This window comes from Streptomyces sp. NRRL S-350 (assembly GCF_000719705.1).
GTDB lineage: Bacteria > Actinomycetota > Actinomycetes > Streptomycetales > Streptomycetaceae > Kitasatospora.
The window spans coordinates 1-57,671 of the sequence record NZ_JOHO01000025.1 but is presented as its reverse complement, the minus strand read 5'-3'; the positions used below and the strand labels follow the sequence as shown (position 1 = coordinate 57,671).

Below are 57,671 nucleotides of genomic sequence, written 5' to 3'. Positions count from 1 at the left end.
GCCACCACCACCGCCCGCCTGGTGGTGCCGGTGACCACCGGCGGCGCGAGCGGCACCTGGCCGGGCATGGCCCTGTACCGGCTCGCGCGCCAGGGCGCGGGCGTCGCCGCCGTGCGCCGGGCGCTGCTCTTCGGCGAGCCCATCGACGCCTTCCGGGCCCGGTCGGTACAGCTGGTCGACGAGGTCTCCGACGACGTGCCCGGTGCGCTCGCGGCCGCCGCCGAGCGGCTCGGGGCGCTGTCCGGGGCCGCGTCCGGAGCGGAACTGGCCATCCGGCGGCAGCTGATGTTCGACGCGGGCACCACCGCCTTCGAGGAGGCGCTCGGCGTGCACCTGGCCGCCTGCGACCGGGTGCTGCGCCGAACGGCCGCCGGGGGGACGGCATGAACCCCCGGGAAGCCGTCCAGGGCGGCCTGGCCCCCGCCCGCAAGGCGCTCGCCCTCGCCGCCGAACGCTGCGAGGCCCGCCTCACCGCCCTGCCCCCGCCCGGCCACCGCTCCCCCGGCGAACGCGCCGCCGCGGCCGAGGCGCACGACGAGGCCCGCAGCCTGCGCCACGCCTTCCTGACGACCCACGTCGAGGCCGTCTACGACGAACTGACCACCGCCCGTACGGAACACCTGCGGATCGGCGAACTCGCCGCCGCCGCGGCCCTCGCCTTCCCCGGCCTGGTGCCCGGCGCCGACGAACTGGCGGCCGAACACGCCCGGCCGCAGGCCCGGAAGGAGGGCCGGGAGATCGACCAGGGCCTGTTCTTCCGCCACGTCCTGGCGTCGCCCACCGCCGGCCCGCACCTGCTCGACGCCATGCTGCGCCCGACCGACCGCGCCCTGGCCCTGCTGCCGGAGTTCACCGCCACCGGCCGCGCGGACCTCGGCTCCGTCCGGATCGAGCGCACCGACGGCGCGGCCCGGCTCACCATGGTGCGGGAGGACTGCCTCAACGCCGAAGACCCCCGGCAGGTCGAGGACATGGAGACCGCCGTCGACCTCGCCCTGCTCGACCCCGGCACCGAGGTCGGCCTGCTGCGCGGCGGCGTCATGAGCCATCCGCGCTACGCGGGCCGACGGGTGTTCAGCGCGGGCATCAACCTCAGGAGCCTGCACGGCGGCGGCATCCCGCTGGTCGACTTCCTGCTGCGACGCGAACTGGGCTACATCCACAAACTGGTCCGCGGGGTGCTCCCCGACGACTCCCACGCTTCCCTCGGCGCTCCCGCCGGCGCCCCCGGCCACGGCTTCGGCGGCCGCCCGCGCTGGGACCGGCGCACGGTGGAGAAGCCGTGGGTCGCCGCCGTGGACACCTTCGCGATCGGCGGCGGGGCCCAGCTGCTCCTGGTGTTCGACCACGTGATCGCCGCCGCCGACGCGTTCTTCAGCGTGCCCGCCGCGCAGGAGGGCATCGTCCCGGGCGCGGCCAACTTCCGCCTCGGCCGGGCGATGGGGGCCCGGCAGTCCCGCTCGCTGGTGCTCGGCGGCCGCCGCATCCGGGCCGCCGAACCGGACGCCCGGCTGCTGGCCGACGAGGTGGTGGAGCCCGAGGAGGTGGACGCGGCGGTCGAGCGGGCGCTGCGGGCCCTGCGCGGCCCGGCGGTGCTCACCAACCGGCGGATGCTCAACCTGGCGGAGGAACCCGAGGACGCGTTCCGCCGGTACATGGCCGAGTTCGCCCTGCAACAGGCGCTGCGGCTGTTCGACGCGGACGTCCTGGCGAAGGTCGGCCGCTTCTCGGCTCGGCCGGGAGCGGCATGACCGAGCGCGCGCCCGACCTGACCGGAGCCGACCGGAGCGCAGCCGACCGGAGCGCCGCCGACCGCCCGCGCGTGCTCTACCGCAAGGACGGGCACGTCGCCCGGGTCACGATCGACCGGCCGGAGGTCCTCAACGCGATGGACCTGCGCACCCACGCCGAGCTGGCCGCGGTGTGGGACGACGTCCAGGCCGACGACCGGATCCGGGTCACCGTCCTGACCGGCGCGGGCGACCGGGCGTTCTCCGTCGGCCAGGACCTGCGCGAACGCGCCCGGCTGGACGCCGACGGCGCGCCGCGCACCTCCTTCGGCAGCCGCGGCCTGCCCGGCTACCCCCGGCTCACCGAGCGCTTCGGCCTCGTCAAGCCGGTGATCGCCCGGGTGGACGGCTACGCGCTCGGCGGCGGTTTCGAACTCGCCCTCGCCTGCGACCTGGTGATCGCCTCCGAACGCGCGGTGTTCGCGCTGCCGGAGGCGTCCCTGGGGCTGGTGCCGGGCGCGGGCGGCGTCTTCCGGCTGGTCCGCCAGCTGCCGTTGAAGGCCGCGATGGGCCACCTGCTGACCGGCCGTCGGATGGACGCGGCCACCGCGCTGCGGTTCGGCCTGGTCAACGAGGTGACGCCGACCGACGAACTCGACGACCGGACGGAGGCGTGGGTGCGGGACGTGCTGCGCGGCGCTCCGCTGTCGCTCTACGCGATCAAGGAGGCGGCCATGGCCTCCCTGGACATGCCGCTTGCGGAGGCCTTCGGTGCGCGGTTCACGTGGGAGGAACGCCGCCGCCGCAGCCGGGACACCGTCGAGGGCCCCCGTGCCTTCGCGGAGAAACGGGAGCCCCGCTGGACCGGGCTGCCCGCCGACAGCCCGGCCAGCGGCCCCGAGGCCGAAACCCCGGAGGCCTGACGGCCCGCTAGTCGTCGGCGAGCGCCGCTTGCTGCGCCGCAGACGACTGCGCGGCGGTCGCATGCCCCGTTCCGTCCGGTTCACTCCTCTTCGTGCCGGAAGGCCCCGAAGCCGGCACCGAATCCGCCGAATCCGCCGAATCCCCCGCCCCGCGCGCCGAATCGGCGGGCACCGACTCCCCCGCACCGAGTCCCGCGCCCGCCCGGTCGGCCATCCGGTAGCGGGTGAAGCCGGGCGCCGCCTTGGCCAGGGCCAGCGCGCCGATCACACAGGCCACCCCGCCCGACACCGCCGCCACCGCCGGCCCGAAGGCCGCCGACACCAGGCCCGCCCGCACGTCGCCGAGCCGGGGCCCGCCGGCGCCCACCACCGTGAGCACCCCGGAGGTCCGGCCGCGCAGCTCGTCGGGCGTCTCGTGCTGCAGGATCGAGGACCGCTCGACCGCGCTCACCGTGTCGGCGTAGCCGGCGATCGCCAGCAGCAGCATGGCCGACCACAGCGATCCGGCCAGCCCGAGCGCCCCGAGCGAGACCCCCCACGCGAACACGGCCAGCAGCGCGGCCCGCCCGAGCCGGCGGACCTTCGGCATCCAGCCGCCGAACATCGACCCGAGGAAGGCCCCGCTCGCCAGCGCCGCCGAAAGGTACCCGGCCAGCTCCGGGCCACCGTGGAAGCGCTCCACCGCGAGGATCGGGAACAGTGCCGTGGGCATCGCGAAGACCGTCGAGTTGAGGTCCAGGACGTAGCACATCCACAGCACGGGGCGGGACTTGAGGTACCGGATGCCCTCGACCACCGAGGACAGGTCGGCGCGCCGCCCACCGCCCTCCGGCAGCACCGACGGCAGGCCGGCGATGAACGTCACGGCGAGCAGGAAGCACGCCACGTCCACCGCGTACGCGGCGCCGTAGCCGCCGAGCGAGACCGTCGCACCCGCCGCCAGCGGACCGCCGACGATGCCCACGGTGAACACCAGCAGCAGCAGGGCGTTGGCGGCGGGCAGGTCCTCCGGGGCGACCAGCCGGGGCAGCAGCGCCCGCCGGGTGGGCAGGTCGATCGCGAAGAACGCCGCCTGCACGGTGACGCAGGTGTAGAGGAGCCAGAGGCTGTCGGCATGCGCCAGCGCCTGGGCCGTCAACGCCACGCTGACCGCCGCCGAACCGGTGGAGGTGATCAGGATCAGCCGGCGCCGGTCCATCGAGTCGGCGATCGCCCCGCCGTAGATGCCGAAGACGACGATCGGCAACAGGGCGGCGAGGCCGACCAGGCCGAGGGCCACGGGCGAACGGGAGACCGAGTACACCTGCCAGGGCACCGCGACCTGGGTCACCTGGCTGCCCACCATGGTCAGGCACTGGCCGACGAACAGTCTCCGGAAGCCTGGGGACCGCCGCAGCGGTGTCACGTCGGCGAGCAGTTCCTTCATGGGTCCTTCCCCCTGTGGAGAGTCACGGGCCGCCGCGCCGGGATCACGGGCGGGCGCCGACCAGTCTCGGCGGTACGGCCCGAGGGCACATCGGAAGATCACGTCGTGTCGGGCGGGGGCCGCTCAGGTGGGGTAAGGGCCGGGTAAGGGGGCGGTGGAACGGACGTGCGGCCCGGTCGTACGGCCGGACGCACGACTCGGACGCAAGACTCCGGCGTCCGACTCGGGCGCACGGCTCGGGCGCACGGCTCCGGCGCACGACTCCGGCGCACGACTCGGACGTCCGCCTCAGACGTCCGGCGGCAGCCCGAGCAGCCGACGGCGGTGGGCGGCGTCCACGGCCTCGGTCCGGCTGCCCGCGCCGAGCTTGGCCATCACCCGGGTCAGGTGGACGCTGACGGTCTTCTCGCTGATGAACAGCCGCTCGCCCACCTCGCGGTTGGTGAGGCCCTGGGCCACCAGGGCGAGCACCGACCGTTCCCGGCCGGTGAGCGGACCGTCCGCCACACCCCCCGCGCCGCCCGCACCCGTGTCCGACGCACCCGACGCCGTCGGCCCGCCGGCCGCGCCCGTCGGTGCCGACGGCCGGACTCCGATCCGCCCGGCCAGGTCCTCGACGGCCGCGAGCAGCGGCGCCGCGCCCAGGCGGCGGGCGATCCGGGCCGCCTGCTCCAGGTCGGCACCGGCCTGCGCCCGCAGCGCGTGGCCGGCCCGCCGGTCGGCGCCCGGCGTGCGGGTGCGGACCAGCACCTCCGCCCGCCGCCACAGCGCCTGCGCCCGGCGGTAGTGGTCGCCGCAGCCGCCCTCGGCGGGGGCGAAGGCGGCGGCGACCCCGGCCCACTGCTCGGCCGTGGCCTCGCCGAGCGCCGTCCGGTGCTCGGCGTCGATCCAGGCCAGCCAGCCCCGGGCCGGCGCGTCCCCGGCGCGCGTGCGGGCCAGCGCCGCCAGGGCGGCCACCGCGTCGGCGTCGCCGAGCCTGCCGTGGGCGGTCGCGCCGAGCGCGTACAGCGGCAGTTCCTCGGCCCGCCGGGCCGCCGAGTCCTCGCCGCGGTCGCGGTCGCGGTCGAGCGCCCGGCGGACCACGTCGGCGGCGTTCTCCGGCCGGTCGCGCCACAGCGCCGCCTCGGCCCGCGCCTGGGCGGCGAGCAGCGCGAGGTGCGGGGCCACCGGCCGGCCGTCGAGGTCGGTCACGGCCTCACCCCGGGCGGCGGCCAGAACGGTTCCGGCCGCCTCGAGTTGACGGCGGATCAGCGCGGATCCGGGGGCCGGGTGGTCCGCCCGCAGCGCAGCCGCGGCCCCGGTCCAGTCCCCGGCCCGGAACAGCGCGACCGCCCGGGCCGTCCGCAGCCGCAGACCGTACTCGCTCCACGTCGTCCCGGTCCGGTCGGCCCGCTCCTCGCCGGCCGCGAACTCGGCCACCGCCCCGGCCGGGTCACCGGCCAGCAGTCTGGCCAGCCCCAGGCCGTAGTGCGCCCGCAGCTCCACCCCGAAGTGCCCCGACACGCCGCCGTACTGACGCATTTCGGCCAGTACCTCGGCGGCGCCGGGCCGCCGCAGCCCGGCGAAGGCCAGGGTGATGCGTGCGTCGGCCTCCGCGCCCAGCGCGTCGCACTCGGGCCCGTACGGGTCCGTGCCGGGTGCGAACGCCGCCTGCGAGCCCGCCGCCACCGCGTCCCGTACGGCGCTCGCGGCCTGCTCGGCGGCCTCGCCGGGGCGGCCGAGCCGGTTCAGCGCGCGGGCGAGCAGCGCGTGGCTCCACGCCCGGTCGGCCGAGGGCGGTGCGGCGGCGAGCAGCCGCAGCGCGATCTCGGCCTGGCGGGCGGCCTGTTCGGCCCGCCCGGGGAACTCCAGCAGGCGCAGCCCGTACCGCAGCCGGGTGGCCGCCGCGACCGCCGGATCGCCGTCCGCCTCGGCGAGTTCGACGGCCTTGCGTTGCAGGGCGAGGGCCCGTTCGGGTTCGCCGCTGTCTCCCGCGCCCATCGCGGCGAGGCGGGTCATGCCGACCGCGCTCGCCCCGGCGACGGCGGCCGCGTCGGGCACGCTCGGCCACAGGTCGAGGGCGCGCTCGCTGTGCGCGAGCACCTCGCTGAACGCCCCGCGGTGCGCGGCGTCCCGGGCGGCGCGCACGCTGGCGTCGAGCGCCAGCGGGAAGTCGTGCGCGGCGAGCGCGTGGTGGGCGACCTCCGCCGCACTGCCGCCCAGCTTTTCCAGCAGGTCGGCGCAGCGGGTGTGCAGGCGGGCGCGTCGGCCGGGGAGCAGGCTGTCGTACACGGATTCGCGCAGGAGGGCGTGGCGGAAGCCGAAGCGTTCGACGGCGACGGCCGCCGGTGGGGCGTTCCGGGGTGGCTCCGGGGCGAGCACGCCGTGGTCGAGGGCCTGTTGGAGTGCGTCGTCCAGGTCCGCGCCGTCCAGTTCGGCGAGCGCGCCGAGGGTGTCCGCGGGTGCCGGGTGGCCGATCACGGCGGCGGCCCGGAGCAGGCTCCTGGCCGGCTCCGCCAGGTGTTCGATCCGGGCGGTGAGCACCTCGGACAGGCCGCCGGACCGGGCGCCGGTCGGGCCACCGGAGTGGGCGCCCGTCCCGGCGGCGACCAGTTCCTCGGCGAAGAACGGATTGCCGTCGCAGCGCCGGGCGATGTGTTCGAGCTCGGCGGTGTCCGGCGGCGGCTCCGCCTGGTCGGCGGCCGCGGCCGTGGCGCGGACCAGCGCTCGGACCAGCCCGAGGGTCTTCTCCTGGGCCAGCGGGGCGAGTTCGAGCCGGTGGACGTGCGGTAGCCGGTACAGCTCGGCCAGCACCCGGCGCAGCGGGTGGCCCCGGCCCAGGTCGTCGCTGCGGTGGCTCGTGACGGTCAGCACCGGGCCGGTGCCCAGCCGGGACAGCAGGAAGGCCAGCAGGTCCAGGCTGGACCGGTCGGCCCAGTGCAGGTCCTCCGCCACCAGCACCACCGGAGTCTCCCGCGCCAGGTGCCGGACGGCCGCCAGGACCGCCGAGAACATCCGGACCCGGCCCGGCGAGCGGTCGTCCCCGGGCGTCGGCCCGTCGGCCAACAGCCGCAGCGCGCCGTCCCGTTCGGGCAGCCGACCGGCCGCGACGGCCTGCTGCACGATCTCGGCGAACGGCAGGTACGGCAGCGCGGACCGGGTGTCGACGCACCGCCCGGTCAGCACCAGCGCGCCCTCCCGCGTCGCGGCGGCCGCGAACTCCGCGATCAGGCGGGTCTTGCCGATGCCCGCCTCGCCGGACACCACGACCGCCCCGGACTTCCCGGCGCGGGCACGGGCCAGCGCGGCGAGCAGGTCGCCGAGTTCCCCGTCCCGTCCGACGAGGTCGACCTCGGCCCGGCGTCGCAGCATGCCGACGAGCATGGCACGGCCGTCGGGGGTGATCAACGGACCGCGCCCCGGCTGCCGCACGTCGCCGCCGGCCTCACCGGTGCCCGGCTCCCGGCCCCCGCCTCACTGGTCGAGCCAGCCCTCGCGCGAGGCCAGCGCCCCCGCCTGGAACCGGCTCCGGGCGCCGAGTTGGGTCATCAGTTTGCCGGCGATCCGGCCGACCGTGCGGCTGGAGACGCCCAGCTTCCGGCCCGCCTGTTCGTCCGTGTAGCCCTCCTGCAGCAGTTGCAGCACGGCCTTGGTGTCACCGGCGAGTTCGACCCGGGTGTCGCCGGCGTCCCGCTCCCGGGTCGGCGCCCCGAACGGCGTCGCCTGCTGCCAGGACTGGTCGAACAGGGAGGCCAGCGCCGCGATCGCGGCCGTGCCCGGCCCGGAGAGCAGGATCGCGGCCTTGCCCTGCACGTCGTCCGGGTCCACCGAGAGCAGCGCGTGCTCCTGGTCGAAGAGGATCATCCACGGCGGCAGCAGGGCGATCGTGCGGACCTCGCCCCCGCGTTCCTGGAGCCACCGCAGGTGCGCGCGGGTCGCCGGGTCGTTGCGGGCGGTGTTCAGGTAGATCGACCGGGACTCCACGCCGCGCGAGCGCAGGTCCTGGTGGGCCGCCCGGCTGGCCGCAAGGGCCTCCGGGGGCTGCGGACCGCCCGGCACGAAGGCCAGGACCTCGTGCCGGGCCTCGCCGGAGAGCCGCCGCACCTGGTCGCCCACGGTGTCGGCGCCGGCGAACTCCTCGACGTCCATCGTCGTGAGCCGCCGGTCGGCGAACTCGCTGCGGAGCACCTGGAGCGCCGCGTTGCCCTCCTCGATCCGGCTCCGGCTGCGCGCCAGCTCGACCCGTTGACGGGCCAGCAGGTCCTGCAGCCCGACCTCCGGGCTGACGGCGTACAGCGTGTCCGGTGCTTCGTACGAGGGCCGCAGCAGGCCCAGACCGGCGAGCTTGGCGATCTCGGCCACCGTCCGACCCTGGTCCCATCCCAGGCTTCCGGCGATCTTCGCGACATCCGTGGCGGGATTGCGGAGCATCGTCAGGTAAAGGGTTTCACTTTCCGGCCCGAGGCCGAACGGTTCAAGCATCAGGAGACCCCCGTGACACATCCCTGATAACCCCGGTAGAAAACCGACCCCACCGACGGACGCCGCACTGGAATGCGTCGGGGATCACGGAGACCCGGTGGCTGGCGAGCACCTGACGCATTGTGATCAGCTCCCCGATCCGTAGGGCGATCTTCTCTATGCCTAACATCGGAGTTGAGCCCTCCGCAATACCCGAACCGTGATCGCCGGATTCCGCGCCCCGCGGGAAGCGCCCCACCCGACGGCCTACCCGGCATCCGACCGCCACCCCACCTGTCGGCTGACTTGTCCGAATACCGATGCCTACCACTGAAATAACCCGATAATCTACACTTCGTCCACCCCACTTGAAGTGTCTACATCAAGCCATGTCCGGATCCTGAAGCCCCCCGTTCCTTGCCACCACCCCACCCCACGGCTAGAAACGGGAATATGTCCAGAATTGCCGTCCAGACCACCTCCGCCCCCACCCCGGTCGGCAGCTACTCCCAGGGCGCCCGCCGCGGCGCACTCCTCCAGGTCGCCGGTCAGGGCGGCACCGACCCGGCGACCGGAAAACTCGTCCCCGGCGGAGTCGCCGAACAGACCGCCCGGACGCTCCGCAACATCGAGGCCATTCTCGCCTCCGAGGGCGCGACCTTCGCCGACGTCATCATGGTGCGCGTTTATCTCGCACAGGCGGACGATTTCGCCGCCATGGACGCCGCGTACGGCGCATTCCTGGGCCGGCCCTTTCCGGCCCGCACCACCGTGGTCGTCGGCCTCCTCTCCGGAATGCTCGTGGAGATCGACGCCCTCGCCGTTCTCCCCGACCGCTGACCCCCATTCCGCCACCGGCTCGCGCGGCCTGCCGCCACCGGCCCCGGTCGCCGTCCACCGCCCTGGCCGGGGCCCGCTACGGCAGTTGGACCGGGGGGAAGGTGCCCGCCGGGGTGTCGGCGAGGGCGCCGTCCATGGCGTCGCGCCAGATCGGACCGGCCAGGGTGCCGCCGAAGGCCTGCGGGACGACCTTGCCGCCGATCCGCTGGCCGTCGAGGGGCTTCGGGTCGTCGGTGTCGCTGACCACGGTCGCGCCGGCCATCTCGGGCGTGTAGCCGACGAACCAGACCTGGCGGCTCTCGTTGGTGGTGCCGGTCTTGCCCGCGCTGTCGCGGCCGGTGAGGCCGGCCGTCGTGCCGGTACCGTCCTCCACGACGCCCTTGAGCATCGCGGTGACGGTGTCGGCCGTGTCCGCGGACATCACGGCGGAGCAGTTCGCCTGCGGCACGGCCTGCTGCCTGCCGCCGGGGCCGGTGATCGAGGTGATGGCGGTCGGCGCGCAGTAGGTGCCGTGGGCGGCGAAGGCCGCGTACACGCCCGCCATCTGCAGCGGGGTCAGGTCGTTGCTGCCCAGCGTCATCGACGGCACCACCTGGAGCTTCTCGCCGCCGGCCTGTTCGGTGATGCCGAGTTTGCCGGCCATCCGGGCGACGTTGCAGAGGCCGGTGTCGGCCTCCAGCTCGGCGAAGTAGGTGTTGACCGACTGCGCCATGGCCGTCTTCATGTCGAACCGGCCGGTGAGGGTGGTGCTGTCGTTGTGCACCTGCCCGGCGGAGGGGAAGCGCCCGCCCGAGCAGTCCGTCATCGCCGGCCAGGGGATGCTGTAGTCGGTGGTGTAGCTCTGGTTCGGTGCGATCCCGTTCTCCAGGGCCGCCGCCGCGACGATCGGCTTGAACGTCGAGCCGGTCGGGAAGCCGAGCCCGCCGCCCATGGCCTTGGCGACGTTGTAGTCGATCTGCGTCTGGTGCTGCTTGTCGTCGACACCGTACGGGCGGCTCTGGCCCATCGCGAGGATCCTGCCGGTGCCCGGCTCGACGATGCTCATCGCGGTCGCCGCCTGGTCGGCGGCGTTCACGTGGGCGGTGACGGAGGCGTTGAGGGCCGCCTGCGCCCTGGGGTCGAGCGTGGTGTGGATCTGCAGTCCGCCGCGCGTCCACACCGCCTTCCGCTCGGCCGCCGTCTTCCCGAAGGCCGGGTCGGTGAGCACCACTTGGCGCACGTAGTCGCAGAAGAAGCCCTCGCCCTGCTTGGCCAGGATGCAACCCTGCTGCGGCGCGTGGAAGTCGAGTCCCAGCGGGGCCGCGATGGCCTGCTGGGCCTGCTCCTTGGTGATGTGCCCGTACTCGGCCATCTTGCGCAGCACGGTGTCGCGCCGGTCCTTGGCCGCGGTCGGGTTGACCACCGGGTCGTAGCCGCTGGGCGACTGCACCAGGCCGGCCAGCATCGCGGCCTGCGGCAGGCTGAGGTCCTTGGCCTGTACACCGAAGTAGCGCTGCGAAGCCGCCTCGATGCCGTAGGCCTTCTCGCCGAAGAAGGTGATGTTCAGGTAGTTGGTGAGGATCTGGTCCTTGCTCAGGGTCTCCTCGACCTTGATGGCGTACTTCAGTTCCTGGACCTTGCGGCCGATGGTCTGCCGCTGCGCCTCCGCGACCTTCTGCGGGTCGTCGCCCGCCTCGTCGACGAAGACGTTCTTCACGTACTGCTGGGTCAGCGTGGACGCCCCCTGCGCGGTGGTGCCCGAGGAGGCGTTCTTGTCGAGGGCGCGCAGCACGCCCTTCAGGTCCACCGCGCCGTGCTCGTAGAAGCGGTTGTCCTCGATGTCCACCAGCGCGGTCTTCACCAGCGGCGATATCCGGTCCGCCGGGACGACGGTGCGGTCGCGGTCGTACACCGTGGCGATCGTGCCGCCCTGCGCGTCGAGGATCGTCGAGGCCTGCGACAGCGGCGGCGTCCTGAAGTCGTCGGGCAGGCTCTGGAAGTCGTCCGCCGCCGACCGGGCACCCAGCCCGGCCGCCGCCACCGCCGGCAGCGCGATCCCCGCCGCCACCACACCCGCGACCACGCTGACCGCGATCAGCCGCGCCCCGTGACCGAACTTCCGCATCCCCGTCTCCACCCGAGTCTCTGCCATGCATCGGACCATACGTGCACGTCATGAGGAACTGGTAAGGGCTGCGGGACCGACTGTCACAGCCTTGCGACGGTCGACCGCCGCCCCCGCTCCCGGGCCGCCGGACGCGCCCGCCCGGGCACCGTCCCGGCAGGTGTCGGCGACGCGGTCAGCTGTGCTGGACGATGACGAAGATGCCCCAGCCGATCGCGGCGAGGACCACGGCGAAGCACGCGGCGGCGACGGCCCGACCGCCCGGGCCGACAGCGGGACGTTCCCCGGCGGGACCTGTGCCGGCGGGACGTCCGGCAGCGGGACGTCCGGCAGCGGGACGGGCGCCGGCCGGTCCGCCCGGCCGGGTCGGCGGGTTGAGGGCACGCACGCCGACGGCGAACAGCGCGGGCAGGCCGGCGCCGGCGAGCAGCCCCACCACGACGATCTTCCACAGGGCGTTCAGATTGATCCAGGCGTTCACCGGCTCACCTCGTCCGTGGGGGGTCGCGGGACGACCGAACCCGTCCACGCGGCGTTGACGTTCTCCGGGGTGACGGCCGGGTGGCGGGAGGCCGCGTAGAAGGCGACCGAGGCCAGGACGAGCACGATGAAGATCACCACCACGCCGGCACTGCCCCCGATCCCGTTCGCGACCCAGTAGGCGAGCGCGCCGACCCCGGCCGCGGCCGGGAGGGTGATCAGCCAGGCCGCCACCATCCGGCGGGCGATCCGCCACCGCACCACCGCGCCCTTCTTGCCCACCCCGGAGCCGAGGATCGACCCGGTCGCCACGTGGGTGGTGGACAGCGAGTAGCCGAAGTCGGTGGAGGCGAGGATCACCGCGGCCGAAGCCGATTCACTGGCCATTCCCTGCGGTGCCTCGATCTCCACCAGGCCCTTGCCCAGCGCCCGGATGACCCGCCAGCCGCCGAGGTAGGTGCCCAGGGCGATCGCCATCGCGCAGGAGGTGATCACCCAGCTCGGGGACTTCGCGCCGGCGTGCAGCGTGCCGTTGGCGATCAGCGCCAGGGTGATGACACCCATCGTCTTCTGCGCGTCGTTCGTGCCGTGGGCGAGCGAGACCATGCAGGCCGAGCCGATCTGGCCCGTCCTGAAGCCGCGCCGGCGCGGGCCCTCCGACACGTCCCGGGTGAGGCGGTAGACCAGGTGGGTGCCGAGCGCGGCGACCGCCCCGGCGATGACCGGCGACAGGGCGGCAGGCACGATGACCTTGGCGACCAGGCCCTGCCACTTGACGGCGGAGGTGCCCGCTGCCGCCATGGTGGCACCGACCACGCCGCCGATCAGGGCGTGCGAGGAACTGGAGGGGATCCCGAGGAACCAGGTGGTGAGGTTCCACAGGATGCTGCCGGTCAGGCCCGCCATGACCACCGTCAGGGTCACGTCGTGACTTTCGACCAGGCCGCCGGCGATGGTCGCGGCGACCGCGGTCGACAGGAACGCGCCCACCAGGTTCAGCACCGCCGACACGGCGACCGCGACACGCGGCGGAAGGGCCCCCGTGACGATCGAGGTCGCCATGGCGTTGCCGGTGTCGTGGAACCCGTTGGTGAAGTCGAAGCCCAGGGCGGTGGCGACCACGAGCGCCAGGACCACGTCATTGCCGATCACGGACACGAACGTAGCCGTCGATCCCGCCGCCCCGAGTCCGCGACACTCGTACGGGGCCCGGCCGATGACGGCACGCCGGCTGACCGCTCCCCCGCCCGGGGCGGTTCCCGCGGCCTCGGTCCGCGTGCCCGAACGAGCTCGCCCCGCCGGCCGGTCGGCTGGCGGGGCGGCGTGCGGCGCCTCGGTCCCACGGGTGCGGCGGCCCTCCCCGCGAGGCCGAGGGGGCCGGGCTCAGCTCGGCAGCCCGGCCAGGGCGAGGAACTCGGCTCGCGAGCGGGCGTCCTCGCGCAGGGTGCCGAGGAGGGTGGAGGTGAGGGTGGTGGCACCGGTGGCCTGGACACCGCGCAGGGTCATGCAGGTGTGCTCGGCCTGGATGACGATGCCGACGCCCTTGGGGTCGAGGTGCTCCTGCAACCAGTCCGCGACCTGCTTGGTCAGCCGCTCCTGGACCTGCGGGCGGCAGGCGAAGTACTCGACGACGCGGGCGAGTTTGGACAGGCCGAGGATCCGGCTGCCGGGCAGGTAGCCGACGTGGGCGGTGCCGACGAACGGCAGCAGGTGGTGCTCGCACACCGACCGCAGCGGAATGGACCGGGCGAGGACGAGTTCGTCGTACCCCTCGTCGTTGGGGAAGGTGGTCAGGTCGAACGGGCGGGGGCTGAAGAACTCGGCGTACGCGCGGGCCATCCGGGCGGGCGTGCCGCGCAGGCCCTCGGCGGACGTGGAGACTCCCAGCGCGTTCAGGAACTGCGCGGCCGCCTGCTCGGCCGCCGCCAGATCGACCTGGTCGGCGTCCTGGACGACCCGCAGGGCCTGGGCCGGGAGCCGGGCCGGCAGGTCCCGCTCATCCGTCGCCGCTATCGCCTCGACACCGAGGGCGGAGTGCGGGCTCATTTCAGCTGCCTCCGATGCCCAGGGCGGTGAGCAGGAGCAGGACGACGGTCACGACCGCGAAGAGGCCGTGACCGAGGACGACCGCGATCGGGAAGTGGCGCTCAGCCGGGGCATCTGCAACGGCGGCACCGGCGGCGGCGGGGGCGGTGCGGGCCCGGTGGACCGGGATCCAGCGCAGCAGCATGACGAAGCCCAGCAGCGCGACCGGGACCAGCAGCCCGAAGGCCGTCCAGGCGAGCGCCGTCCGGTCGGCGGCGAGGTAGACGATCCACACCACCAGGCCTGCGGCGGCCAGGGCGAAGTGCCCGAAGAGCACCGGGGCGGGCAGTCGGCTGGTGCCGGTCCGCTGCTGGCGCACGCCGCCGCGCTGGATCCACACGCCCAGCATGTAGAAGCCGCCGAGCGCGGTGACCAGCCAGGTGATCAGTGCTGCGATGTCCATGAGCTACTCCGGATGGTGGGGATCGGTTCAGCGGGAGGGGCCGGTGCCGCCTGGGCGCGGCGGTGCGGGCGGCTCGTACCCCTCGGCCTGGGTGGCCTCGTCGGCGACCCGTACGCCGTAGCGGTAGGCGAGCTTGCCGCCGAGGAAGCCGGAGACGCCCAGCAGCGCGATGCTCACGGCGGACAGGGCGAGCATCCCCGCCCCGACGCTGCCCGAGGTGCCCGCGGCGTGCCGCCAGAAGAACGCTCCGGTGTAGGCGCCGGTCACCAGCAGGTTGAGCGTCATGTGGACCAGCCCGGTGCGGAACGCCCGGGTGCCGGGCGGGATGGCCAGCAGGTCGAGGAAGCCGACCGTGGCCGCCGCCAGCGCGCCCAGCACACCGACCGCGATCAGCCACATCGAGCCCCGGGCCAGGAAGCCCGGGTCGTCCACCACGAGCGAGGCGATGTCGAACACCAGGCTCGCCACCCAGGCACCGATCGGCACGGTCACCAGGATCGGGTGGAACGGGTGCCCGTACGGGCCCGCCATCACCGCGCTGACCGGCCGCTTCGCCTGCAACTGCTGCTCACTGGCCATGACGTCGCCCCTTCCCGTAATTTCACCAACAATCCTTGTCGTTATTCGGGTCGCCCGTCAAGCCAGGCAGGCCAGGACTCCGCTCCGGGACCGCGGGCTTCACTCGTGGGAGTTATCGTGGTTCCGTGCCCAGTGACGAAGCGACGACGACGGACCCGACCGGCGCGATCGAGTCCGTGAGCGTGCTCGGCGAGGAGTCCCGGCGCCGCATGTTCGCGTTCATCCGGCGCGCCGGCCGCCCCGTGACCAGGGACGAAGCCGCCGCCAGCGTCGGCATCTCCCGCAAGCTCGCCGCCTTCCACCTCGACAAGCTCGTCGACGCCGGCCTGCTGAGGGCCCGCTACGGCGCGCCCGGCGCCGTACGCAAGGTCGGCCGCCAGCCCAAGGTCTACGAACCGACCGACACCCAGATCACCGTCTCCATCCCCGAGCGCCGCCACGAACTCCTGGCCGGGCTCCTGCTGGAAGCCGTGCTGGACGAGGACGGCGACCGCCGCGCCGTCGAAACGGCGGTCGAGGCGGCAGGCCGCCGCGGGCGGAGCCTCGGCCGGACGGAGCGCGAACTGAGCCGCCCTGGCCGCCTCGGCGCCGAACGCGGACTGACCCTCTGCGGACAGATGCTGGAGGCCTACGGCTTCGAGCCGGTCCGCGAGTCCCCCACCGAGGTGCGCCTGCGCAACTGCCCCTTCCACCCGCTGGCCGCCAAGGCGCCCGGCCTCGTGTGCGGCATGAACCACGCCTTCCTCGCCGGCTACCTCGACGGCCTCGACGTCGGCGGCGTCGAAGCGGTCCTGGCCCCCAGTCCCGGCGAATGCTGCGTACAACTGCGTCCGGCCCAGCCCCCCGCGCCGACGGAACCGGCCTGACCGGCCGCCGCGCAGTACGGGGAGCGCCGGGGGCGACCCGCGGGACGGCGGGGGCGGGGAGGGGATCCGCGGGAACGACTCGCTCGCAGCCCCTCGACCCGCCGCCCGAAGGCCCGGTTCAGCGCACCCTTCCCCGCGCTTTCAGTTCCGTGGCCGCCTCGGTGGAAGGCCGGCCGGCGTCACCTCGGCGCCGTCTCCCGCCGCCCCTCGACCGGCGGCCTGCCGCCCTGTCCGTCCCGTCCGTCCTGTCCCGAGACGATCAGAGGACGCCTCGCAGCCACCGGTCGTACTCCGCGGCAAGGACCTCTTCGTCGACGGGTGTCCGACGCAGCGACGCGACCCACGCGGCGACCATTTCGCCGAGGACCTCGACGTTCCCGCTACTCGCCTGCTCCTCCACGGCGAAGAACGCGATCAACTCGGCCGCGGCCGCGTTGCCGGCAGAACACAGGGGGCAGAGCAAGGTCTCGCGGATTCCGGCCACGTCGTCGCCGCTCTGGTTCTTCCACGAGTGCCGATAGCGGACCGACAGCAGCCCCGGAGCGCCACACGCCAGGCAGTCCGGCACCTCGGCGAGGGCGATGCGTAACTCGTCTTCACCGACGAGTTCGGAGACGGCAGCCGTCGCGTCCTCCTCCGTCATGCCACACCGCTCCAGGCATCCGGGCCGAAGGTGCCCTTGATGTCGGATGCCAGCGAGGAGGCGTCGACCTGGGCTGCCAGGGCGTAGACGGTCGTCTTCTGCGGCCCGCGCACGCTGAGGTGCACGGGACTGTCGCCGGGGTGCGCGTGCAGGATGCGCTTCAGATCCGCGACGGCCTGTTCGGACACCCGGTGGAAGGGCAGGGCCAGGCGCACGGGAGGCTTGCCACCGTGCTCGGCGCTGGAGACGTCCAGGACCGACACCTCCCTGCCGAAGATGTTCAGGGTGCCGTCACGGTCCTCGATCTTGCCCTTCACCGAGATGACGGTGTCCTCGGTCAGCACATGGGAGACGAGTTGGTAGACCGCCGGGAAGAACAGCACCTCGATGGATCCGTCACGGTCGGCGAAGTTGACGATGGCCCAGTTGTTCCCCTGCTTGGTCACCTTCCGCTGGACGCCGGTGATCAGGCCGGCCAGCTGGACGTCGCCCTTCGTGCGTCCTGATGCCAGGAGTTCGGCGACCGTGGTGTCCCTGGCTCCGGAGAGGATGTGCTCGGCGCCGTCCAGGGGGTGGGCCGACACGTAGAGGCCCAGCATCTCCCGTTCCATCGCGAGCAGTTGGGAGCGGGTCCATTCGTGTTCCTGCACCGGGAAGTCGAGGCCGAACCCGGGCGCGGAGCCGTCGTCCTCGCTGCCCCCCAGTCCGGCGAACAGGTCGTCCTGCCCGTAGGAGGACGCCTTCTTGACGGGCACGACCGACTCGATCGCGGCCTCGTGGATCTCGACCAGACCGCGCCGGGTGTGCCCGAGCGAGTCGAAGGCACCAGCCTTGATCAACGACTCGATGGCCCGCTTGTTCAGGGCCGGCAGCTCGCACTTGTCCAGCATGTCGGCGAACGAGATGAACTTGCCCTTGGAGCGTCGCCCGGCGACGATCGCCTCGATGACCGCGTCGCCCACGTTCCGCACGGCCCGCATGCCGAACCGCACGTCGTCGCCGACGGCGGTGAACTCGGCGGTCGACTCGTTGACGTCGGGCTGGAGGACCCGGACTCCGTTCGCGCGGGCATCGGCCAGGTAGACGGCGGCCTTGTCCTTGTCGTCCCCGACCGATGTCAGCAGCGCCGCCATGTACTCGGCCGGGTAGTTGGCCTTGAGGTATGCCGTCCAGGCGGAGACCAGGCCGTAGCCGGCGGTGTGGGACTTGTTGAACGCGTAGCCGGAGAACGGCAGCATGACGTCCCAGACGGCTTTGATCGCCTCTTCCGAGTAGCCGTTCGTCCGCATGCCGCTCGAGAACTTGTCCCACTCGGCGGCCAGGACCTCGGGCTTCTTCTTGCCCATCGCCCGGCGCAGCATGTCCGCGCCGCCCAGCGTGTACCCGGCGAGCTGTCGGGCGATGGCCATGATCTGCTCTTGGTAGACGAGCAGGTGGTGGGTGGATCCGAGGATCGGGTCGAGTGCTTCCTTCAGTTCCGGGTGGATCGGCGCGGGTTCCTGCTTACCACTCTGCCGCAGCGCGTAGTTGGTGTGGGCGTTGGCGGCCATCGGACCCGGGCGGTAGAGCGCGAGCGCTACGGCGATGTCTTCGAATCGGGTGGGCTGCATCAGCTTCAGCAGGGCGCGCATGCCGCCGCCGTCGAGCTGGAACACGCCGAAGGTGTTGCCTTCCGACAGGAGCTGGTACGTCTTGGCGTCGTCCAGGGGGATGACGACCGTCTCCGGGTCGCCGTCCATCGGATCCACCGTCGCCAGTTTGATGCCGCGGTTCTCCCGGATGTTCTGGATCGCCTGATCGATGACGCCCAGGTTCCGAAGTCCCAGGAAGTCCATCTTGATCAGGCCCATGGACTCGCAGCTGGGGTAGTCGAATCCGGTGATCTTCACCCCGTCCGAGGCACGCATGTGCAGGGGAATGCGATCGGTCAGACGGGTCTTGGACAGGATGACCGCGGCCGCGTGGACACCGGTGCCGCGCATCAGGCCTTCGACACCCTTGGCGGTGTCGATGACCCTCTTCACATCGGCGTCGTTCTGGTACATGTCCCGGATCTCTCCGGCTTCGCCGTACCGGGGGTGGGCGGAGTCCCAGATGCCCGACAGCGGGATGGTCTTTCCGCCTTGGTCCGGCGGCAGCGCCTTCACGATCCGTTCACCGTGGGAGAACGGGTAGCCGAGGATGCGCGAGGAGTCCTTGATCGCGTTCTTCGCCTTGATCTTGCCGAAGGTGTTGACCATGGCGGTGTACGGGTCGCCGTACTTCTCGGTGACGTAGCGGACCATCTGGTCACGCTGGCGGTCGTCGAAGTCGAGGTCGACGTCCGGCGGGTTGATGCGCTCCGGGTTGAGGAACCTCTCGAACAGCAACCCGTGCTCCAAGGGGCACAGTTCGGTGATCCGCGTGGCGTAGGCGACGATGGAGCCGGTCGCCGAGCCTCGGCCCGGCCCGACCGGGATGCCGTTGTCGCGTGCGTGCCGGCAGATGTCCGCGACGACGAGGAAGTACGAGGAGAAGCCCATCGGACCGATGACCGTCATCTCGGTCTCGAACCGTTCCATGGCGAAATCGGGGATCGGGTCGCCGTAGCGCAGGGCGAGCCCCTTGAGGACCTCCTGGCGCAGAAAGGCCTCCTGCGTCATGCCCTCGGGAACGTCAGGGAAGTGCGGCATCTCGTCGACGTAGTCGAACACTTCGTCGTACGAACCGATGCGCTCGGCGATCAACAAGGTGTTGTCGCACGCCTCCGGCAATTCCGAGAAGAGCTCGCGCATCTCGGCCGCCGTCTTCAGGTAGTACCCGGTGCCCTGGAACTTGAAGCGGTTGGGATCGTCCTTGTTCTTGCCGACGCCGATGCACAGCAGGTTGTCGTGAGCCTCCGCGTCGTCCGGACGAACGTAGTGCGCGTCGTTGGTCGCGAGCAGCGGGATCCGCAGTTCCTTGGCGAGCCGCAGCAATCCGTCCCGCACTTCGCGCTCGATGGAGAGACCGTGGTCCATCAACTCGAGGAAGTAGCTGTCCCGGCCGAAGATCTCCTGGTACGCGCCGGCGGTCGCGCGGGCCTCGTCGTACTGCCCCAGGCGCAGACGGGTCTGGATCGCTCCCGACGGACAGCCGGTGGTGGCGATGATCCCCTGCGCGTGTCCGCTGATCAGCTCCATGTCCATGCGCGGCTTGCCGGCCGGGAACTGGCCCGTGTACGACGCCTCGGTGGAGAGGTAGAAGAGGTTCCGAAGACCCTGGACGTTCTCCGCCCACATCGTCATGTGCGTGAACCGACCACCGCCGGAGACGTCCTTCGAACCCTCCCCGTTGTCGCCCATCGCCCGTTGGCCCCCGGGCCCCCAGAACTCCTGCTTGCGGATCCGCCGCGAGGAGGGCGCGACATACGCCTCGATGCCGATGATCGGCTTGACGCCCTCGAATCCCTTGGCAACTGACTGGAATTCATATGCGCCGAACATGTTGCCGTGGTCACTCATGGCGATGGCCGGCATCCCCTGGCGGGACACCTCCTCGAACATCGGCTTCATCTGCTGCGCACCGTCAAGCATCGAGTACTCGGTGTGATTGTGCAGATGAACGAACGAATCCGACACGACTGAGGCACCTCCGGGCGTGGCTGAAGGCCCCAGCTTAGCCCCATCGGATCCGCTGACGATGAACCAGATCGGACCCGCAGCTCGTACTGAGGTCCAGTCAGATCGGGGGCTCGGCAAGAGCGTTGCAACGACGCGATCCGGCCAGTTCGACGGGTTCCCAGGGCCGAAACCGGCCAGTCGGACGAGATCGGCCGAAATACGTCGGCTCCCGGCCGCGTGGACCGGAGCGGGGACGGCGCCGGCACAGCACACTTCGGGCCACGCGCCAGGGTGCACGGATGGACCGCCACCCGCCCCATGCGGAAGCGGTGGAGCCAATTCCGCATGGGAGAGCCCGTCCCCGCTCCTCCCTCCGACCCGGTGCCGAGCGACCGAACCACGCCCCCTGCTGTCCGGAAGTCGAACGCCGCCGTTCCCGGTTCGCGCCTCCGCCACTGGTCGTCTGGACAGCTTTCGGTCAACCTGGCTCCGGATGAGTAGGCGACCTGGCACGGCGACTGAACGGGGACTTTGAGGGTTGGCGTGTCATATGCCGACTGATCCGTCCTCCTGGACCCCTGCCCTGTCCCAACCAAGGGTCTTGCGAGCCACAGCTGTCGGTTGATTGGGTGACCCCACCGATCACCAGGAGGGGGACAGGTGTGGCCACGGACGAGGCAGTATCCGAGTCGGAATATCTGAAATCGCTGATCATCAGCACCGTGCAAGAGCTATGGGAAGACAAGGAAGCTCTGGCCAAGTTCCTGAACGTCGTCCGCCGGAGCCAGGGGTTCGCCAACCTGGCCGACAGCCTGGAGCGTTCCGAAGTCCGACCCGCGAGCATCGAGGCGCGCATGCGCGAAATATGCGGTGCGCCGGAGCACCCGATGGCGTCCGCCGTGCGGCAGGAACTCTCCTGCGCGGTGTGGCACGTGTCGGAGGTCCAGCAGGAACTCGGCGTGCACGGCATGACACCGCGCACCTGGGACACCGAAGCGGAAAGGGCGACACTGCTGACGCCCAGGGAGATCGAAGTGTTCCTCCTGCTCGGCATGGGATTCTCGAACCGAACGATCTCGACGAGACTGGGAATAACCGAACGGACCGTCAAGGCCCATGTCGCCCGGATAATGAGCAAGATCGGCGTGGAGTCACGGCTCCAGGCCGGCCTCGCCGCGTACGCCTATCAGAAGTCATCGCAGGACGCGGCGATCTCCGATGCGCACAAGGTGAGGAGCGTGATCGAATTCAGGGAGCGCGCGGAGAACACCATGGACCTCGTTCCCGTCGGAGCCGTCCGCTCCGGGTGACCGTGGCGCCGGCGCCCGGTCGGCTCCCCCCGAACCCGGGACGGGCTGCGCGTCACGCCGGATCCGCGGCGCTCCCGGTGGGACGGACGACTCCGTCCGGCCCCGCGCGGACACGGCACGCCCTGCCCGTGCACGGCCACGTCGGCGCAAATCGACATCTCCGATCGAGCGATTCTCCGTCGACCCGCATCACCCGCACGTGAGTGATTTCCCGGCACTGATCGAGAAAACCGCCGGAGCCGGACGGACCACGCCGGCGGATCCACGGCGAAGTCGTCCGCGGCAGGCCACCGGCCTCCGATCGCACCGACTCCCGTCCGACAAACAGGACAGCTTTCGAGTCCCTGCGCGAAAGGGCCCCGTCGAGCACCCGTCGCCAGGTCGACGGCATATCCCGGAGCGAACGCCGCGCCGCACCGCCAGGGCCGCGTGACCTCTGATTCCGTGAATCAATTCCGATTCGCCCCGGCCGCAGCAGGAGCCGGACGGGTCCGGACGGTCCGCCGGGAATTCTCCGGCGCTCCCCCTATCACTCGGAAGTCGGCCGGAGAACTGAACCTTCGTCCACCTCACCTGCCCACCTGTACGAAGGTCCAGCTTTCGCCCCGGCAAAATCCTGCATATAAATTGGACCGATAGAATCCGCTCGCGACGGGCGGAATTCCTACCCGTGGGTGCCGGTCGGCGGCGCCGCGAATCGCATTCGACGGCGCGACCCGGTCGCACGACGACGAAGATCTCGAATCCTGCTATGCGCAATCGGAGGGTACATGACTGAGATTACGCCGGAACTGGTCGCTGCCGCGTACGAGGCGGTGACGTGCGGCGACCGGGAGAAGACCGCACTGTACTGGTCCGAAGACCTGCGTTTCTTCGCGCCGGGCAGCCACGCCGGCTCCGGCTGGCGAGTGGGGCTCGACGACTTCCTGTCCTACGTGCAGGAGATGCTCGCGGCCTCCGGTGGCTCGTGGACCATGCAGCCCATCACGTTGCTCATCAACAACGAGGACGGCTACTCGATCGACGCCAACAAGATCCACGCCGTCCGCGAGGGGGCCCCGGAGGGCAGCACCTCCCCCTTCGACGTGCTCGACATCTCCGGCGTGCAGATGCTCAAGTGGGACAACGGCAAGGTGGTCGAGGGGTACGGCGGCATCTTCGGCGACGGCGGGACGAACTACACCCAGTGGTGGTCGCCGGTCGACGGCAACGGAGAGCGTCGCTACTGATCCGCGAGGAAGCCCGCGACCGCCTCCGCCAGCTCCGGCGCGGTGATCGCGGTCGTGTGGTTCCCGGGCACCACCGCGTGCGTTCCGTCCGGCAGGGCCCCGGCAAGGGCCTCGGCGGAGCCGTCACGATCGTCGTCGGCACCCACCACCACGAGCGCCGGCACCCTGATCCCGGTCAGGGTGCCGGCGCTCGTGTCCACGACCGAGTCGAGGACGTGCAGCAGCGCCTGGGGGTCGCCCCCGGTCTCGATCAGCCACCGTTCGGCCTTCCACTCGGCCGAACCGGGTTCGAACGTGCCGAGGTTGCCGAAGACGTGCCGCAGGTGCCGTGCCACGGTGCCACCGTGACCGGTGACCTCGCGCAGCCCCTGCCCGGCGATGACCGCCCGGCGCGGCGCCGCGCCCCGCACCAGCATCCTGACGACCGTTCGGGCGCCCAGGGAGTAGCCCCCGAGGTCGTAGTCGGCGAGTTCCAGGTGCTCGATCAGCGCGAGGGCGTCGTCGGTGAGCACGTCGGGTGGGTAGTGGGCGGCGTCGCGGGGCGCGGCGCTGTCGCCGTGAGCCCGCAGGTCCGGCAGGATCAGCCGGTGTCCGCGTTCGGCGAGGGCGGCGGAGAATCCTGACCGCACCCAGTTCCGGAGCCCGGACGAGAAGAAGCCGTGCAACAGCACCAGGGGCCGCCCGGTGCCGGTCTCCCGGTAGGCGAGCCTGGTGCCGTCCCGGCCGGGGAAGTGACGCACCGCAAGGTCGACCATGTCGTCGACGGTATCCCGGCGGTCCGCCCCCGCCGGTGCCGGGGCAGGGGCGGACCTCGCCGTATCGGCCGGGACGCCGGACAGGTCGTCGGACCGTCCGGGCCGGTTCCGAGGGGGAGGGTCAGTAGACACCCTCGATGACCTTCTCGCCGGCGAAGGTGTCGACCGGAGCCGGCGAGGACACCGAATCGCCGATCTGTCCCGTCGGGCCCGGCACCCGGATCACCGTGTCCCGTTCGAGGTTGTTGGGCAGGAACATGCCCTTGCTGACGTGGTTCATGACGATCTGCCCGCGTTCGCCGTACTCGACCGACCGGCCCGTCACGGGGTCGACGACCCGGAAGGTCACCACGGGGCTGCGCGGGTCGTAGACGATGTCCTCGTCCGGGCTGAGCCCCGGGCGCTCGGTGGCGCTCTCCAGGATCATCAGGCTGCCGTACCTGCTGATCATGCGCACGTTCGGGAAGTGCTCGTGGCGCAGGACGAAACGCTCGTCGACGGTCATGTGGGCGCCGCCCCAGAAGATCAGTTCCACCTTGGCGTTGATGAGTTCGACCAGCCGTGGCCGGCGCGCGCACGCGCGCAGCACCGGCGGGGTGGTCACCAGGAGCCCGACCCGCTGGGTGGCCAGGATGTGCTCCGCCTGGTCGAGGATGTGCTCGAGGTACGCCTCGGCCTGGTCCGCCTGCTTGGTCGCGATGACCTTCTTGACCCACCGAGGGTCCATGTCGATGCAGAACTTGATCGTGTTCTGGCGTTCGGCGATGTAGTCGTACATGCAGCCGATCTTGTGCGGTCCCGTCGGCGTGAGCACCAGGATGTTGGACGGCTCCCGGTCCGCGAACTGGGGCCCCTTCAGCATCCGGTCCACGGAGTTGGCGATCCAGTCCGGCATGAAGATCGCCCGCTTCGGCGCACCGGTCGTCCCGCCGCTCTCGAAGACCCGCGGGGCGGGCGGGTTGGGGCCGTAGCCGCGTGGGACGAGGTCCTCCACCGGCACGCTGCGCAGCTCGTCCACCACGTTCGGGAAGCGCCGCAGGTCGTCGTAGGTCCGCACCTCGGTCAGTGGATCGAAGTCCAGCTGCTCCATGCGCCGCAGCCAGAACGGGGATCCGGTCTCCGCACCGAAGTGCCAGCGGACCGCGGTCCGCAGGTATTCGTCGGGGTCGGTCGGCTCGGATGACGGGTCCAGCACCTTCCAGCGCTGGTCCTCGGCGGTCGCGGTCATCGGTGGTCTCCGTTCAAGACGTCGTCGGTGTGCTCACCCAGCTGCGGTCCCGGCCACCGGATCCGCCCCGGTGTCTCGGAGAGCCGGAATGCCACGTTCGGCATGCAGACGCTGTCGAGTTCGCTGTCGGGTACGGTCACCGTGGCCTGCCTCGCCCGGAAGTGCGGGTCCTGCAGTACGTCATCCACCTCGTAGATCGGCGCGACGGCGGCCCCGGCCTCCTCGAACGCGACGATCACCTCGTCCCGGCGGAAGCGGCCGATCCACTGCCCGAGCGCGTCGTCCAGCACCTCACGCCGTGACACCCGGCCACGGCCGGTGGCGAACCACGGCTCCTCGGCCAGCTCGGGCCGGCCCACCAGGCGGACCACCCGCTCGGCCACGGACCGCGCGGGCGCCGACACGGCCACCCACCGCCCGTCGGCGCAGCGGTAGACGTTGCGGGGCGCGTTGTTGTCCGAGCCGCTGCCGACCCGCCGGGGCTTGACCCCGAGCTTGTCGTAGGCGGTCACCTGGGCTCCCATCGCCGCGATCATCGCCTCGGTGATCGAGACGTCGGCCACCTGGCCGCGTCCGATCCGCTGCCGGGCGTGCAGCGCGATCAGCGTCGCGCAGGCGGCCTGCAGGCCGGCCATGACGTCCCCCAGCGGGAACGCCGGGAGCAGCGGTGGGCCGTCGCGGTCGCCGGACATCGCGGCGAGACCGCTCATCGCCTCCGCGAGGGTGCCGAAGCCGGGTCTGCCCGCGTACGGGCCGTCCTGGCCGAACCCGGTCACTCGCGTCACGACCAGGTCCGGGTTGGCCTTCTGAAGCACTTCGGGGGCGAATCCCCACCGCTCCAGCGTGCCGGGCCTGAAGTTCTCGATCAGGACGTCGGCGCCGGCCACCAACTCGACGAAGCGGTCATGGTTCTGCGGGTCCTTCAGGTCCATGACGACGCTCTTCTTGTTGCGGTTCACGACCTTCCACAGCAGCGGGACGTCGTCGCACTGGTAGCCGTACCCGCGGAGCGGATCTCCGGTGGGGTGTTCGATCTTGATCACGTCGGCACCGAAATCACCCAGCATCGCCGCCGCGAACGGGGCCGCCAGCAAGGTTCCGATGTCGATTACCTTCACATCGGCGAGGGGCGCCGGTGGACCGTCCGGCACCGACTCTTGCTGCGGCATGGAATCGCCCTCCGGCGTCGGCAGAATACTGGACACTGCCCACTTCTACCGATCTTCCGGCGCCCGTGTGAAGTGGCCCTTGGTACAGCGGAGGTTCTGCACGAAGGTTCACTTCACCTCCTGGAGCGATACCGGTTACATGGGGCACCTCGGCATGCTGACTGCCGAATTTCAGCCGGTCCGCGTGGCGGAGGGAAACAAATACCATGTCCTTCAGCACACGTCATCTCGACCGTGCACGCGCCGAGTCGTTCGGCGCCTCGGCCGAGGACTACGATCGTCACCGCCCGGAATATCCGGCCGAACTGATCGACGACCTCGTGCGACTGGGCGCGACGGACGTCCTCGACGTCGGGTGCGGCACCGGGAAGGCGTCGGCGGCGCTGTCCGCGCGGGGGCTGTCCGTGTCCGGGATCGAACCCGACGACCGCATGGCCCGCGTGGCGCGGCGCCGGGGCCTGCCCGTCGAGACCACGACGTTCGAGGCCTGGGATCCGGGCGGGCGGCAGTTCGACCTGATCATCAGCGCGGACAGCTGGCACTGGGTGAACCCGGAGCAGGGTGCCCGGAGGGCCGCGCGGGTCCTGGTGCCCGGCGGGCACATCGCCCGTTTCTGGAACTTCCACGTATTGGACGATCCGATACTCGAGGAACTCGGCGGGGTCTACCGGAAACACGCCCCCGGGGTCCAGGTGGGAGGAGCCCGGCAGAAGAGCACGACCGGTGTCCGCGATCCGCTGGCGGACGGCGCAGACTTCACCGCGGTGGCCCAACGGAACTACCGGTGGAGCCTCGCCCTGAACGCGGACGAATGGATCGGGCTGATCGGTACGTTCAGCGACCATCACCGCATGGAGCCCACGAACCGGTCCGCCCTGTTCGACGGTGTGCGCGCGGTGATCGAGGGCTGCGGCGGAACCGTCCGCACCACCTCGGGCACCTTCCTGCAATTGGCTCGACGAGTGTGAGTTCCGAAGACTGGGGAGACAGCGTGTCAGCGATCGAGACCACTTCCGGACCTGTCCGCGGATTCCTCGATCGCGGTGTCCCGAATTGGCGCGGAATACCGTACGGACGGATTCCGGGCCGGTTCCGCCCGGCTCTTCCGGCCACGGGCGGGAACCCCGTCGACGCCGTTCGGTGGGGCCCGGTGAGCTGGCAGGTGCCCATGTCCCCGACGCCGCAGCGCTGGAGTCCGCTGTATCCGGACGCGGTGCAGCACGAGGACTGCCTCAACCTCAACATCTGGTCCGCGCGCCCGGAACGCCCCGATCCCCAGCCGGTGCTGGTCTGGTTCCACCCCGGTCGGCACATGGTCGGCGGAACGATGCGGACCGTCGACCCGTGGGCCTACGCGGCCCGGCACGACCTGGTCATCGTGACAGCCAACTACCGTCTGGGGCCGTGGGGTTGGCTCCCGCTGGCCGACCTCGACCCGGAATTCGCCGACAGCACCAACCTCGGCGTGCGCGACCAGCTGCTGATGCTGCGCTGGGTCCGGGACAACATCGCCGCCTTCGGGGGCGACCCCGGTAACGTGACGATCTTCGGGCTGTCGACCGGCGGAACCGACGTGGCGACCCTCCTGGGCGTTCCCTCGGCCGCGGGGCTGTTCCACAAGGCCGCCGTCTACAGCGGCAACGCCGAACTCGCGCAGTCGCGGGACGAAGCGGCCGGGCTCGCGGAACGCTTCCTGAGCGCCGCCGGCCGGCTCGCGAACGACGCCGGTGCCCTGGCCGGGCTGTCGAACGTGGCGCTGCGGTACGCGCATTCGCAGACCCTGCGGGCCGGACAGGTGCGGTACCACGCAGTGGTCGACGGTGACCTGATCCCGCAGCCGCCGCTGCCGGCGATCGCGGACCGCGCGGACCGGATCCCCGTGCTGGTGTCGGTCACCTCGGAGGAGGCGGGAATCCTGGAGATCGTCGAGGAGGGGGCGGCCGTCGACGCGAAGTACTCCCGGCTGATCGGGGGGGCCGACGACACGTCCCGCGGCGAGAAGGTCGGCCGGCTGTCCGACGAGCTGTACGTCCGCCCGGCCGAGCGGCTGCTGTCCGCGCTGGACACGCCGGGCCCGGGTACCGCCGGTGCCGCGCCCTGCTGGGCCCAGGTGTTCGACTACCACCCGACCACGTCGCACCTCGCCGGGTACCCCGGGATCGCCCGCCGCGCCGTGCACGCCGCCGACACCGCGGCGCTCTTCTGCGACGCGGACGGAGCGGAGGGCACCGGGACCGACCGCGAGGTCGGGGCACAGGAGCAGAGCGGGCTCGTGCGCCTGGCGCGCCACGGCGATCCAGGCTGGGCGCCCTACACCCCGCGGGAGCCCCTCGCCCGGTGGATCGGGCCGCGTTCCCCGGACGGCGCCGACCTCCGGCCGCTGCCCCTGACCGAGACTGCGGAGGTCCCGCGATGAACCCCGGCACCCAGCGGATCGAGTTGGCGGGCGCGCTGAACGTCCGCGACCTGGGCGGACTGGCCACCGCGGCGAACGGCGTCACCCGATTCGGCCGACTGATCCGGTCGGGCGGCCTCCAGGAGCTGACCCCGGCGGACGTCGAACACCTCACGCGGACGCTCGGCGTCCGCGAGGTGATCGACCTGCGCAGCACCGCCGAGGTGCGGCGCGAGGCACCCGGGCCGCTGGCCCGGGTGCCCGGTGTCAGGATCCGCAACCTGTCGCTGCTCGCCGAGTCTCCCCCGGGGTCCGCCCAGGGCTCGGAGCGGGTGGACACCGAGCGGGCGATGCCCTGGAACCGGTCGGGCGTGGACGGTCGGCCCAAGCCCGCCGGATCGACCGGGCACTACCTCCGCTACTGCGCCGAACGGCCGGACTCCGTGGTGGCGGCGCTGCGCGTCATCGCGCACGGCACGGGAGCGACGGTGGTCCACTGTGCGATGGGCAAGGACCGGACCGGCGTGGTGTGCGCACTGGCCCTGGAGGCGATCGGGGTGCGCAGGGAGGACGTCGTCGCGGACTACGTGCGCTCCGGCGAGCAGATGGCCGAGATCGTCGAGCGGCTGCGGGACAACCCCCTGTACGCCGCCGACATCAGCTCCCGCCCCTTCGCGAGCCTCCTGCCGCGCCCCGCCTACATCCAGGACCTGCTCGACACGTTCGACGACCGGTTCGACGGCGTCCGCGCGTGGCTCGCCACCCACGGTTGGACGGCGGACGACCAGGAGGCGCTGGCCGGCCGGCTGCTGGACTGAGTCACGGGTGACTGCGCGACGGGCCGGACCGCCACCGAAGTGGCGGTCCGGCCCGTCGATCGTTCAGCGGCCGGCCGGGCGCGGCAGTCCCAGGCGGGCACGCAACGTGGGGCCGGCGCCCGGGGGGAACTTCTGCCGCACCGCGCGGGCCGTCTCCAGCGCGGTCTCGAACCCGGCACCGGCGGACGGGAGGAGGACGAATCCGTCCGCCGGTCCGTCCTCCGCCTCGCTCAGCAGCTCGTCCACCGGGGTGTCGGCCGTCCGCTCCAGGAGCAGCCGCACGTCCTCCCGGCGCCGCCCGGCCGCACCGCACGCGTCGTCCACCGCCCGCGCCAGATCGGCCGCGGCAGCGGAGACCGCCAGCGGCACCACCGCCAGGTCGCCGAACGCGCCGGCGGAGGCGGCGTCCTCGGCGCAGGTGACCTGCCGGACCAGGACCGGGTGTCCCTGCGGCGGGCGGGCGATGTTCAGCGGGCCGGCCACGGCGAAGTGCTCGCCGCGGTGGTCGAGGGTACGCAGCCGCTCGGGCACGAAGTACACGCCCGACTCGCGGTCCCGGAGGAAGGCATCGTCCTGGAAGCTGTCCCAGAGCCCGGCCAGTACCCGGGCGAACTCGTCCGCGCGGGCCCGCTGGGACGGGAGCGGGGCGGGAGCGTCCGGCTGGTGGTTCGCCGCGTCCGCCGCCACGGCGGGCGGGGCGATCGCCCATCCCGCCCAGCCGCCGCCGAACTGGTCGATCGTGGCGAGCAGCCGGGCGACGTGGTACGGCGCCGCGTACTCGGTCGAGATCGTGGGCACCAGGCCGATCCCCCCGGTCGACACCGCCAGTGCGGCGGCGAGTGTGCCCGCCTCGAGGCCGCCCGGGCCGTCCGGGCCGGTCGAGCGCCGGTCCGGCAGGATCAGGGCGTCGATGCCGCTGTCCTGGGCGGCGCGAGCACGACCGAGCGCCTGCGGGAATCCGCCGCCCTCGTCGGGGCCGGCGGGCAGCTGGGTGAACAGCGCGATCGTCATTTGACACCTACCCGAGACGCGGTGGTCAGGCCGAGATTGTCCCGCAGGGTGCCGTCGGTGTAGGCCGTGCGCACCAGGCCGCGCCGGCGCAGCTCCGGCACGACGTGGTCGACGAAGTCGTCCAACGAACCCGGCAGGTAGGGGAAGTCGACGATGAACCCGTCGGCCGCCCCCTGGGTGAACATGGACTCCATGTGGTCCGCGAGCTGTTCCGGGGTGCCGGCGACGATGTCACCGGCCGTGCGCAGCGAGAGTTGGCGGAGCGTCAGGTTGTCCCGTCTGGCCAGCTCGATCCAACGCTGCGCGGTGCTGTGCGAGTGGTTGGACACCGGCAGGTCGGGCACCGGTCCGTCCAGCGGATAGCCGGTCAGGTCCACGTCGCCGAGCTGGTCCTGGAGCGCCCGCAGCGCGACGATGTCGGGCATCAGCTCCTGCAGCTCCCGCAGCCGGTCCCGGGCGGCGGCCTCGGTGTCGGCGACGATCGGCTGCAGTCCGACCCAGATCTGGATCGAGTCGGGATCGCGGCCGTACGCGGCCGCGCGGTTCTTGAGGTCGGCGTAGAACTCCTGGGCGTCCGCCAGCCTGGTGTGCCGGGTGAACAGCACCTCGCCGTGCCGGGCGGCGAAGTCCCGTCCGACCGGGGACGCGCCGGCCTGGAAGATCACCGGTCGGCCCTGCGGCGGGGACGGCACGTCGAGCGGGCCGCGCACGCTGAAGAACCGCCCCGTGTGGTCCACCGGTTCACGGCCGTTGGTCCAGAGCCGGTTCGCCACCGAGATGAACTCGTCGGCCCGGACGTAGCGAAGATCGTGCTCCATGTGCTCGTCGAAGCCGAAGTTGCGCGACTCCCAGGGCGCGGCCGAGGTCACCACGTTCCATCCGGCCCGGCCACCGCTGATGTGGTCGAGGGAGGCGAACCTGCGGGCGATGTCGTAGGGCTCGTTGTACGTCGTGGTCGCGGTCGCGGCGAGGCCGATGTGGTCGGTGACCGCCGCGAACGCGGACAGCAGCGAGAGCGGCTCGAAGTGCTCGTTGCGCGCGGTCCTGCTCAGGTGCTCGACGTCGGTGCCCCACAGCGCCACGACGTCGGGGACGAAGAGGCAGTCGAACACCGCCCGTTCCAGCGTGAGCGCGTTGCGGCGGTGGAATTCGAAGTCGAGCTGAGCGTCGGGCCGGGTCAGCGGATGCCGCCACGCGGCGATGTGCCCTCCCGGACCGTCGATGATCGCTCCCAGCCGCACCACTCTGGGCTGCCGTGCCATGTCGCCTCCTGCAGGTGTTCTCCGGCGGGTCACTCGAACAGTGCCGCCGGCAGTGGGTTGCTCGCCGATTCCGAGCCGATGCGCTTGCCGGGGGTGAACCGCACCGGCATCCGCAGGTAGCCGTGGATCTGCCCCACGGTGGGGTACTTCTCCGCCTCGCCCGCGATGATCTCGTAGTCCGGCATGCGCGCCAGGACCTCGCCGATCACCACCTCGAAGTCCATGCGGGCGATGTGGCGTCCGATGCACCGGTGGATGCCGACGCCGAACGCCGCCTGCCGGCCGGCGTCCCGGTCCAGGTCGATGACCTCGGGCTGCGGGAACACCTTCGCGTCCAGGTTGGCCGCGGCCCACGACAGCAGCACGCGCTCGCCCTTGCGGATCGGGCAGCCGTCCACCGTGGTGTCCGCCATCGCCGTGCGGCCGGCGCCCATGACGGGGGTGAAGTACCGCAGGAACTCGTCGCACACCTCGGGGATCCGCTCGGGCGCGTCGATGAGCGTCTTCCGAGCGTCCCGGTTGCGGTCGAGGTAGTCGAGGGTCGAGGCGAGCAGGGCGGTCGTGGTGTCGACCCCGCCGGGGATGACGGCGTTGCAGACGCCGACGACGTCCTCGTCGGAGAGCTTCTCCCCCCCGATCTCGACCTGGGTCAGGAAGCTGATGAAGTCGTCGCCCGGGTGGGCGCGGCGCTTCGGGACCAGGGCCCGCACCTCTTCGATCAGCCGCGCGAAGTCGGCCTCCACGCGGTCGAACTCGGGGGTTCCGGGGTGGGTGTAGACCAGCGCGTGCAGGACGTCGGCGTAGACCCGCCAGTCGTCCATCGGCAGTCCCACGAGTTCGAGGGTGATCAGCGCGGGCACCGGGTTCGACAGGTCGAGCACCAGGTCGATCTCGCCGCTCTCGATGGACTTGTCGACGCACCAGGTGGCGTACTGCTGGATGCGGGGGCGCAACCGCCGGGCGGCCGGCGGGGAGAAGAAGGTGTTGAGCGCCTTGCGCCATTCGTTGTACTCGGGCGGGTCGATTTCGAGCGGCAGCCCGCGGAACGACGAGGCCGGGACGACGGTCCCCTGCGGCCGGCCTGGCACATTCGGGAGTTCGTGTGCGGATGAGAATAGCTCGGGCTGGTGGGCGACCTGGGAAACCTGCTCGAATCCGGAGACCAGCCAGAATCCGCCGTGCTTCCGGCTGTAGGACACCGGGCAGTGCGTGTTCATCTCGATGTTCGCAGCCCAGGGGTCGGCGGCGTACTCCGCCGAGTGATGATCGAAATCTGTTTCGGCCCGCTCTTCGGACATCGCCCCATCCTTCCACCCCGGCACGCCGGAATCCTCGGAATCCTCGTTCGGTTCTATCGGATCCACGTGGGCCAGTGAATAATACTTTCGTACATATATGTACGCGTGTACGAAGGTCCACTTCTGGTCACCCCCCTGGGCCATTAAATTCTACCGGGACCTCAGAGGTATCCGAATCTCGCAAGGAAGTGACGCCATGACGGTCGGACCATCCGGCGCGAACAGCGACGTCGCGAATTTCTACAACGGCAGTGGAAAAGTTCGCGTAGCAGGAAAGATACGAGACCGCTGGGGCGGTAATCTGCACAACGGGTACTGGCACGACGAGGACGACGACGCCTCCCCGGAGGTGGCGACGGACCGGCTCACCGATCTGATGATCGAGCGCCTGGCCCCGCAAGCCGGCCAGCGCGTGCTCGACATCGGCTGCGGCATCGGCAAGCCGGCGGCCCGACTGCTCCGCGGCCACCCGGTGGACGTGGTCGGCATCACGATCAGCGAGTCCCAGGTGGCGCAGGCACGGGCCGGCGCCGCCGAGGCCGGCCTCGCGGACCGTGCGACGTTCGAGTACGCGGACGCGCAGCAGATGCCGTTCCCGGACGACTCGTTCGACGCCGCATGGGCGCTGGAATCGATGTTCCACATCCCCGACCGCAACCGGGCGCTGGCCGAGACCGCGCGCGTGCTGCGCCCGAAGAGCCGGCTGGTGATCGCGGACTTCGTCCTGCGGGGGCCGATCAGCGAGGACGGCCTGCAGGCCGTCCAGCGGATCTGCGAGACGTTCGGCGTGCACACGATCGGTCCCCTGGACGACTACCTCGCCCAGCTCGCCTCGCACGGCTTCACCGGTCCCGACGTCCTGGACATCAGTGACAACGTGGCCCGCACGGGGAACCTCCTCGCGGACGCCTGGGAGGACGTGCGGGGGCAGCTGGAGGAGAACGGGAACTCGGACCACGTCGACGCCCTGATCACGGCGACCCGCGACTTCTCCAACACTCCGGAGTTCGGCTACGTCCTCGTCTCCACGACGCTGGGCTGACCGGTCCGGTCCGCTCACTCGATCGTCCGGCTCCGCTGCATCGCCCCGAAGGCGCCGTAGGGATAACCGGCCGGTCTGGGGTCGCTCGCCTCGGTGAGGCGAGCGACCTCGTCGTCCTCCAGCGTGATCCACCGGGCCTGGAGGTTGTCCGCGAGCTGTCCCGCGTCGCGCGCACCCAGCACGGCCCCGCTGACGCCCGGCTGCGCCGTCACCCACGCCAACGCGACGGCAGCCGGGGAGACGTTCCGCGCGGCGCCGATCTCGTCGAGGATCTCCAGGATCCGCCACGTGCGGTCGCCGGCCGCGTGCGAGCGGTACAGGGCGTCGACGTAGGCGTTGTGCATCTTCCCGCGCTCGCGCTGGTCGGCGAACCTCGCCGGGCCGGCCGGCGTGGCATGGCGTGCGTACTTGCCGCTGAGCAGGCCCCCCGACAGCGGTGACCACGCGAGCATCCCCAGGCCGTTGGCCCGGCCCGCCGGGACGATCTCCCATTCGACCTCCCGGCACAGCAGGCTGTACTGCGCCTGGAACGTGACCGGCCTGGCCAGCCCCATGGATTCGGCCAGGCCGACGGCCTTCTGCAGCTGCCAGCCCGTGTAGTTGGAGATGCCGACGTAGCGGATCTTGCCGGCGCGCACCGCGTCGTCGAGGAACCGCAGGGTCTCCTCCTGCGGCGTCAGCGGATCCCAGGTGTGCGCCTGGTAGAGCGTCACGCAGTCGACGCCGAGGTTGCGCAGGGACGCCTCGAGCGCGCGGGTCAGGTTGTGCCGCGTGTTGCCCCACTGGTTGCGGCCCGCCGTGGTCGTGTAGCCGCCGCCCTTCGTGGACAGCAGCATCCGCTCGCGCACCTCCGCCGTCCGGGTGCGCAGCCACCGGCCGATGACCACCTCGGCCCTGCCGTCGCCGTACGCGTCCGCCGTGTCGATCAACAGGCCGCCGGCCTCGGCGAAGGTGTCCAGCACCCGGACCGCCTCGGCCTCGTCGGTGCTGCCCCCGAACGTCGCGGTGCCCAGCGCGTAGACCGAGGTGGCGAGGCCGCTCGCGCCGAGGGGCACATACTTCATGGGTTCGTCCTCACTGACCGGCCGGGCCGACGGACCGGCGGTACGCCGCCCACCGCGCGCTCGCGTCGCGAAGCTCACCGGTCATGCGGTTCGGATGGTGGATCGCGACGTACTGCCAGTACCTGGCCAGCACGTCCGCGAAGACGTCGAGCACGCCGGGCTCCGCGGACCTCCAGGCAGGGACACGGGCGGCCCACTGTTCCGCCGCGCGCGGCGGGTTCCCGGCGTAGACGAGCCAGACGACCCAGCAGGCCGGATCTATCCACGCCGCGCCCCGGGTGGCGGTGGCCCAGTCGACCAGGCGGACGTGCCCGGTCGGCGTGACGAGCATGTTGGTGTGGTGCCAGTCGGTGTGCAGCAGGGTGTCCCCGTGCAGCATCCGGGCCGACGCCGGATCGTCCAGGTACGGCGCCCAGCGCTGCTCGGCCCGGGGAACCGGGGCGTCCTGGCCGGCGACCGCGCCGAGTTCCGCCATCACGTCGACCACCAGCTGCAGGTCGCGGGATCCGGCGTGGTACTCGGCGCGGCGGCCCTCCAGGTGCTCGAAGCCGAGGACGTCCCAGCCGTCGGTCTCGACCCGCCACAGCACCTTCGGCCCCAGCGGGACGACGAAGGGGTTGACCGCCACTTCGCAGCCCTGGGCGAGCGCCGCCGGGTGGTCCGTGCGCAGCCCCTTGACGAACACGCGGTCCCGGCCGCTCCACACGGTGGCCGCGACGTGGCTGCTGTAGCCGTCCTGGGCCGGCTCGACCCGCTCGACCGGTCCGACGTTCGACTCGATCGCGGCGAGGACCGTCGCCGGCAGGTCGTCCCAACTGCCTCTCAGGGAAACCGCGCTGGGTGACAGGTCGGCGAGGTCGCCGGCCACGGGATTCACGGTCATCCTGTTATTCCGAGTCCAGACTGATAGCCAGCGCCGGGCAGGTGAACGCTGCGTGGTGCAGGTCCTCCGAGTCCTCCTCGGTCGCCTTCCCCTCCAGGACGACGGCGATTCCGTCGTCGTCCTGGTCGAACCAATCGGGCGCGGCCAGGACACACTGACCGGAACCGATGCACTTTTCCCTGTCCAGATTGATGCGCACGAAGCCTCTCCCCGAGTCGACCGTCACCACTTCACCGGAAGTTCATTCACCCCGTAGATGGCCAGATCGAGTTTGTACGAGATCTGGTCCACCGGGATCGCGAGTTGGAGGGTCGGAATGCGCCGGTAGAGGGTTCCGAACACCACCTGCAGCAGCACCCGCGAGAGCTGCTGCCCGAGGCACTGATGTATGCCGAAGCCGAAAGCGAGATGGTGCCGGGCGTCACGGTGGAGATCGAGCGCGTCCGGATCCCCGTCGAACGCCCGCGGATCATGGTTCGCGGTATCGGTCGCGACGATGATGCCCTCGCCCTTGCGGATGAGCACGCCGCCGACCTCGAGGTCCTCCTTGGCCACCCGGCGCCGGCCCAGGTGCGCGACGCTGAGGTAGCGCAGCAGCTCCTCGACCGCGTTCGCGATGAACGCCGGATCCCGCGAGTCCCGGACCAGCTCGAGCTGGTCGGGGTGGGCCAGCAGGGCCATCGTCCCGAGCGTGGTCATGTGCGCGGTCGCGCCGTGTCCGGCGGCCATCACCAGCAGGGCGGTCGCGACGATCTCCTCGTCGGACAGTTCGCCGGCGCGCACCAGGTGCCCGATCACGCCGTCGCCCGGATCGGTGTGGGCCTGCCGCACGAGCGACCCCAGCAGCGCGCGCATGTCCTCGACGACTCCGGCGTGCACCGAGTCGGGGGAACCGGGCACCGCCATGATCCGGCCGAGCGCGGCGAACCGCTCGCCCTCGCTGTGGTGGACGCCGAGGACTTCGCAGATGGCCTTGGACGACATCGGCACGGCGAGGTCGGCGAACAGGTCCGCGGTGTTCCCGGCGGCGAGCATGGCATCGACGAGCTCGTCCATGGTCCGCTGGAAGACCGGGCGCAGGGCCTGCGCCTTCCGGTTCGAGAAGTCTGCGGTGACCATGCGCCGCAAGTACGCGTGCTCCGGGTCGTCGACGGTGGGCATGGAGCGGTTGCGGGTGTGGAACGCCTTGGCCTGCGGCGCCGCGAACGTGTATCCCGGCAGTCTCTGGTCGGAGCTGGCCCGTGGATCGGTCAGCACCTCCCGGGCCTCGGCGTACCCGGTGATCAGCCACGGCGTGCTGCCGTCCCAGATCCGCACCCTGGATACCGGGGCGGTTTTGGCGATTTCACGGAGCTTCACCGGTAGATCGAGCGGACACCCGGGCGTCCGGTCCATCGGATAAAATGGATCCTCGAGCTGGGTTGACATGCCCCCAGTTTCGCCCGACCGGCGGATATGCGTAAAGTGAACCTTGGTACATCACATCCTTTCTCACGCGAAGGTTCACCTGCGGTTTCTTCTGCCGCGGTGCGCGGCGCCGCTCCGACACGCATTTCCGGCGAGGCCGGTGCGAATGGCGGCGCGGTCCCTCCGGGCGCCGGAAAAAGCCCCTGCGGAATATCCTCGGAAAACGGTGCGCCTAATGCAGGAACGGCGGCCGCGGAATCCCGTTCGCCGGGTTCCCGCAGCCGCCGCACAATTTCCTCGGATATCCGTTACGCGCCCGCTCCGCGCAGCTCCGCCCGCGTCACCGTGAGGCGGATCGGCAGATCGAACTCGCCCTTGCTGGTGTCCGGGTGCTCGTCCAGGTGCCGGCGAATGCGGCCCAGCAGGTCGCTGCGCTGCTGCTCCGGCAGCTTCAGGACGGGGGACAGGGTCCCCATCCGGGCGACCATCGAGTCGGTGGTGCAGAACTGGCTGTGCCTGAAGTCGGCGTGCTCCAGGTCGGTGAACAGCGGGTGCTGCCGCAGCCGGTCGGTGGGAGACGTCGTGCTGTCCCAACCGAAGATCCGCGCCAGGCCCGCGATCCAGTCGACGCGCGCGTCGTCGTCGTTCCACAGCGCGGCGACCACCCCGCCCGGGCGCAGCACCCGGGCGATCTCCGGGAAGGCCTTCTCCTGGTCGAACCAGTGGAAGGCGTTGCCGGCCAGGACCGCGTCGACCGAGGCGTCGGGCAGCGGGATCCGCTCCGCCGACCCGATGTGCGCCTCGACCCCCGGGTGGTTGCGGACCAGCTCGTCCCGCATGCGCGCGTCGGGCTCCACCGCGACCACCGCGATCCCGGCGGCCCGCAGGCCCTTGGTCAACTGGCCGGTGCCCGCTCCCAGGTCGAGGACGGTCAGCTGCGCCCGTCCGGCGACCGGCGCGAGCGCCCACTCGATGGCCTCGAGCGGGTAGTCCGGCCGGTACTCGGCGTACCCGGCCGCATTCGACCCGAACGACGTCCCCTGCTGCTCATCGCCCGAATTACTCATGAACCATCCCATTCAGCGCGTTCGCGCATTACCCGCACCCACTCGCCGACCATTCGGCACGACAGCCAAGATTCCTACCACACGGGACGAACCAGGCAAAGTGGCCTTTGGTACACAATTTTCGCCCTGCACCAAGGTCCACTTACCTCCCCCACGCGTCCTGCGTAAAACTAATTCGGCATTTACCGGCTTTTGCATGTCAAATTGTGACGCCGTCACGATACCCGCCTTGGGGGTGTAGTGCAACTTTCCAAGCCACACCATTCCGCAGGGCAGTCCGCGAGTACCCGCTCACTGTTCCTGAGCTACCTCTACGTACCGGGTCACCACCTGAAGCGAATCGGAAGCGCATATTCCTCCGACGCCGACGCGGTCGTACTCGACCTGGAGGACGGCGTACCCGACTCGAAAAAGCAATACGCTCGCGAGCTGGTTTCCGACGTCGTCTCGGGCGCCGTCGCCAAGCCGACGTTCGTGCGGGTGAACTCCATGGCGAGCGGACTGTGCACCGACGACGTGCTCGCGGTCACCGGGCCCGCGCTGAGCGGGCTGCGCCTGCCGAAGGTGCGCGGCCTCGACGATCTGGCCCACGTCACGGGACTGCTCGCCGAGATCGGCCATCCGGCCGCCGTCCAGCTCCTCATCGAGTCGGCCGCCGCCCTGGAGCTCGCCTACCCGCTCGCCACGGCGTCGCCCGCCGTGACGATGCTGGGGCTGGGCGAATCGGATCTCCGGGTGAACCTGGGCTGCGACCTGGACGGGCGGACGATGGACGCCGCCCGCATCCGGGTGGTCATGGCCTCCCGCGCGGCGGGGCTGCCGAATCCCTGCCAGAGCGTCTACGCCGAGGTCCGCGATCCCGAGGGCCTGCGGGCCAGCTGCCGGCACGGCAAACGGCTCGGCTTCCTGGGGCGGATGGCCATCCACCCCGGCCAACTGCCGATCATCCACGAGGTCTACCGGCCGACGCCCGACGAGATCGCCGAGTCCGTCGACATCTGCGGAGCGGCCGACCGCGCCGGCGAGCAGGACACCTCGGTCGTGGTGTCGGACCGTCAGCGGCTGGTGGCACCGCCGATCGTCGCCAACGCGCGCCGGGTGCTCGAGCTGGCTCGCGCGCTGGACCTCCTCCCGGACGCCTCGTGACCGGATCCCCGGCCGGCCCCGACCGCCTGCTCGCCGCCCTGGCGGGCGGAGTGGACGTCGTGGACCTGGCCCAGCCCCTGGCGAACGGAATGCCGTGTTCGCCGAACCATCCGGGATTCCGCATGGCGCTGGCGCGGCGGCACGGCGACGCGGTCCGCGCCGACGGCGGTTCGTCGGCCAGCGAGATCATCACCACCGGCGGTCACGTCGGCACCCACATCGACGCGCTCTCCCACGTCTCCCAGGACGGCCTCCTGCACGGTGGCCGGGACAGCGCCGAGGCCCAGCGCGGTGGCGCGTTCTCCGTGCACGGCATCGACACCGTCGAACCGATGGTGTGCCGGGCGACCTTCCTCGACATCGCGGCACTCCACGGCACGGACTGCCTGCCCGCGGGCCACGGCGTCACCGCCGCGGAGCTGGACGCCGCGGCGCGGCGTGCCGGCGTCGAACCGGGGGCGGGCGAGGTTTGCCTGATCAGGACCGGGTGGAGCCGCTGGTGGAGTGATCCCCAGGCCTACCTCGGGTTCGACACCGGTGTCCCCGGAGTCACCCCGGACGCCGCGCGGTGGCTGGTGGAGCGGGGGATCCGCGCCGCGGGCACCGACACCACGGCCTTCGAGCAGATCCCGGCCGGCCGAGGCCACACGATCATGCCGGTGCACCGGATCATGCTCGTCGACGCCGGCGTCCACATCGTGGAGAACATGCAGTTCGACGGGCTCGCCGGTGGCACCGCGGTGGAGTTCGGCTTCGTACTGGCGCCGCTGCGGATCGTCGGCGGCACCGGATCCCCCGTTCGCCCCCTCGCACTCCTAAGCAGGTGAGCACGACCATGCCCGACGACAACGATTTCGACCTGTTCTCCCCACCCGTCGCGGAGAACCCCTTCACCGTGTACGACGACATGCGCAGCGGCTGTCCGGTGGCCCGCAGCGAGAAGCACGGCGGCTACTGGATCGCGGCGAGCTACCAGGCGGTCGACGAGGTGGCCAAGAACCCCGACCTGTTCTCCTCGGTCTCGATCAGCGTGCCCAAGGACGCCTTCGGCGACGACCTGGCCGAACGGCCGCCGATCACCCTGGACCCGCCGCGGCACGGCGCGTTCCGCCGCATGCTGCTCCCCGCCTTCAGCCCCCGGCAGATCAAGGCGCTGGAGCCGTCGGTCCGCGAACACGCCCGCGACCTGCTGGCGGGGATCGTCGGCCGGGACCGCTGCGATGCCGCCGCCGAGTACGCCAAGAAGATCCCGTCGCGCTTCATGGCGCGGATGATCGGCTGCGACGACGACCGCCAGGACGAGTTCGCCGAGCAGATGCGCGCCCTCCTCGAGGCCAACGAGATGGCGGAGATCCAGGCCGCGATGGCGCTGACCCAGCCGTTCCTCGACGACCTGATCGAGCAGCGCCGCCGGGAGCCCGGCGAGGACCTGGTGAGCTGCGTGCTGTCCGCGGAGATCGACGGCCGCACCCTGACCGGCCCCGAACTGATCGGGTCCTTGGTGCTGATCATCACCGCGGGCATCGACACCACGTGGAGTGCTCTCGGCAGCAGTCTGTGGCACCTGGCGCGTCATCCCGAGGACCGGAAGCGGCTCGCGGCCGAACCCTCGCTGATCCCCACCGCCGTCGAGGAGTTCCTGCGCGCCTTCTCCCCGGTCCAGATCGCCCGCGTGGTCACCCGCGACACCGAGTTCCACGGTGCGCAGCTCAGCGAGGGTGATTCCATCCTGATGGCGATGCCGTCGGCCAACCGGGACGGTGCGGAGTTCCCGGCCGCGGACCGGGTCGACATCGGCCGGGAGGTCAACCGCCACCTGGCCTTCGGGGTGGGCATCCACCGGTGCATCGGCTCCTCCATGGCCCGGATGGAGATGCGCATCGCCCTGGAGGAATGGCTTCGGGTGATCCCGGACTTCACGCTCGCCCCCGGCGACGCCGTGAAGTGGTCGACCGGGCACGTCTGGGGCCCGCGCCGGCTGGACCTGCTGCTCGGAGGGAGCGAGGCGTAGGGGAGGCGAGCGCCGGGATCGCCTCCGGAGAACAGCGTTGCCCGACGCCGGGCAACGCCGCCCACGCCCGCCGGCGCGCGGGCATCGACGACCAGGACGGGTGCTCGGCGGACGCGAACCGCCGCCGGGCATCGGACGTCCGCTGGGGAGTGGTAACTGGTGGAACCGATTCGCAGCTGGCTCTACGTTCCCGCCCACCGGATCGATCTGCTCGGCAAGGCCATGGCCGGGCAGGCCGACGCGGTGGTGCTGGACCTGGAGGACGCGGTGCCCGCGGACGCGAAACGGCTCGCCCGCGACCAGGTGACCGATGCCCTGACGGAGCACTGGCCCAAGCCGATCTGGGTGCGCGTCAACTCGCTGGAGTCCCCGTGGGGCGAGGCCGATCTGACGGCCCTGGCCGGCACCTCGGCGGCCGGACTTCGACTGCCCAAGGTCGAGGATCCGAATCTGGTCCGGGCGGCGGTGCTGGAGTCCGGCCTGGCCGTGCACGCGATCATCGAGTCGGCACTGGGCGTGGAGAACGCGTACCGGATCGCCACCGCCCACTCCGGTGTCGCCCTGCTCTCCCTCGGTGAGGCCGACCTCATGGCGGATCTCCGGCTCAGCGACATCGGCGCGCTGGACTGGGCCCGCCAGCGCATCGTCAACGCCGCCCGCGCCGCCGGGCTGGTCAGTCCGCCGCTGGCTGCCTGGACCGACGTCGCGGACGTGGACGGCCTCGCCGCGGACACCCTCGCGGCCGGCAGGCGCGGCTTCTTCGGCCGTTCCGTCCTGCATCCCAAACAGGTCGACGTGGTGAACCGGATCTTCACGCCGGATCCGGACGAGGTGGCCGCGGCCCTGGCGCGCCTGACCGACCAGGTCGGGCGGGGCGCCGCCGCATGGCTCGACGACCAGGGCCGGTTCGTCGACGCCGCGCTCCTGGCCAACGCGAGGTGGCTGGTCGACCTCGCCGACGCGCTCGCCCGAAGGGAGGCCGGCGCATGACCCGCACTCCCGCGCAGCGGCTGGCGCAGCTGGCCCGCACCACCGCCCGCACCGGCCTGCCGCGGGAATTCCGGCAGGAGATGGCGGGGCGGGTCCTGGACCTCCTCGGAAACAGCATCGCCGCCGTCCCGACCGGCGTCGCCGCGGCCGTCACCGCCATGGCCGGCGCGTGGGGCGGTGCGCCGCAGGCCACGGTGATCGCGACCGCCCGGCGGCTGCCCGCTCCCGCCGCCGCGCTGGTCAACGGAACGCTCGCGCACGCCCTGGACTTCGACGACACCCACCTGCCCTCGGTGCTGCACCCGTCCGCGGCGGTGCTGCCGGCCGCGCTCGCCGTCGCCGAGACCGTGGGGGCGTCCGGCGGCGCGCTGCTCGACGCCGCCGCGATCGGCGTCGAGGTCACCTGCCGGCTCGGCATGGCCGGGTACGATCCGGCGGCGAACAACTCGATCTTCTTCGACCGGGGCCTGCACGCCACCGCGATCTGCGGCACGGTGGGCGCCGCCGTCGCCGCCGGGATGCTGTACGGGCTCGGCGAGGAGGAACTGACCTCGGTCATCGGCATCGCCTGCAGCATGGGCTCCGGGATCATCGAGGCCAACCGGACCGGCGGCACGGTCAAGCGCACGCACTGCGGCTGGTCCGCCCACGCGGGCGTCGTCGCCGCCGAGCTGGCGCGGAACGGGATCACCGGTCCGACGACGGCGCTGGAGGGCCGGTTCGGCTTCCTCACCGCGTTCTGCGGTGACCGCGCCGACGTCGACCGGCTCACCGACGGCCTCGGGACGCGCTGGGAGGCCCGGCGGCTGTTCGTCAAGCCGTACCCGTGCAACCACTTCACCCACGCGGGCATCGACGCCGCCCTGCGGCTCCGGGCGAAGGGGGTCGATCCGGGCGCCGTCACGGCACTGACCCTCGGGGTTCCGGCGCCGGTCGTGCACACGATCGGCGAGCCCCACGGGGCGAAGATCCGGCCGGAGTCGGGGTACCACGGCGCGTTCAGCGGTCCGTTCACGGTCGCGGCGGCGCTGCTGGGCGGCGGCGGGCTGGGGGTGTCCCACGAGGACTTCACCGATACCGCCGTGCGGTCGGCGGAGCGGCTGGCCCTGGCCGAGAAGGTCCGGGTGGTCCCGGACGCGCGGTGCACCGGAATCTTCCCCCACCAGTTCCCCGCGGTGCTGACCGCCGAACTCGCCGACGGCTCACGGCACGTCGAACGGGTCGAGGTGAACCGGGGCGGCCCGGAGAACCCGCTCACGCCCGCGGAACTGACCACCAAGTTCCGGATCAACGCCGAACGGACGCTCTCCCCCGCGCAGGCCGGCCAGGTCGCCGAACTGACCGGGGGACTGCCGAGCGCACCGGACCTCACCGCGCTGACCGCAGCTCTGCGCGGCCGAGCGGTCTGACCACCGAGTCGCACCCCACCGGGCGGACACCCGGTCGCAACCTGCTCCCGGCCCGCTCCCGGCACGATCGCCACCGCCGTCGACGGACGCGCCGCCCAACTGACGGTTGACACACCGCAGAAGACACAACGCATGATTGTGGTTCTCCGTCGGATCGGTTGTTTGCCCCGCCTTCCGCCGCCTTGCTTTGATGCCCCGAGAACCCGCGGCGACAGCCGTCACGGGAATGAGGGGGCGCGAGGCTCCATGACCAAACGATCCCTGGGCCGGCCGTTCGGCTGGCTGTGGGCGTCCTACGCGGTGAGCGCCTACGGGTCCGGGCTGGGGTTCGGCGCGTTCCCGCTGATCGCCGTGCTGGCACTGCACGCCAGCACCTCGGAGGTGTCCGCGCTGTCCGCGGTGGCTCCGACCGTGGGCGCGCTGATCGCGGTACCGCTCGCACCCTGGGTGGAGTACCGCCGCAAGCGGCCGGTGATGATCGCCATGAACCTGGCCCGGTTCGCGGTCATCATGACCGTCCCGCTGTCCTATGCCTTCGGCTGGCTCAGTTTCACCCAACTGCTCATCACGTCAGCCGTCATCGCCGCCGCCAAGATCGCCTTCAACTCGGCCAGCGGGGCCTACCTCCAGACCATCGTCCGGCCGGAGCACCTGCTCGTCGCGAACGCGCGGTTCGAGTCCACGAACTGGAGCTCCATCGCGATCGGGCCACCGCTGGGCGGTGCCGCGATCGGCGTCTTCGGACCGGTCGCCACCATCGTCGCCGACGGGTTCGGCTACCTGCTGTCCGCGCTCGGCATCACCGCGATCCGCGGCCGGGAGGAACCCCCGCGCCGGTCCGGGGGGAAGCGACTGCGGTCCGGCGACCTGCTGGACGGCTGGCGGCACATCATGGCCCATCACGGCCTGCGCGCGCTCTTCCTCAACAACACGCTCGTCTCCGGGCTCATCATGGCCACCGAGCCGCTGCTGGCCGTGCTCCTGCTCCGCGACCTCGGGTTCGCCCCCTGGCAGTACGGCCTCGCCTTCGCCGCCCCCTGCGTCGGCGGGCTCGTCGGCTCCCGCCTGGCGCCACGTTTCGTGGCCCGGTACGGCCAGCACCGGGTCATGCGGGTCGCCGGCACCCTGCGCGTGATCTGGTTGATCGGCCTCGTCCTCGTCCGCCCCGGCACCATCGGCCTCGTGACGGTGATCGCCGTCGAGCTGGCGATCATCCTGAACATGAGCCTCTTCACGCCGGTCGTCGCCACCTACCGGCTCGAGCACACCCCCCCGCACCGCGTCGCCCGCACGCTCTCGGCATGGTTGATCGGCCAACAGGCGGGGATCGCGGTCTTCACCGCGCTGGCCGGGCTGCTCGCCGACGCCACCAGTCCGCGCATCGCGCTCGGGGCCGCCGGACTCGCCATCCTCGCCAGTCCGCTCCTGCTGCCCCGGAAGCCGGGCGCCGCTCCGGCGGTGCCCGCCGAACAGGCCCGCCCCGAAACGGATCTGACGTCCCGTTCGTAGCGGGTGAGCTCGTGGCCCGCCACCGGGACGGTGACGGGCCACGAGCAGGAGTCCCGGCGGGATCCGCAGAACGGTCAGAACATGGTGTTGTTGTTGGCGGAGGTGGCCGGGACGTTCTCTATGACGTCCCAGTGCTCGATGATCTTCAGCTGGCCGTCCTCCTGCCTCTGCACGCGGAAGATGCCCATGATGGCCTGTCCGCTGTCCTCGGGGTGGAGACGGTAGCGGAAGTGCACGGCGACGTAGTCCTTGTCGGCGATGGTGCGCTTGAGGTCCGTGGTCACGTTCGGGAACTGCTTGAAGAACTCGACGAATCCCTCGCGCATGCCGACCGTGCCGCTGGGGACGGACGGGTTGTGCTGGTAGTACGCCGGGTTGAGGTAGCCGATGGCGTCGGGGTTCTTCTGGACCAGGAGGGTGTTGAAGTAGTCGAGGACGAGCTTCTGGCTGAGGGGCGTCAGTGAGCAGGGCCCGCTCGGCTGGTTCGTGTTCGGGTTGCTGACCGTGCCGAACATGTCGTTGCCGTTGACCGTGGTCGCCGGCACGCTCTCGCGGGTGTCCCAGTGCTCGGCGATCCTGCCCTTCTCGTCGAAGCGGAAGATGTCCATCACGTCGTCGCCGCGGGTGCCCGGCTCCTCGATGGGGTTGGAGTGCACCAGGACCAAGTCGCCCTGGGCGAGGACCCGCTTGACGTTGTACGTGAACCCCGGGTAGCGCGTGTGCAGGTCGGCGGCCAGGTTCTCGAGCGCCTCCCGGCCGTCGGGGACGGTGGGGCTGTGCTGGAGGAAGTCGGCCCGGACGTACTTGTCCGCGACCTTGACGTTGCCCTTCTCGAAGAGCTGGGTGAGGACCTCGACCGCGATGCGCTTGTTGCGCTCCAGGGCGGCGCTCGAGCGCTGACCGTCGACGGCGGCCAGACCGTTGCGGGGCGACTCGGAGACGGTGGCGGCGGAAGCCGGTGCGATTCCGGCCACCGTCGCGAAGCTCGCCGCGGCCAGCAGGGCGACAGCGGTTCTCCGGGCCAGCGAAGTGGTTCTCGGCATGACGATCTCAATCTCTGGGATGAGGAAACGGTTGGGCGTACCCCGGCTGATCGGGAGCGCTTCAGGAGGCGACGGATTCCGACGGCGGTTTTCCCCTCCACCGGCGCGATCCAGCCGAAGTTCGGTGCGTAGCAGCGTAGTCGGCAAACTGGCCGAATGGAGCGTTTGTGCGAAAGCCGTCGACGGTAAGCTCCGCCGAACTCGGACGCGACGGGCCGCCACCCCACTGGCGCACGGCCCCGCCGTCGGCGTTTCCGCTGGTGGGAGCCTTCGCGAGGGGTCGGCGGGCCACCAGTGGATCTTGCGCCAGCGCCCCCCGGACCGGCGAACTCGGGCTGCTCGAAAGCCTTCTGATCCCGCTTCAGTCGCACCGGTTTCACTTGACGGGTACCTGTTCAAGCCGAACCGGGCGACTTCCCCTTCCCCGCGACGCTCCCGCGAGGCTCCCTTCCGCCGATGTCATCACCCGTCACATGTACGAAAGTTCCATTCCCGCCATATCCGCGGACACCGTACGCTGTGGCTTTGTACGGTGATTTCCACGGGGCGGGAATATGGGAGTCACCGGCTCAACGCGGGAGGGCGCACCGGCTCCGGTTCGGACGCGCACACAACGGGTCTCCGGCCCCCAGGGAACTCGCCGTCCGCGGAGCAGAAACGAAAACCGGTTCCCGACATCGCATTCCGAATCCTTGACTTCGGCGGCCGCTGGGGGACTTCGCTTCAGCTGCGCGCCGACACCTCGGAATCTCCGCCGACCAGGTCCGGGTGCCACCGCGATCTCCCAGCCGAAGGCCGGTGCGGACGACCGTCCGGACGACAGTGCCGTCCCGCTCCACGCGCGGCAACGGAGACCCGTCTCGCCGCCACACTCACGGAGGTACCGCAGAATGACTGGCATCACCGTCAACCCTGCCGCCGGGCGCATCGGCGCCGAGATCGACGGCGTGGACATCTCCCGCCCGCTCGACGCCGACCAGATCCGCACCATCCAGCAGGCGCTTGACGAGTGGAAGGTCCTGATCTTCCGGAACCAGCAGCTCGACCACGAGACGCACATCGCGTTCGGCCGCCAGTTCGGCGAGCTGACCTACGGTCACCCCCACCACGAGCCGCCCAAGGACGCGCCGGAGATCTACACGATCCAGCACCGCCGCTTCGAGAAGCAGCTCGGTGGCGACTCCACCCGGGAGCTGCGCAAGTACGCCTACGCCGGCAACAACGGCTGGCACTCCGACCTCACCCCGTTCATCAACCCGCCGGCCGGCGCCATCCTCCGGTCCGAGGTGCTGCCGAACTACGGGGGCGACACCCAGTACACCAACCTGGTGGCCGCCTACGACGGCCTGTCCGAGCCGTTCAAGGAGTTCGTGGACGGGCTGCGCGCCGAGCACCGGTACGGCGCCAACTGGTCGGGCATGCCCCAGCCCAGCGTGGCCGGCTTCAAGAAGCGCGTCGAGGAGAACGCCCTCGTCGCGCACCACCCGATCGTCCGGGTGCACCCGCGGACCGGGGAGAAGGCCCTGTTCGTGAACCCGATCTACACCGACCACATCGTCGGCCTGTCGCCCATCGAGAGCCGTCTCGTTCTCGGCTACCTCTTCGACGAGATCGCCCGGCCCGAGTACACGGTGCGGTTCCGCTGGGCCCCGGGAACCGTCATCTTCTGGGACAACCGGGCCACCTGCCACATCCCCCCGCGCGACCTCGACCACCTCGACGTGGAGCGAGTGCTGCACCGGGTCACGCTGGTCGGCGAGGTGCCGGTCGGCCCGGACGGCCGCGAGTCGGAAGCTCTCGAGGGCCCCCGCCTCGGCTCGGAGCCGGTGTTCAACTCGACGTTCTTCGACCGCAGTGACCGGGCGGCCCAGGAACAGATGGCCTGAGCCTCGGGTCGGTCCGCCGGACCGAACGCCCGGCCGCCGGGCCGGCACCTCTGATGCCGGCCCGGTCACGTGACCGGTGCCGCTGCCCCTGCCGACCTCCCGGCAGGGGCAGCGGCATGCGCCGGCGCGGCGGCCGGGATGGGGCCCGTGGCGTTCCGGTCACCGGAGGGATCCGACCCGGGCCCCGGCCGACCTCCCGACCTCTCGGGCCGCGTTCCGGGCGACCGGAGCCCGGTCCGGCCGCGGCCCCGGCCCCGGCCCGGGCCGCGGGATCCACTCCGCCGCTCCGCACAACGCCAGGAGCCGCGGGCCGATATCGGCCCGCGGCTCCGTCGTACCGTCCCGTCAGTGCTTCGCCGGCTCGTCGGCCAGCGCGTCCCCGATCCGGGCGATCAGCCGGGGCGCCTGTTCGGTGAGGTAGAAATGGCCACCGGGGAACACCTCCAGGGCGAACGCACCACTGGTGTGCTCCTGCCACGCCCGGACGTCGTCCAGCGGCGCCTTGGGGTCGTCGTCTCCCACCAGTGCCGTCACCGGGCAGCTCACCCGGTGCACCCGGTCCGGGCGGTACAGCTCGGCCGCCCGGTAGTCGCTGCGGATCGCCGGCAGCACCATGCGGAGCACCTCGTCGTCACCGAGGAGCTGGCTGTCCGTGCCGGCCAGTTGCCTGAGGTCGCGGAGCAGCGCCTCGTCGCCCCGGTGGTGCACGTCGTCCTCGGGCCTGGACCGGGACGGCGCCCGGCGGCCCGAAGCGAACAGCATCACCGGGACGAACCCGGCCCGCTGCTCCAGCAGCCCGGCCAGCTCGAACGCCAGTGACGCGCCCATGCTGTGCCCGAACAGGGCCAGCGGCCGGTCGGTCCACTCCCCCACGAGCAACGGCAGCAGCCGGTCGGCGAGTTCGGGAATGCTGTCGACGCAGGGTTCCAGCCGCCGGTCCTGACGGCCCGGGTACTGCGCGGCGAGCACCTCGACCCGCGGCGAGAGGGCCCGGGAGACCGGGAAGTAGAAGCTCGCCGAGCCCCCCGCGTGCGGGAGGCAGAGCAGCCGCACCCGCGCTTCGTCGGCCGGGTGGTACCGGCGGATCCACAGGTCGCTGTCCGCACCGCGCGTCGTCACTTCGGGCACTCTCCGATTCGGTTCGGTCCGGGCCGGCTGCTAGACATCCCAGGTGACGGGCAGCGCCCGCAGTCCCTTGAGCAGCATCCCGCTCGTGTAGGCGAGCTCCTCGACCGGTACCGCCAGCCGCAGCCCCGGGAACTCGCGGAGCAGCGCGGTGTAGGCCACCTCCAGCTCCAGCCGGGCGAGTTGGGCACCCAGGCAGCGGTGCGGGCCGTGTCCGAACGCCACGTGGTCGTCGGCGTTGGTCCGACCGAGGTCGAACCGGTCGGGTTCCGGGAAGGCCCTCGGGTCCAGGTTGGCGGCCGTGGGGCTGGCGAGGACCACGCTCTGGGCGGGGATGGTGAATCCACCGAGCTCGACGTCGGTCGTCGTCACCAGGTGCAGGCCCTCGTGCGGATCGGTGGTCGGGCTCAGCACCACGTACCGCAGCACCTCGTCGATGACGGACGGCACCAGCGAGGGGTCGGCACGCACCGCCGCGAACTGGTCCGGGTGGTCCAGCAGGGCCACCAGGCCCTTGCCCAGCATGTTGGCGGTGGTCTCGTGTCCGGCGACCAGCACCCCGAAGACGATCTGGACGACCTCCTCCGCGTTCAGCCGGCCGTCGACGTCGCGCGCGGTGACCAGGTCCCGCAGCAGGCTGCCCTCCGGGCAGCGGTGGGCGTCGGCGGCCAGGTCACCGATGTAGGCGACCAGCGCCCGCCGGGCCTCCATCGCCTGCTCCGGCGGGTAGGCCTTGGTCGAGGTGATCTGTTCCGACCACGGACGGAACAGGTGCCGGTCCTCGAAGGGGACGCCCAGGATCTCGCAGATCACCGCGACCGGCAGCGGGAAGCACAGCGCGGCACTGAGGTCCGCCGGGGGGCCGGACTCGTGCACGCCGGCGAGCAGTTCGCCGGTGATCTGTTCGACCCGCGGCCGTAGCGCGCGGATCCGCCGGACGCTGAACGCCGACGCCACGGCCTGGCGCAGCCGGGTGTGCTCGGGCGGGTCGAGATCGTGCATGCCGGGCCGGGAGAAGACCGCCGCGCGGCCGGTCACCGAGCCGCGGCGGTGCGCCTCGGCCCGGCTGAACCGGGGGTCGGACAGCACGGTCCGCACCTCCGCCATGCCGCTGATCAGCCAGGCCTTGCCGCCGTCCGCGGTGGTGACCTCCCGCACGGGGGCCTCCCGCCAAAACTCGCGGACCGCCGTCGGCGCGGAGTATTCCTCTTCGCTTTCCGAACCCGGTGCTATCTGGCTGGATTCCGTCACCGCTTACTCCCGGTCCACGTCGCTGGTTTTTCGAGGCAGGCCGCAGGACTCCGTCCACAGGCGGACATTTGCTGGAATCCCGGCCCCGACCACGGCCGCCCCGACCGTGGACAATCTCCTCCGGATTCGGACAGGAACATTTCCGAAGCAGGGATCGCACCCTCCGGGGGGAGGCACACACTGCTATCGTGCCCGCGCGGCACCCGCCGGACCAGTGGACGAAGGTGCACTGTACATAATCGAATGCGATTTGATAGGCAGGAGTCAATTGGGCGCAGTGCCGAATGTCTGAAAGAGATTCGAGGGAATCGATGGACCGTCGCGACCGGGTAAAGCTGTACGACCAGATGGCGGATGCGTACGATCGATCGCGGCCGAGCTACCCCGACGAGGTCATCGACGACGTCCTGGGCGATTCCGCGGACACCCTGTCGGTGCTCGACGTGGGCTCCGGAACCGGAATCGCCTCGCGCCAGATGGCGAAGCGGGGCGCCCGGGTCCTCGGGCTCGACATGAGCCCCGGGATGAGCGCCGTCGCCGAACGGCACGGCATCCCCACCGAAGTCGTCCCGTTCGAGACGTGGGATCCGGCCGGGCGGCGATTCGACCGGGTCACCTGCGCGCAGGCCTGGCACTGGATGGACCCGTTCGGCAGTGCGGCGAAGGCGGAGTCCCTGCTCCGGCCGGGCGGCCGGCTCTGCCTGTTCTGGAGCGCGGGGTTCCATCCGGACGATCTCGCGGACGCCCTGGCGGACACCTACCGGCGCGTCCTGCCGCCCGGCACCCCCAAGCAGACCCTCGGCTACGCCGTGAGCCGCTCCAGCGACCTGCCGCTCGACTTCAGCGTGGTGACCGGATCCCCCCGCGCCTTCCGGCACATGACGGAGGAGCCGGCCAGGACGGTCCCGTGGACCGCGACCTACACCCGGGACCAGTGGCTCGACGAGATCGGCACGCACACCGACCACGCGGCGCTGCCGGCCGATGTGCGGCAGAACCTGTTCGACGAGATCGGCAGCACCATCGACCGCTTCGGCGGCGCGTTCGAGATGACCTTCGCCACCTACCTGTTCTCCGCCACCCGGCCCCGGTGACCGAGCGCACGGCCGGGCCGCCGCAACGCCCGCAGGGCCCACGGTCCGGCCGTGGGCCCTGCGGGTCGATCACCTGCTAGGCGTGCGCCCCGACGTCCAGCCGCACGTCCTGCTCGGCCTCCTGCCGGCGTTCACCGGGGATCGCGAGCGCCAGCACGGCGCCGAGGACGGCCACCCCGGCACAGGCCAGCAGTGCGGTGTGGTAGCCCGAGGCGAGCACGGCCTGCTTGCTCCCGGTGGCGCTCATGCTGGCCGTCGCGGCGATGCTCGTGAACACCGCGACACCGATGGCGCTGCCGATCTGACGCGTCGTCGTGGCCACGCCCGAGTAGAGACCCGCGCTCTCCTTGGGCGCCCCGGCGGTGGCCGTGATCGTCAGGCACGGCATGGTGAGGCCCATGCCGGCGCACAGCAGCTCCATCGGGAAGAAGATGGCGCCCCAGTAGTCGCCGTGGACGGGCACCTGGGCGATCCACACGACACCGGCGGCGTACACCAGCAGGCCGACGATCAGCATCGGCCGCGCACCGATCCGCTTCACGAACCGCGCGGTCAGGATGGCGACGAGGAACGTGGTCAGCCCGCCGGGGAGTTCGGCCAGTCCCGCTTCCTGCGGGTTGTAGCCGAGCACCTTCTGGATGTACAGCACGACGAGGATGACCTGGGAGGCCATCGCGGTGGTGGCCACGAACGACACCAGGTTCGCCATCGAGATCGTCCGCGAGCGGAAGATGCCCAGCGGCACCATCGGGTGCTTCGACCGCGACTCGATCGCCAGGAAGGCGGCCAGGAAGAGGATCGAGACCGCGAACGAGAGGAGCGTGTGGGCGGACAGCCACGCGTGGTCCTTGAGACCGATGGTGGCGTACACCGCGGCGGTCACCGCGCTCACCACGCAGAGCGCCCCCGGCAGGTCCAGTGACGGGATCCCGGTGCGCGCCGCCGCGACCCGGCGGGTCAGCGTCCGGGTGCCGAAGTACAGCAGGACACAGCCGATCGGCAGGCAGAAGAAGAGGGTCGAACGCCAGCCCCAGTGCTGGGTGAGGACACCGCCGAGCACCGCGCCGCAGACACCGCCGATGATGCTCGCCGCACCCCAGACGGAGATCGCCCGGTTCCGCCGGTGCTTGTCCGGGTAGGCGGCGATGATGAGGCCGAGCGAGGAGGGCAGCAGGACCGCGCTGCTGACGCCGTGCGAGGCGCGCGCCACCACCAGTTCCCAGCCGTTCTGCGCGAACCCGCCCAGCACGCTGCCGAGGGTGAACATCCAGAGCCCCGCGAGGAAGACCTCCCGCCGGCCGAACAGGTCGCTCAGGCGACCGCTCAGCAGCAGCAGCCCGGCGAACGCCAGGCTGTAGGAGTTCACGACCCACTGGAGTCCGGTCACGTCCAGGCCGAGACTGCGCTGGATCGACGGCAGCGCAATGCTCACGACCGCATTGTCGAATTGAACCATGAAGTAGGCGACACAGGATATCGCCGCGACATACCACAGCGGGCCCCGGACAATGCTGTCCCGGACATCCGCCACCGGTCTGTCGTCCGTCTGCTCCATATTAGACGTCACACCGACCCCTTCCCGACACTGTCAGATTTCTTGTTCGTCCCGACCGCCAGCCGGATCTCTCCACTCGCACGGTGCTCACCGGATATCCACGGGGCGGAGTACGATCGCTCGCTCCGGGCAATTGGCGGCGCAGCGGCGCGCAACCGGCTCCAGCTCCTCGGGTATCGGTCCGCTCGCCAGCAGCGTGCCGTAGCCCAGGTCGTTGCAGTCGAACAGCTCCGGAGCCAGGTCCATGCAGCGCAGATGCCCCTGGCACTTGTCGGTGTCCAGCTCAATGCGCACTCAGCACCCCCATGTCCATCGAATGCGCACGTGTGAAGACGCTCACGCCGGACTCCTCCGGCGCACTCGGTCGATGTTGAAATTTGTTCTACGGGACGTTCCGCAGAGGCGTCAAGTGAACCTTGGTACGAGGAGATTTCGCAGGTCAACCGCGGTCCGTGTACCAAGGTTCACTTCACATATCAGGGCCGATTTTGTATAAAAAATAGGCACGGGGCATAGTGCGCAAAGGCAATCCGGCCTTCGCCTCAAGTCAATCGTGAATGGCCCGAAACGCCGACCGCCCCGCTCCCGGCCAAGCCGTTTGAATCACCGTTCATGCGGGCTCGCCCGCACGCCTGCCGACTGAGGCCACGCGCTCGGTCCGAGGTGCGCGGTGCCCTATGAAGGAGGATGTGGATGTCGCTGCGCCACGAAGGTGACATCGCGGTGGTCGGCATCTCCTGCCGATTTCCCGGAGCGGACGGCCCCGGCGCCCTGTGGTCGCTGCTGACGGCCGGGACCACCGTCGACGCGCCGCTGCCCGACGGACGTTGGGAGCCCGACGCCCTGGCGGGCCTGTCGGAGCAGGAGGGGCGGATCATCCGGAGCGGAGCGTTCCTGGACGACGTCGCCGGGTTCGACGCCGGGTTCTTCCGGGTGCCGGCCCGGGAAGCCGCCATGATGGACCCTCAGCAGCGGCTGATGCTGGAGCTGAGCTGGGAGGCGCTCGAGGACGCGGGAATCACCGCTCCGTCGGTGCTGGGAAGCCGCACCGGCGTGTTCCTCGGCGTCGCCACGGACGACTACAGCACCCTCATCCGCACCCGCGGCCCCGAGGCGATCACCGCGCACACCTTCACCGGTTCCCAGCGCTCCATCGTGGCCAACCGCGTGTCCTACTTCCTGAAGGCGAAGGGGCCCAGCCTCATCGTCGACGCCGGGCAGTCCTCGTCGCTGGTCGCGGTCCACCTCGCCGCCGAGAGCCTGCGCCGCGGCGAATCCGACATCGCCATCGCCGGCGGTGTCGCCCTCCGGATGACCCCGCACCACGCCATCGCCGCCAACCGGCTCGGAGCCCTCTCACCGGACGGACGGTGCCACGTCTTCGACGCCCGCGCGAACGGCTTCGGCCAGGGCGAGGGTGGCGGCGCCGTCGTCCTGAAGCCGCTCGCGGCCGCGCTCGCCGACGGCGACGACGTCTACTGCGTGATCCGCGGCAGCGCCGTCACCAACGACGGCGGCGGCGACCTGCTGGTGACGCCGACCGCGGCCGGCCAGGCGGAGGCCATCCGGGCGGCGTACCGCCGGGCGCGCCTGGACCCCGCGGCGGTCGTGCACGTCGAACTGCACGGCACGGGCACCCCGACGGGCGACCCGGTGGAGGCGACCGCGCTCGGCTCGGTGATCGGCACGGCACGGGCGGCGGACGATCCACTGCGGGTCGGCTCCATCAAGTCGAACATCGGCCACCTGGAGGCCGCTGCGGGCATCGCCGGCTTCATCAAGACCGCGCTGTGCGCACGGGCGAAGACCCTCGTCCCCACGCCCGGATTCCGGACCCCGAACCCGCGGATCCCGCTGGCGGAGCTGAACCTGCGCATGCAGACCTCGGTCGAGGAGGCGCCCGCCGACGCGGTGTACGGCATCAGCTCCTTCGGCCTCGGAGGTACCAACTGCCACATCGCGGTGACGGCCCCGCCGCAGCCGCGCCAGGCCGAGCGGGCACCGGGCACCGACCTGTCCCCGGTGCCCGTGGTGCTGTCCGCCGCGGACCCCGGCGCCCTCCGGGCCCAGGCAGCACGGCTCCTGTCCGCGCTCGACGGCGACCCGGACCTGCTCGACGTGGCATGGTCGCTGGTCACCACCCGTACGCGGTTCGAGCACCGCGCCGTCGTCCTCGGGGCGGACCGCACCGCCGTCGGCCCGGTGCGCGACGGGCTGGCCGCGATCGCGTCCGGAACGCCTTCGGGATCGGTGGTGACCGGGCGCGCCTCGGACCCGGCCGGTCCCGTGTTCGTCTTCCCCGGCCAGGGATCCCAGTGGGCCGGCATGGCCGCCGAACTGCTCGACAGCTCGCCCGTCTTCGCCGAGTCGATCTCCCGGTGCGCGGAGGCGCTGGCGCCGTTCGTGGACTGGTCGCTGGACCAGGTGCTGCGGGACGGACGCCCCGCCGACCTGGAGCGGGTGGACGTGGTGCAGCCGGCCCTGTGGGCGGTGATGGTCGCGCTGTCGGACGTGTGGGCCTCGATGGGTGTCCGACCGGCCGCAGTCGTCGGCCACTCCCAGGGCGAGATCGCCGCCGCGACCGTGGCCGGCATCCTGTCCCGCTCCGACGCGGCCCGGGTCGTGGCGCTGCGCAGCCTGATCATCGCCCGTCACCTCGCCGGCCAGGGCGGCATGGCATCGGTCGCCCTGCCCGCCGACGAGCTGCACGACCTCCTCTCCGAGTTCCCCGAGGTCAGTCTGGCAGCGCTCAACGGGCCGCGGTCCACCGTGATCAGCGGCCCCTCCGAACCGCTGGAGCGGGTGCTCGCCCAGCTGGAGCGCGAGGGGGTCCGGGTACGGCGGGTGCCGGTCGACTACGCCTCGCACTCGGCCTACGTGGACGCCGTCACCGACGAGCTGATCGAGGCCCTGGCCCCGATCACCCCGCGCGCGGGCGAGATCGCCTTCCACTCCACGGTGACCGGTACCGAGCTGGTCGGCACCGAACTCACCGCCGAGTACTGGTGCCGCAACCTGCGCCGCACAGTGCGGTTCCATCCGACCGTCGAGGCGCTGATGGACCGCCACACGGTGTTCGTCGAGCCGAGCCCGCACCCGGTGCTCACCGTGCACATCCAGGACACCGCCGAACTGTCCGGCGCCGCGGTCACCGCGACCGGCACGCTGCGCCGCGACGACGGCTCGCTCACGCGGCTGACGGCCTCGGTCGCGGAGGCCTGGACCGCGGGGACGGCCGTCGACTGGACCGTGCTGTTCGACGGCACCGGCGCGCGCCGGGTGTCCGTACCGACCTACCCGTTCCAGCGGGTCCGGCACTGGCTCGACACCGTGAACGCGCAGCCGACCGGTACGGAGTCCGCGCTGGCGCTGCGGCTGCGGCAGGAGGGCGACGCGGACCTGCACGACGTCCTGCTCGACCTGGTGCGCCGGCACACCGCGGTGGTGCTGGGCCTGGACGGTCCGGCGGCGGTCGAGGACACGACGCCGTTCCGGGAGCAGCGGCTGACCTCGCTCGGCGGCGCGGAGGTGTGTGCCGGGCTGGCCAAGGCCACCGGCCTGCCGCTGCCCGCGACGGCGGTGTTCGACCATCCGACGCCGGTCGCGTTGGCCGGGCACCTGGCTCAGCGGATGCGAGGCACGACGGTCACCGAACCGGTGCGGGCCCACCGGCCGACGACGCACGACGACGACCCGGTGGCGGTCGTCGGTCTCGCCTGCCGTCTTCCCGGTGGGGTGTCGACGCCGGAACAGCTGTGGCAGCTGCTCCTCGACGACCGCGACGTCGTCGGGGCCTTCCCCGCCGACCGGGGCTGGGATCCCGACGTGACGACCGCCTCGGCGACGTCCCGGGGCGGGTTCCTGTACGACGTGGCCGACTTCGACGCGGCGTTCTTCGGGATCTCCCCCCGCGAGGCGCAGGCGATGGACCCGCAGCAGCGGCTGCTGCTGGAAACCTCGTGGGAGGCGCTCGAACGGGCCGGGATCGACCCCCAGGGCCTGCGCGGGAGCGCCACCGGGGTGTTCGTCGGCGCGATGGCGCAGGAGTACGGTCCGCGGCTGTACGAGCCCTCGGACGGGACCGACGGGTACCGGCTGACCGGTGCCACGACGAGTGTCGCGTCGGGCCGGGTGGCCTACGCCCTGGGGTTGGAGGGCCCCGCGATCACCGTCGACACCGCCTGCTCGTCCTCGCTGGTGGCCCTGCACCTGGCTGCCGAAGCGGTCCGGCGCGGCGAGTGCGGCATGGCCCTGGCCGGCGGCGTCACCGTCATGTCCACCCCCGGCATCTTCGTGGAGTTCAGCCGGCAGGGTGGTCTCTCCCCCGACGGCCGGTGCAAGGCGTTCTCCGCCGACGCGGACGGGACCGGCTGGGGCGAGGGCGTGGGTGTCCTCGTCCTGGAGCGGCTCTCCGACGCCCGGCGCCTGGGGCACCCCGTCCTCGCCGTGGTCCGCGGCTCCGCCGTCAACCAGGACGGCGCCTCCAACGGGCTCACCGCCCCGAACGGGCCGTCACAGCAACGCGTCATCCGCCAGGCCCTCGCCAACGCCGGCCTCCAGCCCTCCGACGTCGACGCCGTCGAAGCCCACGGCACCGGCACCCGCCTCGGCGAC

At 71.5% G+C, this 57,671-nt stretch carries 47 protein-coding genes (1 of these 47 running past the window's edge); 20 read left to right on the top strand and 27 right to left on the bottom strand.

From position 1 onward, the window contains the following. The 3 genes in view from dpgB to dpgD are tightly spaced (each overlapping or abutting the next) and all read left to right on the top strand, a layout consistent with a single transcriptional unit that may run on beyond the window. Positions 1-387, top strand: partial view of an enoyl-CoA-hydratase DpgB gene (gene dpgB, locus IF30_RS0122650; RefSeq protein WP_234322805.1) — the 3' portion only. The gene continues 324 nt to the left of window position 1, outside the view; the window shows 387 of its 711 coding nt (coding positions 325-711); the start codon falls outside the window, past its left edge; the stop codon is at positions 385-387. After that, positions 384-1,751 (top strand): (3,5-dihydroxyphenyl)acetyl-CoA 1,2-dioxygenase DpgC, encoded by a 1,368-nt coding sequence (gene dpgC / locus IF30_RS0122645; protein ID WP_051710853.1) that lies wholly within the window; start codon positions 384-386, stop codon positions 1,749-1,751. The genes dpgB and dpgC overlap by 4 nt, the downstream gene beginning before the upstream one ends. Then, positions 1,748-2,653, top strand: a complete 906-nt coding sequence (gene dpgD / locus IF30_RS0122640) for an enoyl-CoA-hydratase DpgD (protein WP_051710852.1) — start codon at positions 1,748-1,750, stop codon at positions 2,651-2,653. Before dpgC ends, dpgD begins: the two co-directional genes overlap by 4 nt. 7 nt (positions 2,654-2,660) lie before the next feature. Here the strand turns inward: dpgD and IF30_RS0122635 are convergent, their stop codons facing one another. From IF30_RS0122635 to IF30_RS0122625, 3 genes are all read right to left on the bottom strand, one after another. Further along, positions 2,661-4,079 carry an MFS transporter gene (locus IF30_RS0122635; protein ID WP_051710850.1) on the bottom strand — a complete coding sequence of 473 codons (1,419 nt, stop codon included), beginning with the start codon at positions 4,077-4,079 and terminating at the stop codon, positions 2,661-2,663. Positions 4,080-4,367: 288 nt separating this feature from the next. Then, positions 4,368-7,430 carry a helix-turn-helix transcriptional regulator gene (locus IF30_RS0122630; RefSeq protein ID WP_030241361.1) on the bottom strand — a complete coding sequence of 1,021 codons (3,063 nt, stop codon included), beginning with the start codon at positions 7,428-7,430 and terminating at the stop codon, positions 4,368-4,370. Positions 7,431-7,532: 102 nt separating this feature from the next. Continuing rightward, positions 7,533-8,489 carry a helix-turn-helix domain-containing protein gene (locus tag IF30_RS0122625; protein ID WP_051710846.1) on the bottom strand — a complete coding sequence of 319 codons (957 nt, stop codon included), beginning with the start codon at positions 8,487-8,489 and terminating at the stop codon, positions 7,533-7,535. Between the two features lie 483 nt (positions 8,490-8,972). On the opposite strand from IF30_RS0122625, the gene IF30_RS0122620 reads away from it, so the two are divergent. Beyond that, a complete protein-coding gene (locus IF30_RS0122620) occupies positions 8,973-9,359 on the top strand; it encodes a RidA family protein (protein ID WP_030241356.1) in 387 nt (128 codons plus the stop codon). Between the two features lie 76 nt (positions 9,360-9,435). Here the strand turns inward: IF30_RS0122620 and IF30_RS0122610 are convergent, their stop codons facing one another. The 6 genes from IF30_RS0122610 to IF30_RS0122585 all read right to left on the bottom strand — a co-directional run bounded on the left by IF30_RS0122610 (position 9,436) and on the right by IF30_RS0122585 (position 15,010). Continuing rightward, on the bottom strand, positions 9,436-11,490 hold the full coding sequence (locus IF30_RS0122610; protein WP_030241355.1) for a transglycosylase domain-containing protein: 2,055 nt from the start codon (positions 11,488-11,490) through the stop codon (positions 9,436-9,438). 148 nt (positions 11,491-11,638) lie between these two features. Beyond that, entirely contained in the window at positions 11,639-11,944 is a 306-nt protein-coding gene (locus IF30_RS0122605; protein ID WP_030241353.1) for a hypothetical protein, read from the bottom strand. After that, positions 11,941-13,095, bottom strand: coding sequence for an inorganic phosphate transporter (locus IF30_RS0122600; protein WP_030241351.1), 1,155 nt, complete (start codon positions 13,093-13,095; stop codon positions 11,941-11,943). Before IF30_RS0122600 ends, IF30_RS0122605 begins: the two co-directional genes overlap by 4 nt. A gap of 231 nt (positions 13,096-13,326) precedes the next feature. Beyond that, positions 13,327-13,989: a GTP cyclohydrolase I FolE gene (gene folE, locus IF30_RS0122595; RefSeq protein WP_078891596.1), complete on the bottom strand. Its 663-nt coding sequence runs from the start codon at positions 13,987-13,989 to the stop codon at positions 13,327-13,329. 1 nt (position 13,990) lies between these two features. Next, positions 13,991-14,431: a hypothetical protein gene (locus IF30_RS0122590; protein ID WP_030241345.1), complete on the bottom strand. Its 441-nt coding sequence runs from the start codon at positions 14,429-14,431 to the stop codon at positions 13,991-13,993. A 27-nt stretch (positions 14,432-14,458) separates the two neighbouring features. After that, positions 14,459-15,010: a DUF2231 domain-containing protein gene (locus IF30_RS0122585; protein ID WP_051710842.1), complete on the bottom strand. Its 552-nt coding sequence runs from the start codon at positions 15,008-15,010 to the stop codon at positions 14,459-14,461. 125 nt (positions 15,011-15,135) lie between these two features. Between IF30_RS0122585 and IF30_RS0122580 the strand changes: the two genes are divergently transcribed. Next, positions 15,136-15,876, top strand: coding sequence for a helix-turn-helix transcriptional regulator (locus tag IF30_RS0122580; protein ID WP_030241340.1), 741 nt, complete (start codon positions 15,136-15,138; stop codon positions 15,874-15,876). A 259-nt stretch (positions 15,877-16,135) separates the two neighbouring features. On the opposite strand, the gene IF30_RS0122575 is transcribed toward IF30_RS0122580, so the two are convergent. Then, the gene (locus tag IF30_RS0122575; protein WP_030241337.1) at positions 16,136-16,519 is read right to left on the bottom strand and encodes a DUF6300 family protein; all 384 of its coding nucleotides are present in this window, start codon (positions 16,517-16,519) and stop codon (positions 16,136-16,138) included. Continuing rightward, a complete protein-coding gene (gene dnaE, locus IF30_RS0122570; protein ID WP_030241335.1) occupies positions 16,516-20,118 on the bottom strand; it encodes a DNA polymerase III subunit alpha in 3,603 nt (1,200 codons plus the stop codon). The genes IF30_RS0122575 and dnaE overlap by 4 nt, the downstream gene beginning before the upstream one ends. A 644-nt stretch (positions 20,119-20,762) precedes the next feature. On the opposite strand from dnaE, the gene IF30_RS49510 reads away from it, so the two are divergent. After that, complete coding sequence (locus tag IF30_RS49510; RefSeq protein WP_037900862.1) at positions 20,763-21,410, top strand: helix-turn-helix transcriptional regulator; 648 nt, start codon at positions 20,763-20,765, stop codon at positions 21,408-21,410. Between the two features lie 770 nt (positions 21,411-22,180). Further along, positions 22,181-22,639 (top strand): nuclear transport factor 2 family protein, encoded by a 459-nt coding sequence (locus IF30_RS0122560; RefSeq protein WP_030241328.1) that lies wholly within the window; start codon positions 22,181-22,183, stop codon positions 22,637-22,639. On the opposite strand, the gene IF30_RS0122555 is transcribed toward IF30_RS0122560, so the two are convergent. The 3 genes from IF30_RS0122555 to IF30_RS0122545 form a co-directional block, all read right to left on the bottom strand. After that, positions 22,633-23,394, bottom strand: coding sequence for an alpha/beta fold hydrolase (locus tag IF30_RS0122555; RefSeq protein ID WP_030241324.1), 762 nt, complete (start codon positions 23,392-23,394; stop codon positions 22,633-22,635). The genes IF30_RS0122560 and IF30_RS0122555 overlap by 7 nt on opposite strands. 121 nt (positions 23,395-23,515) lie before the next feature. Next, complete coding sequence (locus IF30_RS0122550; RefSeq protein WP_030241321.1) at positions 23,516-24,622, bottom strand: phenazine antibiotic biosynthesis protein; 1,107 nt, start codon at positions 24,620-24,622, stop codon at positions 23,516-23,518. Next, positions 24,619-25,791: a CoA transferase gene (locus IF30_RS0122545; RefSeq protein ID WP_051710840.1), complete on the bottom strand. Its 1,173-nt coding sequence runs from the start codon at positions 25,789-25,791 to the stop codon at positions 24,619-24,621. Before IF30_RS0122545 ends, IF30_RS0122550 begins: the two co-directional genes overlap by 4 nt. A gap of 206 nt (positions 25,792-25,997) precedes the next feature. Between IF30_RS0122545 and IF30_RS49505 the strand changes: the two genes are divergently transcribed. Genes IF30_RS49505 through IF30_RS0122530 form a run of 3 tightly spaced genes read left to right on the top strand, consistent with a single transcriptional unit; the run spans position 25,998 to position 29,004 of the window. After that, the gene (locus IF30_RS49505; RefSeq protein WP_051710839.1) at positions 25,998-26,759 is read left to right on the top strand and encodes a class I SAM-dependent methyltransferase; all 762 of its coding nucleotides are present in this window, start codon (positions 25,998-26,000) and stop codon (positions 26,757-26,759) included. After that, positions 26,756-28,207, top strand: coding sequence for a carboxylesterase family protein (locus IF30_RS0122535; RefSeq protein ID WP_234322802.1), 1,452 nt, complete (start codon positions 26,756-26,758; stop codon positions 28,205-28,207). The genes IF30_RS49505 and IF30_RS0122535 overlap by 4 nt, the downstream gene beginning before the upstream one ends. After that, positions 28,204-29,004 (top strand): tyrosine-protein phosphatase, encoded by an 801-nt coding sequence (locus IF30_RS0122530; RefSeq protein ID WP_030241308.1) that lies wholly within the window; start codon positions 28,204-28,206, stop codon positions 29,002-29,004. Before IF30_RS0122535 ends, IF30_RS0122530 begins: the two co-directional genes overlap by 4 nt. Before the next feature lie 63 nt (positions 29,005-29,067). On the opposite strand, the gene IF30_RS43820 is transcribed toward IF30_RS0122530, so the two are convergent. The 3 genes from IF30_RS43820 to IF30_RS0122515 are packed head-to-tail and all read right to left on the bottom strand — an operon-like array spanning position 29,068 to position 32,575. Then, positions 29,068-30,015 (bottom strand): LLM class flavin-dependent oxidoreductase, encoded by a 948-nt coding sequence (locus IF30_RS43820; RefSeq protein ID WP_051710834.1) that lies wholly within the window; start codon positions 30,013-30,015, stop codon positions 29,068-29,070. Then, positions 30,012-31,277 (bottom strand): LLM class flavin-dependent oxidoreductase, encoded by a 1,266-nt coding sequence (locus IF30_RS0122520; protein WP_030241303.1) that lies wholly within the window; start codon positions 31,275-31,277, stop codon positions 30,012-30,014. The genes IF30_RS43820 and IF30_RS0122520 overlap by 4 nt, the downstream gene beginning before the upstream one ends. A 29-nt stretch (positions 31,278-31,306) precedes the next feature. Then, complete coding sequence (locus IF30_RS0122515; RefSeq protein ID WP_030241301.1) at positions 31,307-32,575, bottom strand: cytochrome P450; 1,269 nt, start codon at positions 32,573-32,575, stop codon at positions 31,307-31,309. A 196-nt stretch (positions 32,576-32,771) separates the two neighbouring features. Here IF30_RS0122515 and IF30_RS0122510 point away from each other — a divergent pair, with 196 nt between their 5' ends. After that, entirely contained in the window at positions 32,772-33,617 is an 846-nt protein-coding gene (locus tag IF30_RS0122510; RefSeq protein ID WP_030241298.1) for a methyltransferase domain-containing protein, read from the top strand. A gap of 14 nt (positions 33,618-33,631) precedes the next feature. On the opposite strand, the gene IF30_RS0122505 is transcribed toward IF30_RS0122510, so the two are convergent. From IF30_RS0122505 to IF30_RS0122485, 5 genes are all read right to left on the bottom strand, one after another. Beyond that, a complete protein-coding gene (locus tag IF30_RS0122505; protein ID WP_030241296.1) occupies positions 33,632-34,681 on the bottom strand; it encodes an aldo/keto reductase in 1,050 nt (349 codons plus the stop codon). 10 nt (positions 34,682-34,691) lie between these two features. Further along, positions 34,692-35,564: a phosphotransferase gene (locus IF30_RS0122500; protein WP_051710832.1), complete on the bottom strand. Its 873-nt coding sequence runs from the start codon at positions 35,562-35,564 to the stop codon at positions 34,692-34,694. Positions 35,565-35,568: 4 nt separating this feature from the next. Continuing rightward, positions 35,569-35,763: a ferredoxin gene (locus IF30_RS0122495; RefSeq protein ID WP_030241290.1), complete on the bottom strand. Its 195-nt coding sequence runs from the start codon at positions 35,761-35,763 to the stop codon at positions 35,569-35,571. A gap of 23 nt (positions 35,764-35,786) precedes the next feature. Further along, the gene (locus IF30_RS0122490) at positions 35,787-36,992 is read right to left on the bottom strand and encodes a cytochrome P450 (RefSeq protein ID WP_030241286.1); all 1,206 of its coding nucleotides are present in this window, start codon (positions 36,990-36,992) and stop codon (positions 35,787-35,789) included. Between the two features lie 287 nt (positions 36,993-37,279). Continuing rightward, entirely contained in the window at positions 37,280-38,038 is a 759-nt protein-coding gene (locus IF30_RS0122485; protein WP_030241284.1) for a class I SAM-dependent methyltransferase, read from the bottom strand. Positions 38,039-38,278: 240 nt separating this feature from the next. Here IF30_RS0122485 and IF30_RS0122480 point away from each other — a divergent pair, with 240 nt between their 5' ends. The 6 genes from IF30_RS0122480 to IF30_RS0122455 all read left to right on the top strand — a co-directional run bounded on the left by IF30_RS0122480 (position 38,279) and on the right by IF30_RS0122455 (position 45,103). Then, on the top strand, positions 38,279-39,184 hold the full coding sequence (locus IF30_RS0122480; RefSeq protein ID WP_234322801.1) for an HpcH/HpaI aldolase/citrate lyase family protein: 906 nt from the start codon (positions 38,279-38,281) through the stop codon (positions 39,182-39,184). Then, positions 39,181-40,011 (top strand): cyclase family protein, encoded by an 831-nt coding sequence (locus IF30_RS0122475; RefSeq protein ID WP_030241278.1) that lies wholly within the window; start codon positions 39,181-39,183, stop codon positions 40,009-40,011. Before IF30_RS0122480 ends, IF30_RS0122475 begins: the two co-directional genes overlap by 4 nt. Positions 40,012-40,019: 8 nt before the next feature. After that, a complete protein-coding gene (locus IF30_RS0122470) occupies positions 40,020-41,195 on the top strand; it encodes a cytochrome P450 (RefSeq protein WP_063752744.1) in 1,176 nt (391 codons plus the stop codon). A gap of 159 nt (positions 41,196-41,354) precedes the next feature. Next, entirely contained in the window at positions 41,355-42,185 is an 831-nt protein-coding gene (locus IF30_RS0122465; protein ID WP_030241273.1) for an HpcH/HpaI aldolase/citrate lyase family protein, read from the top strand. Beyond that, a complete protein-coding gene (locus IF30_RS0122460) occupies positions 42,182-43,594 on the top strand; it encodes an MmgE/PrpD family protein (RefSeq protein WP_030241270.1) in 1,413 nt (470 codons plus the stop codon). Before IF30_RS0122465 ends, IF30_RS0122460 begins: the two co-directional genes overlap by 4 nt. A 246-nt stretch (positions 43,595-43,840) precedes the next feature. Beyond that, positions 43,841-45,103 (top strand): MFS transporter, encoded by a 1,263-nt coding sequence (locus tag IF30_RS0122455; protein WP_030241266.1) that lies wholly within the window; start codon positions 43,841-43,843, stop codon positions 45,101-45,103. 74 nt (positions 45,104-45,177) lie between these two features. On the opposite strand, the gene IF30_RS0122450 is transcribed toward IF30_RS0122455, so the two are convergent. Continuing rightward, on the bottom strand, positions 45,178-46,146 hold the full coding sequence (locus tag IF30_RS0122450) for a nuclear transport factor 2 family protein (protein ID WP_030241263.1): 969 nt from the start codon (positions 46,144-46,146) through the stop codon (positions 45,178-45,180). Between the two features lie 890 nt (positions 46,147-47,036). Between IF30_RS0122450 and IF30_RS0122445 the strand changes: the two genes are divergently transcribed. Continuing rightward, positions 47,037-48,032, top strand: a complete 996-nt coding sequence (locus IF30_RS0122445; protein WP_030241260.1) for a TauD/TfdA dioxygenase family protein — start codon at positions 47,037-47,039, stop codon at positions 48,030-48,032. 345 nt (positions 48,033-48,377) lie between these two features. Here IF30_RS0122445 and IF30_RS0122440 read toward each other — a convergent pair whose 3' ends face one another. Both IF30_RS0122440 and IF30_RS0122435 read right to left on the bottom strand, forming a co-directional pair. Next, positions 48,378-49,151 carry a thioesterase II family protein gene (locus IF30_RS0122440; RefSeq protein ID WP_037900855.1) on the bottom strand — a complete coding sequence of 258 codons (774 nt, stop codon included), beginning with the start codon at positions 49,149-49,151 and terminating at the stop codon, positions 48,378-48,380. 39 nt (positions 49,152-49,190) lie between these two features. After that, positions 49,191-50,315 (bottom strand): cytochrome P450, encoded by a 1,125-nt coding sequence (locus IF30_RS0122435; RefSeq protein WP_051710830.1) that lies wholly within the window; start codon positions 50,313-50,315, stop codon positions 49,191-49,193. A gap of 404 nt (positions 50,316-50,719) precedes the next feature. Between IF30_RS0122435 and IF30_RS0122430 the strand changes: the two genes are divergently transcribed. Next, the gene (locus IF30_RS0122430) at positions 50,720-51,502 is read left to right on the top strand and encodes a class I SAM-dependent methyltransferase (protein ID WP_030241256.1); all 783 of its coding nucleotides are present in this window, start codon (positions 50,720-50,722) and stop codon (positions 51,500-51,502) included. Between the two features lie 76 nt (positions 51,503-51,578). Here the strand turns inward: IF30_RS0122430 and IF30_RS0122425 are convergent, their stop codons facing one another. Then, positions 51,579-53,057, bottom strand: coding sequence for an MFS transporter (locus IF30_RS0122425; RefSeq protein WP_078891593.1), 1,479 nt, complete (start codon positions 53,055-53,057; stop codon positions 51,579-51,581). An 87-nt stretch (positions 53,058-53,144) separates the two neighbouring features. Next, positions 53,145-53,351: a ferredoxin gene (locus IF30_RS0122420; RefSeq protein ID WP_030241251.1), complete on the bottom strand. Its 207-nt coding sequence runs from the start codon at positions 53,349-53,351 to the stop codon at positions 53,145-53,147. A gap of 399 nt (positions 53,352-53,750) precedes the next feature. Here IF30_RS0122420 and IF30_RS0122415 point away from each other — a divergent pair. Further along, positions 53,751-57,671: type I polyketide synthase (locus IF30_RS0122415; RefSeq protein ID WP_030241249.1), on the top strand; the 3,921-nt coding region annotated here is incomplete at its 3' end.

What these genes read in the sequence shown, in the direction of transcription:
- IF30_RS43820 (WP_051710834.1), bottom strand. Translation starts at nt 30,015, where the DNA reads ATGACGATCGCGCTGTTCACCCAGCTGCCCGCCGGCCCCGACGAGGGC.
- IF30_RS0122560 (WP_030241328.1), top strand. Translation starts at nt 22,181, where the DNA reads ATGACTGAGATTACGCCGGAACTGGTCGCTGCCGCGTACGAGGCGGTG.
- IF30_RS0122530 (WP_030241308.1), top strand. Translation starts at nt 28,204, where the DNA reads ATGAACCCCGGCACCCAGCGGATCGAGTTGGCGGGCGCGCTGAACGTC.
- IF30_RS49505 (WP_051710839.1), top strand. Translation starts at nt 25,998, where the DNA reads ATGTCCTTCAGCACACGTCATCTCGACCGTGCACGCGCCGAGTCGTTC.
- IF30_RS0122515 (WP_030241301.1), bottom strand. Translation starts at nt 32,575, where the DNA reads ATGTCCGAAGAGCGGGCCGAAACAGATTTCGATCATCACTCGGCGGAG.
- IF30_RS0122590 (WP_030241345.1), bottom strand. Translation starts at nt 14,431, where the DNA reads ATGGACATCGCAGCACTGATCACCTGGCTGGTCACCGCGCTCGGCGGC.
- dpgD (WP_051710852.1), top strand. Translation starts at nt 1,748, where the DNA reads ATGACCGAGCGCGCGCCCGACCTGACCGGAGCCGACCGGAGCGCAGCC.
- IF30_RS0122550 (WP_030241321.1), bottom strand. Translation starts at nt 24,622, where the DNA reads ATGACCGCGACCGCCGAGGACCAGCGCTGGAAGGTGCTGGACCCGTCA.
- IF30_RS0122510 (WP_030241298.1), top strand. Translation starts at nt 32,772, where the DNA reads ATGACGGTCGGACCATCCGGCGCGAACAGCGACGTCGCGAATTTCTAC.
- folE (WP_078891596.1), bottom strand. Translation starts at nt 13,989, where the DNA reads ATGAGCCCGCACTCCGCCCTCGGTGTCGAGGCGATAGCGGCGACGGAT.
- IF30_RS0122575 (WP_030241337.1), bottom strand. Translation starts at nt 16,519, where the DNA reads ATGACGGAGGAGGACGCGACGGCTGCCGTCTCCGAACTCGTCGGTGAA.
- IF30_RS0122430 (WP_030241256.1), top strand. Translation starts at nt 50,720, where the DNA reads ATGGACCGTCGCGACCGGGTAAAGCTGTACGACCAGATGGCGGATGCG.
- IF30_RS0122625 (WP_051710846.1), bottom strand. Translation starts at nt 8,489, where the DNA reads ATGCTCCGCAATCCCGCCACGGATGTCGCGAAGATCGCCGGAAGCCTG.
- IF30_RS0122445 (WP_030241260.1), top strand. Translation starts at nt 47,037, where the DNA reads ATGACTGGCATCACCGTCAACCCTGCCGCCGGGCGCATCGGCGCCGAG.
- IF30_RS0122610 (WP_030241355.1), bottom strand. Translation starts at nt 11,490, where the DNA reads ATGGCAGAGACTCGGGTGGAGACGGGGATGCGGAAGTTCGGTCACGGG.
- IF30_RS0122470 (WP_063752744.1), top strand. Translation starts at nt 40,020, where the DNA reads ATGCCCGACGACAACGATTTCGACCTGTTCTCCCCACCCGTCGCGGAG.
- dpgC (WP_051710853.1), top strand. Translation starts at nt 384, where the DNA reads ATGAACCCCCGGGAAGCCGTCCAGGGCGGCCTGGCCCCCGCCCGCAAG.
- IF30_RS0122630 (WP_030241361.1), bottom strand. Translation starts at nt 7,430, where the DNA reads ATGCTGCGACGCCGGGCCGAGGTCGACCTCGTCGGACGGGACGGGGAA.
- IF30_RS0122450 (WP_030241263.1), bottom strand. Translation starts at nt 46,146, where the DNA reads ATGCCGAGAACCACTTCGCTGGCCCGGAGAACCGCTGTCGCCCTGCTG.
- IF30_RS0122485 (WP_030241284.1), bottom strand. Translation starts at nt 38,038, where the DNA reads ATGAGTAATTCGGGCGATGAGCAGCAGGGGACGTCGTTCGGGTCGAAT.
- IF30_RS0122585 (WP_051710842.1), bottom strand. Translation starts at nt 15,010, where the DNA reads ATGGCCAGTGAGCAGCAGTTGCAGGCGAAGCGGCCGGTCAGCGCGGTG.
- IF30_RS0122555 (WP_030241324.1), bottom strand. Translation starts at nt 23,394, where the DNA reads ATGGTCGACCTTGCGGTGCGTCACTTCCCCGGCCGGGACGGCACCAGG.
- IF30_RS0122460 (WP_030241270.1), top strand. Translation starts at nt 42,182, where the DNA reads ATGACCCGCACTCCCGCGCAGCGGCTGGCGCAGCTGGCCCGCACCACC.
- IF30_RS0122455 (WP_030241266.1), top strand. Translation starts at nt 43,841, where the DNA reads ATGACCAAACGATCCCTGGGCCGGCCGTTCGGCTGGCTGTGGGCGTCC.
- IF30_RS0122500 (WP_051710832.1), bottom strand. Translation starts at nt 35,564, where the DNA reads ATGACCGTGAATCCCGTGGCCGGCGACCTCGCCGACCTGTCACCCAGC.
- IF30_RS0122505 (WP_030241296.1), bottom strand. Translation starts at nt 34,681, where the DNA reads ATGAAGTATGTGCCCCTCGGCGCGAGCGGCCTCGCCACCTCGGTCTAC.
- IF30_RS0122620 (WP_030241356.1), top strand. Translation starts at nt 8,973, where the DNA reads ATGTCCAGAATTGCCGTCCAGACCACCTCCGCCCCCACCCCGGTCGGC.
- IF30_RS0122425 (WP_078891593.1), bottom strand. Translation starts at nt 53,057, where the DNA reads ATGGAGCAGACGGACGACAGACCGGTGGCGGATGTCCGGGACAGCATT.
- IF30_RS0122520 (WP_030241303.1), bottom strand. Translation starts at nt 31,277, where the DNA reads ATGGCACGGCAGCCCAGAGTGGTGCGGCTGGGAGCGATCATCGACGGT.
- IF30_RS0122545 (WP_051710840.1), bottom strand. Translation starts at nt 25,791, where the DNA reads ATGCCGCAGCAAGAGTCGGTGCCGGACGGTCCACCGGCGCCCCTCGCC.
- IF30_RS0122490 (WP_030241286.1), bottom strand. Translation starts at nt 36,992, where the DNA reads ATGTCAACCCAGCTCGAGGATCCATTTTATCCGATGGACCGGACGCCC.
- IF30_RS0122635 (WP_051710850.1), bottom strand. Translation starts at nt 4,079, where the DNA reads ATGAAGGAACTGCTCGCCGACGTGACACCGCTGCGGCGGTCCCCAGGC.